Origin of the sequence: Sphingomonas sp., assembly GCF_036387595.1 — a bacterium.
Classification (GTDB): Bacteria; Pseudomonadota; Alphaproteobacteria; order Sphingomonadales; family Sphingomonadaceae; genus Sphingomonas.
In genome coordinates this window covers 1-53,385 of the sequence record NZ_DASVTL010000088.1, presented here as the reverse complement: position 1 = coordinate 53,385, position 53,385 = coordinate 1, and the positions used below count along the sequence as shown (strand labels likewise).

General features: G+C 67.8%; 68 protein-coding genes and 1 tRNA gene (1 of these 69 only partly in view). 59 read left to right on the top strand and 10 right to left on the bottom strand.

The features are described from left to right. Positions 1-1,544: the 5' portion of an aminodeoxychorismate synthase component I gene (gene pabB / locus VF643_RS10255; protein ID WP_331043325.1), read on the bottom strand. It extends 226 nt beyond the left edge of the window; the window shows 1,544 of its 1,770 coding nt (coding positions 1-1,544); it begins with the start codon at positions 1,542-1,544; the stop codon falls past the left edge of the window. Positions 1,545-1,626: 82 nt separating this feature from the next. Between pabB and VF643_RS10250 the strand changes: the two genes are divergently transcribed. Continuing rightward, positions 1,627-2,301 (top strand): MBL fold metallo-hydrolase, encoded by a 675-nt coding sequence (locus tag VF643_RS10250; RefSeq protein ID WP_331043288.1) that lies wholly within the window; start codon positions 1,627-1,629, stop codon positions 2,299-2,301. A gap of 18 nt (positions 2,302-2,319) precedes the next feature. Here VF643_RS10250 and VF643_RS10245 read toward each other — a convergent pair whose 3' ends face one another. Together VF643_RS10245 and VF643_RS10240 are read right to left on the bottom strand one after the other, a co-directional pair. Then, positions 2,320-2,991, bottom strand: coding sequence for an RlmE family RNA methyltransferase (locus VF643_RS10245; protein ID WP_331043287.1), 672 nt, complete (start codon positions 2,989-2,991; stop codon positions 2,320-2,322). A 10-nt stretch (positions 2,992-3,001) separates the two neighbouring features. Continuing rightward, positions 3,002-4,018 carry a Ppx/GppA phosphatase family protein gene (locus VF643_RS10240; RefSeq protein WP_331043324.1) on the bottom strand — a complete coding sequence of 339 codons (1,017 nt, stop codon included), beginning with the start codon at positions 4,016-4,018 and terminating at the stop codon, positions 3,002-3,004. Positions 4,019-4,194: 176 nt separating this feature from the next. Between VF643_RS10240 and VF643_RS10235 the strand changes: the two genes are divergently transcribed. After that, positions 4,195-4,268: transfer RNA gene (locus VF643_RS10235), tRNA-Gln, on the top strand. Positions 4,269-4,395: 127 nt separating this feature from the next. Then, complete coding sequence (locus tag VF643_RS10230; RefSeq protein WP_331043286.1) at positions 4,396-6,360, top strand: CocE/NonD family hydrolase; 1,965 nt, start codon at positions 4,396-4,398, stop codon at positions 6,358-6,360. Positions 6,361-6,370: 10 nt separating this feature from the next. Here VF643_RS10230 and VF643_RS10225 read toward each other — a convergent pair whose 3' ends face one another. After that, the gene (locus VF643_RS10225; RefSeq protein ID WP_331043285.1) at positions 6,371-7,384 is read right to left on the bottom strand and encodes a polyprenyl synthetase family protein; all 1,014 of its coding nucleotides are present in this window, start codon (positions 7,382-7,384) and stop codon (positions 6,371-6,373) included. 106 nt (positions 7,385-7,490) lie between these two features. Between VF643_RS10225 and VF643_RS10220 the strand changes: the two genes are divergently transcribed. Together VF643_RS10220 and VF643_RS10215 are read left to right on the top strand one after the other, a co-directional pair. Then, a complete protein-coding gene (locus VF643_RS10220) occupies positions 7,491-7,769 on the top strand; it encodes a chorismate mutase (protein WP_331043284.1) in 279 nt (92 codons plus the stop codon). Further along, positions 7,769-8,443, top strand: a complete 675-nt coding sequence (locus tag VF643_RS10215; protein ID WP_331043283.1) for a thymidylate kinase — start codon at positions 7,769-7,771, stop codon at positions 8,441-8,443. Before VF643_RS10220 ends, VF643_RS10215 begins: the two co-directional genes overlap by 1 nt. Here VF643_RS10215 and VF643_RS10210 read toward each other — a convergent pair. Next, on the bottom strand, positions 8,440-9,243 hold the full coding sequence (locus VF643_RS10210; RefSeq protein WP_331043282.1) for a ferredoxin--NADP reductase: 804 nt from the start codon (positions 9,241-9,243) through the stop codon (positions 8,440-8,442). The two genes, VF643_RS10215 and VF643_RS10210, sit on opposite strands and share 4 nt — an antisense overlap. 250 nt (positions 9,244-9,493) lie before the next feature. Here VF643_RS10210 and VF643_RS10205 point away from each other — a divergent pair, with 250 nt between their 5' ends. From VF643_RS10205 to VF643_RS10185, 5 genes are all read left to right on the top strand, one after another. Next, positions 9,494-10,492: a YihY/virulence factor BrkB family protein gene (locus tag VF643_RS10205; protein ID WP_331043281.1), complete on the top strand. Its 999-nt coding sequence runs from the start codon at positions 9,494-9,496 to the stop codon at positions 10,490-10,492. Between the two features lie 367 nt (positions 10,493-10,859). Next, a complete protein-coding gene (locus tag VF643_RS10200; RefSeq protein WP_331043280.1) occupies positions 10,860-12,044 on the top strand; it encodes an NAD(P)/FAD-dependent oxidoreductase in 1,185 nt (394 codons plus the stop codon). A gap of 42 nt (positions 12,045-12,086) precedes the next feature. Then, complete coding sequence (locus VF643_RS10195) at positions 12,087-13,736, top strand: DEAD/DEAH box helicase (protein ID WP_331043279.1); 1,650 nt, start codon at positions 12,087-12,089, stop codon at positions 13,734-13,736. 32 nt (positions 13,737-13,768) lie between these two features. Then, positions 13,769-14,329, top strand: coding sequence for a Uma2 family endonuclease (locus VF643_RS10190; protein ID WP_331043278.1), 561 nt, complete (start codon positions 13,769-13,771; stop codon positions 14,327-14,329). Further along, positions 14,326-14,769, top strand: a complete 444-nt coding sequence (locus VF643_RS10185) for a DUF3429 domain-containing protein (RefSeq protein ID WP_331043277.1) — start codon at positions 14,326-14,328, stop codon at positions 14,767-14,769. Before VF643_RS10190 ends, VF643_RS10185 begins: the two co-directional genes overlap by 4 nt. A gap of 17 nt (positions 14,770-14,786) precedes the next feature. On the opposite strand, the gene hemA is transcribed toward VF643_RS10185, so the two are convergent. Both hemA and VF643_RS10175 read right to left on the bottom strand, forming a co-directional pair. Then, positions 14,787-16,046, bottom strand: coding sequence for a 5-aminolevulinate synthase (hemA, locus tag VF643_RS10180; protein WP_331043276.1), 1,260 nt, complete (start codon positions 16,044-16,046; stop codon positions 14,787-14,789). Positions 16,047-16,101: 55 nt separating this feature from the next. Continuing rightward, complete coding sequence (locus VF643_RS10175) at positions 16,102-16,395, bottom strand: 4a-hydroxytetrahydrobiopterin dehydratase (RefSeq protein WP_331043275.1); 294 nt, start codon at positions 16,393-16,395, stop codon at positions 16,102-16,104. A gap of 57 nt (positions 16,396-16,452) precedes the next feature. Between VF643_RS10175 and VF643_RS10170 the strand changes: the two genes are divergently transcribed. The 4 genes from VF643_RS10170 to VF643_RS10155 all read left to right on the top strand — a co-directional run bounded on the left by VF643_RS10170 (position 16,453) and on the right by VF643_RS10155 (position 19,802). Further along, entirely contained in the window at positions 16,453-16,839 is a 387-nt protein-coding gene (locus VF643_RS10170) for a metallopeptidase family protein (RefSeq protein WP_331043274.1), read from the top strand. After that, positions 16,836-17,399 carry an ABC transporter ATP-binding protein gene (locus VF643_RS10165; RefSeq protein ID WP_414713839.1) on the top strand — a complete coding sequence of 188 codons (564 nt, stop codon included), beginning with the start codon at positions 16,836-16,838 and terminating at the stop codon, positions 17,397-17,399. Before VF643_RS10170 ends, VF643_RS10165 begins: the two co-directional genes overlap by 4 nt. Before the next feature lie 4 nt (positions 17,400-17,403). Next, the gene (locus VF643_RS10160) at positions 17,404-18,039 is read left to right on the top strand and encodes a heme exporter protein CcmB (protein WP_331043273.1); all 636 of its coding nucleotides are present in this window, start codon (positions 17,404-17,406) and stop codon (positions 18,037-18,039) included. 746 nt (positions 18,040-18,785) lie between these two features. After that, a complete protein-coding gene (locus tag VF643_RS10155) occupies positions 18,786-19,802 on the top strand; it encodes a hypothetical protein (protein WP_331043272.1) in 1,017 nt (338 codons plus the stop codon). A 134-nt stretch (positions 19,803-19,936) separates the two neighbouring features. Here VF643_RS10155 and VF643_RS10150 read toward each other — a convergent pair whose 3' ends face one another. The 3 genes from VF643_RS10150 to VF643_RS10140 all read right to left on the bottom strand — a co-directional run bounded on the left by VF643_RS10150 (position 19,937) and on the right by VF643_RS10140 (position 22,364). Next, on the bottom strand, positions 19,937-20,821 hold the full coding sequence (locus VF643_RS10150; protein WP_331043271.1) for a class I SAM-dependent methyltransferase: 885 nt from the start codon (positions 20,819-20,821) through the stop codon (positions 19,937-19,939). A 440-nt stretch (positions 20,822-21,261) separates the two neighbouring features. Further along, on the bottom strand, positions 21,262-21,597 hold the full coding sequence (locus VF643_RS10145; RefSeq protein WP_331043270.1) for a hypothetical protein: 336 nt from the start codon (positions 21,595-21,597) through the stop codon (positions 21,262-21,264). Then, positions 21,594-22,364, bottom strand: a complete 771-nt coding sequence (locus VF643_RS10140; protein ID WP_331043269.1) for an XRE family transcriptional regulator — start codon at positions 22,362-22,364, stop codon at positions 21,594-21,596. The genes VF643_RS10145 and VF643_RS10140 overlap by 4 nt, the downstream gene beginning before the upstream one ends. Here VF643_RS10140 and VF643_RS10135 point away from each other — a divergent pair. The 45 genes from VF643_RS10135 to VF643_RS09915 all read left to right on the top strand — a co-directional run. Further along, positions 22,357-22,623, top strand: a complete 267-nt coding sequence (locus VF643_RS10135; protein WP_331043268.1) for a helix-turn-helix domain-containing protein — start codon at positions 22,357-22,359, stop codon at positions 22,621-22,623. The genes VF643_RS10140 and VF643_RS10135 overlap by 8 nt on opposite strands. A 2-nt stretch (positions 22,624-22,625) precedes the next feature. After that, entirely contained in the window at positions 22,626-23,117 is a 492-nt protein-coding gene (locus tag VF643_RS10130; protein WP_331043267.1) for a hypothetical protein, read from the top strand. Further along, positions 23,114-24,322, top strand: a complete 1,209-nt coding sequence (locus tag VF643_RS10125) for a ParB/RepB/Spo0J family partition protein (protein WP_331043266.1) — start codon at positions 23,114-23,116, stop codon at positions 24,320-24,322. The genes VF643_RS10130 and VF643_RS10125 overlap by 4 nt, the downstream gene beginning before the upstream one ends. Before the next feature lie 100 nt (positions 24,323-24,422). Further along, the gene (locus VF643_RS10120) at positions 24,423-24,680 is read left to right on the top strand and encodes a hypothetical protein (protein WP_331043265.1); all 258 of its coding nucleotides are present in this window, start codon (positions 24,423-24,425) and stop codon (positions 24,678-24,680) included. Beyond that, entirely contained in the window at positions 24,677-25,186 is a 510-nt protein-coding gene (locus VF643_RS10115) for a hypothetical protein (protein WP_331043264.1), read from the top strand. The genes VF643_RS10120 and VF643_RS10115 overlap by 4 nt, the downstream gene beginning before the upstream one ends. Then, positions 25,183-25,380 (top strand): hypothetical protein, encoded by a 198-nt coding sequence (locus VF643_RS10110; RefSeq protein WP_331043263.1) that lies wholly within the window; start codon positions 25,183-25,185, stop codon positions 25,378-25,380. The genes VF643_RS10115 and VF643_RS10110 overlap by 4 nt, the downstream gene beginning before the upstream one ends. After that, complete coding sequence (locus tag VF643_RS10105; RefSeq protein WP_331043262.1) at positions 25,377-25,625, top strand: hypothetical protein; 249 nt, start codon at positions 25,377-25,379, stop codon at positions 25,623-25,625. Before VF643_RS10110 ends, VF643_RS10105 begins: the two co-directional genes overlap by 4 nt. Next, positions 25,613-25,825 carry a hypothetical protein gene (locus VF643_RS10100; RefSeq protein ID WP_331043261.1) on the top strand — a complete coding sequence of 71 codons (213 nt, stop codon included), beginning with the start codon at positions 25,613-25,615 and terminating at the stop codon, positions 25,823-25,825. The genes VF643_RS10105 and VF643_RS10100 overlap by 13 nt, the downstream gene beginning before the upstream one ends. 145 nt (positions 25,826-25,970) lie before the next feature. After that, a complete protein-coding gene (locus tag VF643_RS10095) occupies positions 25,971-26,210 on the top strand; it encodes a hypothetical protein (protein WP_331043260.1) in 240 nt (79 codons plus the stop codon). After that, the gene (locus tag VF643_RS10090) at positions 26,207-26,848 is read left to right on the top strand and encodes an HNH endonuclease (protein WP_331043259.1); all 642 of its coding nucleotides are present in this window, start codon (positions 26,207-26,209) and stop codon (positions 26,846-26,848) included. Before VF643_RS10095 ends, VF643_RS10090 begins: the two co-directional genes overlap by 4 nt. Then, on the top strand, positions 26,845-26,988 hold the full coding sequence (locus tag VF643_RS10085; RefSeq protein WP_331043258.1) for a hypothetical protein: 144 nt from the start codon (positions 26,845-26,847) through the stop codon (positions 26,986-26,988). The genes VF643_RS10090 and VF643_RS10085 overlap by 4 nt, the downstream gene beginning before the upstream one ends. Next, the gene (locus VF643_RS10080) at positions 26,988-27,248 is read left to right on the top strand and encodes a hypothetical protein (RefSeq protein WP_331043257.1); all 261 of its coding nucleotides are present in this window, start codon (positions 26,988-26,990) and stop codon (positions 27,246-27,248) included. Before VF643_RS10085 ends, VF643_RS10080 begins: the two co-directional genes overlap by 1 nt. Beyond that, a complete protein-coding gene (locus VF643_RS10075) occupies positions 27,218-27,706 on the top strand; it encodes a hypothetical protein (protein WP_331043256.1) in 489 nt (162 codons plus the stop codon). The genes VF643_RS10080 and VF643_RS10075 overlap by 31 nt, the downstream gene beginning before the upstream one ends. After that, the gene (locus tag VF643_RS10070; RefSeq protein WP_331043255.1) at positions 27,703-29,691 is read left to right on the top strand and encodes a transposase domain-containing protein; all 1,989 of its coding nucleotides are present in this window, start codon (positions 27,703-27,705) and stop codon (positions 29,689-29,691) included. The genes VF643_RS10075 and VF643_RS10070 overlap by 4 nt, the downstream gene beginning before the upstream one ends. A 44-nt stretch (positions 29,692-29,735) precedes the next feature. After that, positions 29,736-30,041 (top strand): hypothetical protein, encoded by a 306-nt coding sequence (locus tag VF643_RS10065; RefSeq protein WP_331043254.1) that lies wholly within the window; start codon positions 29,736-29,738, stop codon positions 30,039-30,041. Between the two features lie 67 nt (positions 30,042-30,108). Next, positions 30,109-31,077 (top strand): AAA family ATPase, encoded by a 969-nt coding sequence (locus VF643_RS10060; protein WP_331043253.1) that lies wholly within the window; start codon positions 30,109-30,111, stop codon positions 31,075-31,077. Continuing rightward, positions 31,074-31,244: a hypothetical protein gene (locus VF643_RS10055; protein WP_331043252.1), complete on the top strand. Its 171-nt coding sequence runs from the start codon at positions 31,074-31,076 to the stop codon at positions 31,242-31,244. Before VF643_RS10060 ends, VF643_RS10055 begins: the two co-directional genes overlap by 4 nt. Further along, positions 31,237-31,953: a regulatory protein GemA gene (locus VF643_RS10050; RefSeq protein ID WP_331043251.1), complete on the top strand. Its 717-nt coding sequence runs from the start codon at positions 31,237-31,239 to the stop codon at positions 31,951-31,953. Before VF643_RS10055 ends, VF643_RS10050 begins: the two co-directional genes overlap by 8 nt. Continuing rightward, positions 31,950-32,135: a hypothetical protein gene (locus VF643_RS10045; protein WP_331043250.1), complete on the top strand. Its 186-nt coding sequence runs from the start codon at positions 31,950-31,952 to the stop codon at positions 32,133-32,135. The genes VF643_RS10050 and VF643_RS10045 overlap by 4 nt, the downstream gene beginning before the upstream one ends. Positions 32,136-32,151: 16 nt before the next feature. Next, complete coding sequence (locus VF643_RS10040; RefSeq protein ID WP_331043249.1) at positions 32,152-32,505, top strand: hypothetical protein; 354 nt, start codon at positions 32,152-32,154, stop codon at positions 32,503-32,505. Positions 32,506-32,587: 82 nt separating this feature from the next. Further along, a complete protein-coding gene (locus VF643_RS10035) occupies positions 32,588-33,160 on the top strand; it encodes a glycoside hydrolase family 108 protein (RefSeq protein ID WP_331043248.1) in 573 nt (190 codons plus the stop codon). Further along, complete coding sequence (locus VF643_RS10030; RefSeq protein ID WP_331043247.1) at positions 33,157-33,459, top strand: hypothetical protein; 303 nt, start codon at positions 33,157-33,159, stop codon at positions 33,457-33,459. The genes VF643_RS10035 and VF643_RS10030 overlap by 4 nt, the downstream gene beginning before the upstream one ends. Positions 33,460-33,475: 16 nt before the next feature. Then, positions 33,476-33,850, top strand: a complete 375-nt coding sequence (locus VF643_RS10025; RefSeq protein ID WP_331043246.1) for a hypothetical protein — start codon at positions 33,476-33,478, stop codon at positions 33,848-33,850. Then, positions 33,847-34,191 (top strand): hypothetical protein, encoded by a 345-nt coding sequence (locus VF643_RS10020; RefSeq protein WP_331043245.1) that lies wholly within the window; start codon positions 33,847-33,849, stop codon positions 34,189-34,191. Before VF643_RS10025 ends, VF643_RS10020 begins: the two co-directional genes overlap by 4 nt. After that, complete coding sequence (locus tag VF643_RS10015; RefSeq protein WP_331043244.1) at positions 34,188-34,508, top strand: hypothetical protein; 321 nt, start codon at positions 34,188-34,190, stop codon at positions 34,506-34,508. Before VF643_RS10020 ends, VF643_RS10015 begins: the two co-directional genes overlap by 4 nt. A 16-nt stretch (positions 34,509-34,524) precedes the next feature. Next, a complete protein-coding gene (locus tag VF643_RS10010) occupies positions 34,525-34,821 on the top strand; it encodes a hypothetical protein (RefSeq protein WP_331043243.1) in 297 nt (98 codons plus the stop codon). A gap of 3 nt (positions 34,822-34,824) precedes the next feature. Then, positions 34,825-35,091, top strand: a complete 267-nt coding sequence (locus tag VF643_RS10005; RefSeq protein WP_331043242.1) for a hypothetical protein — start codon at positions 34,825-34,827, stop codon at positions 35,089-35,091. Then, positions 35,088-35,513, top strand: coding sequence for a hypothetical protein (locus tag VF643_RS10000; RefSeq protein ID WP_331043241.1), 426 nt, complete (start codon positions 35,088-35,090; stop codon positions 35,511-35,513). The genes VF643_RS10005 and VF643_RS10000 overlap by 4 nt, the downstream gene beginning before the upstream one ends. Next, positions 35,510-36,085 carry a phage protein Gp27 family protein gene (locus VF643_RS09995; protein ID WP_331043240.1) on the top strand — a complete coding sequence of 192 codons (576 nt, stop codon included), beginning with the start codon at positions 35,510-35,512 and terminating at the stop codon, positions 36,083-36,085. The genes VF643_RS10000 and VF643_RS09995 overlap by 4 nt, the downstream gene beginning before the upstream one ends. Next, positions 36,082-37,791, top strand: a complete 1,710-nt coding sequence (locus VF643_RS09990; protein WP_331043239.1) for a hypothetical protein — start codon at positions 36,082-36,084, stop codon at positions 37,789-37,791. The genes VF643_RS09995 and VF643_RS09990 overlap by 4 nt, the downstream gene beginning before the upstream one ends. 123 nt (positions 37,792-37,914) lie before the next feature. Beyond that, positions 37,915-39,507 carry a DUF935 domain-containing protein gene (locus tag VF643_RS09985; protein ID WP_331043238.1) on the top strand — a complete coding sequence of 531 codons (1,593 nt, stop codon included), beginning with the start codon at positions 37,915-37,917 and terminating at the stop codon, positions 39,505-39,507. Next, positions 39,497-40,756, top strand: coding sequence for a phage minor head protein (locus VF643_RS09980; protein WP_331043237.1), 1,260 nt, complete (start codon positions 39,497-39,499; stop codon positions 40,754-40,756). Before VF643_RS09985 ends, VF643_RS09980 begins: the two co-directional genes overlap by 11 nt. 85 nt (positions 40,757-40,841) lie before the next feature. Next, positions 40,842-41,333, top strand: a complete 492-nt coding sequence (locus tag VF643_RS09975) for a phage virion morphogenesis protein (RefSeq protein WP_331043236.1) — start codon at positions 40,842-40,844, stop codon at positions 41,331-41,333. Positions 41,334-41,388: 55 nt separating this feature from the next. Continuing rightward, positions 41,389-42,486, top strand: a complete 1,098-nt coding sequence (locus VF643_RS09970) for a phage protease (protein WP_331043235.1) — start codon at positions 41,389-41,391, stop codon at positions 42,484-42,486. After that, positions 42,486-42,887 (top strand): hypothetical protein, encoded by a 402-nt coding sequence (locus VF643_RS09965; protein ID WP_331043234.1) that lies wholly within the window; start codon positions 42,486-42,488, stop codon positions 42,885-42,887. The genes VF643_RS09970 and VF643_RS09965 overlap by 1 nt, the downstream gene beginning before the upstream one ends. A 15-nt stretch (positions 42,888-42,902) precedes the next feature. Continuing rightward, on the top strand, positions 42,903-43,796 hold the full coding sequence (locus VF643_RS09960) for a Mu-like prophage major head subunit gpT family protein (protein ID WP_331043233.1): 894 nt from the start codon (positions 42,903-42,905) through the stop codon (positions 43,794-43,796). Then, positions 43,784-44,644 carry a hypothetical protein gene (locus tag VF643_RS09955; protein ID WP_331043232.1) on the top strand — a complete coding sequence of 287 codons (861 nt, stop codon included), beginning with the start codon at positions 43,784-43,786 and terminating at the stop codon, positions 44,642-44,644. Before VF643_RS09960 ends, VF643_RS09955 begins: the two co-directional genes overlap by 13 nt. Next, a complete protein-coding gene (locus VF643_RS09950; protein WP_331043231.1) occupies positions 44,644-45,072 on the top strand; it encodes a DUF1320 domain-containing protein in 429 nt (142 codons plus the stop codon). Before VF643_RS09955 ends, VF643_RS09950 begins: the two co-directional genes overlap by 1 nt. Further along, positions 45,072-45,506 carry a phage tail terminator protein gene (locus VF643_RS09945; protein WP_331043230.1) on the top strand — a complete coding sequence of 145 codons (435 nt, stop codon included), beginning with the start codon at positions 45,072-45,074 and terminating at the stop codon, positions 45,504-45,506. Before VF643_RS09950 ends, VF643_RS09945 begins: the two co-directional genes overlap by 1 nt. Further along, positions 45,503-45,673 (top strand): hypothetical protein, encoded by a 171-nt coding sequence (locus VF643_RS09940; RefSeq protein ID WP_331043229.1) that lies wholly within the window; start codon positions 45,503-45,505, stop codon positions 45,671-45,673. The genes VF643_RS09945 and VF643_RS09940 overlap by 4 nt, the downstream gene beginning before the upstream one ends. 1 nt (position 45,674) lies before the next feature. Beyond that, on the top strand, positions 45,675-46,616 hold the full coding sequence (locus VF643_RS09935; protein WP_331043228.1) for a hypothetical protein: 942 nt from the start codon (positions 45,675-45,677) through the stop codon (positions 46,614-46,616). Positions 46,617-46,629: 13 nt separating this feature from the next. Further along, positions 46,630-46,956, top strand: coding sequence for a hypothetical protein (locus VF643_RS09930; protein WP_331043227.1), 327 nt, complete (start codon positions 46,630-46,632; stop codon positions 46,954-46,956). Between the two features lie 23 nt (positions 46,957-46,979). Beyond that, a complete protein-coding gene (locus VF643_RS09925; protein ID WP_331043226.1) occupies positions 46,980-47,306 on the top strand; it encodes a DUF1799 domain-containing protein in 327 nt (108 codons plus the stop codon). Positions 47,307-47,319: 13 nt separating this feature from the next. Continuing rightward, positions 47,320-51,297, top strand: coding sequence for a TIGR02594 family protein (locus tag VF643_RS09920; RefSeq protein ID WP_331043225.1), 3,978 nt, complete (start codon positions 47,320-47,322; stop codon positions 51,295-51,297). Next, a partial coding sequence (locus VF643_RS09915) for a hypothetical protein (RefSeq protein WP_331043224.1) occupies positions 51,297-53,385 on the top strand: 2,089 nt, incomplete at its 3' end. The genes VF643_RS09920 and VF643_RS09915, both read left to right, overlap by 1 nt.

Sequence of the window (53,385 nt, the reverse complement as noted above, 5' to 3'; positions counted from 1 at the left end):
CCTTCGGTCAGGGTGCCGTCGGGTGCCTCGAACACGACCTCGAACGCATCGCCGCGCGCCGTATCGTAGAAGCCGCGGTCGCTGGTCTTGTGGCGAAGGCGGAAGTCCGATGTTGCCACCGGAAGCGGCACGATCGCGACAGCCACGGGGCCAGCGGGGGGCGACGGGACCGGCGCGACCTCGACCGCCAGCGCACCCGACGCGCTGAGCAGCAGCCGCACCCGGCGTCGATCGCGCAGGCGAAAGGTGGCGGCCTGAAGCTCGTTGCGCGCGGCGTGACGATCGAAGGCATAGCCGAACATCTGCGCGCTGGCCCCCATGCGCGCCAGATGGAGTTCGAGGAGCGCGGTGCCGTCCTCGGGATCGAAGCGCATCGTCTCGATCAGGTCGAAAGCGCGCGCGCCGGCATGCAGGAACGCGCCCTTGTCATGGGCTTCCTCCCATTCGCCCTGCGCTTCCGAATCGGCGACGATGCCGGAGCCCAGGCCGATGGTTGCGTGATCCTCCGCGGGGTGGATCGTCAGCGTGCGGATCGCGACGTTGAACTGCGCGTCGCCGTTTGCGTCGACCTTGCCGATCGCGCCGCAATAGGCGCCGCGCGGGGAGCCTTCGATCGTGGCGATCGCCTGCATCGCGCGGACCTTGGGCGCGCCGGTGATCGAGCCGCAGGGAAAGAGCGCGGCGAGGACGTCGACGGCGTCCTTGCCATCGCCCAGCGCGGCCGTGACGGTCGATGTCATCTGGTGGACGGTCGGGTATTGTTCGATCGCGAACAGCGCGGGCACCGCGACGCTGCCGGGGCTTGCGACGCGCGACAGATCGTTGCGCATCAGATCGACGATCATCAGATTCTCGGCGCGCTGCTTGGCATCGGCAGCGAGGGCGGCGGCAGCGACGCGATCGGCACCAGGATTGGCATCGCGCGCGGCGGTGCCCTTCATCGGACGGCAGGTCAGGTGCCCGGAGTCGAGCGCGAAGAACAATTCGGGCGACAGCGACAAAAGGGTCTGCGTGCCGGTGTTCACCACCGCACCCCAGCCTGCGCGCGACGCGGTACGCAGCCGGGCGTAAAGCGCGAGCGGATCGCCGAGGAACGGCACGCGTGCCCGGAAGGTCAGATTGGCTTGATAGACGTCACCCGCGGCGATCAGCGCTGCTACCTCGGCGAGCTGTTCGTCATAGGTGTCGCGCGTGATCTCGGGCGAGAGAGCGCCGATCCATGCGCCGGCGGGGTCAGGAAGGTGCGCGGGCACATCTTCGATCGTCTCGAAGCCGTCGAACAGGCCGAACCATGCAAGCGGCGTTGGCGGCGGCGCCAGCGTACCGACGTGCGGCTCGAACGCCTCGCCCGCTTCATAGGCAAGGAACCCGGCGGCGTGGAGGCCGTCGCGCGTCGCGGCGCGCACGTCGTCCAGCACGCCACGCACTTCGTCCGGGCTGTACGCCACCAAGATCCGTCGCGGCGCATGGTACAGGCGGGCGGGAGCACCGGCGTCGCGGGCGTCATCGAGCAGTACGAAGGGCACGGGCAGGGCGGCAAGCATCACGCTATTCCCGATGCACGCGCGGGGCGCATCGGGGCAAGCACCGATTGCCGCCGCCGCGCCGCGCGCGTATCGCGCTGCGATGAGCAGCCCAACCGCCGACACGCCTCCCATGCGCGTCACGATCGTTCCCGTGACCCCGCTCCAGCAGAATTGCACCGTCATCTGGTGCACCGCCACGATGAAGGCGGCGGTGGTCGATCCTGGCGGCGACCTGGCTAAGATCCAGGCGGCGATCGCGCAGGCGGGGGTCACCGTCGAGAAGATCCTGCTCACCCACGGTCATATCGACCATGCGGGCGAGGCCAAGCCGCTCGCCGCTGCGCTGGGCGTAGGCATAGAGGGACCGCATGAGGCGGATCGCTTCTGGTTGGCGCGACTCGACGAGGACGGCCGCAACTACGGCATTCGCGGCGTGGTGTTCGAACCCGACCGCTGGCTGGTCGATGGCGATACGGTGACGGTCGGCGACCTTGTCCTCGACGTGTACGAGACGCCGGGGCACACGCCGGGGCATGTGATCTTCCACCATGCGCCCTCGAAGCTGGCGCTGGTCGGCGACGTGCTGTTCCAGGGATCGGTGGGGCGCACCGACTTTCCCCTGAGCAGCCATCAGGCGCTGATCGAATCGGTGGTGACCAAGCTGTGGCCGCTGGGCGACGCGACGACGTTCATCCCCGGCCACGGCGCGGCGAGCACCTTCGCGCACGAGCGGCGGCACAACATGTTCGTGAGCGATCAGGCGCTGGCGGCATAGGGCGGCAGGCCACCGCCCTCACGCTTCAACGCGCCCCTTGAACCCCTGCGCGATCACATACCATTCGGACGAATCCTTGCGGCTTGCGGGTGGTTTGGCGTGTTTTACGGCCGTGAAATTGCGCTTGAGGATCGCGACCAGATCGTTGTCGGCGCCCCCCGCCAGTACCTTGGCGACGAACGCCCCGCCGGGGCGCAGGATCTCGCAGGCGAATTCCACCGCCGCCTCTACCAGGCCCATCGTGCGCAGATGATCGGTCTGCGGATGGCCGACGGTGTTCGCGGCCATGTCCGACAGCACCAGATCGGCCGCGCCGCCGAGGCCCGCGGCGATCAGTTCGGGGGCGCGTGCGTCCATGAAGTCGAGGTGGATGATGTCCACCCCGTCGATGGGATCGACCGGCAACAGGTCGATGCCGACGATCGCCGCGGCGGGGGCCTGCCGCCGCACGACCTGGCTCCAGCCGCCCGGTGCGATGCCCAGATCGACGACGCGGCGCACGCCCTTCAGCAGCGCGAAGCGTTCGTCCAGCTCGATCAATTTGTACGCCGCACGGCTGCGATACCCCTCCGCGCGCGCCTTGCGCACATAAGGATCGTTCAACTGACGCTCGAGCCAGCGGTTCGAGGCCGTGGTACGCCCACGCCCGGTCTTGACGCGCACCCGGCCGCCGGAGCCGCCCCTGCTCATGACGCGGTTCTCATGGCTTCACGCTCCCCATCAGCCGGCGCAGGATGCCCTCGCGGATGCCGCGGTCGGCGATTCCCAGCCGGTCGGCGGGCCACAGGTCCAGGATCGTTTCCAGGATGGCGCAACCCGCGACCACCAGATCGGCGCGCTCGCTGCCGATACACGCCACCTTCGCGCGTTCGGCCAGCGACATGCCTGCCAGATCGGCGCTGATCCGCCGCATGGCATCGGCGGGCACGATCAGCCCGTCCACCGCCGAACGATCGTAATGGCTCAGCCCCAGATGCACGCTGCCCAGCGTCGTCACCGTCCCCGAGGTGCCGAGCAGCCGCGGCGTCGCGACCCGCGGCAGCCGCGCGGCGAACCCTGCGAAACTGTCCGCCACCAGCGCCCGCATCCGGGCATAGGCGACCGCGCGCGCGTCCGCATCCGCGCCGCCGCCGGCATGTTCGGTGAGCGACACCACGCCCCAAGGCGCCGAATGCCAGTCGATCACGCGCGGCACCGCGGTGCGGGTGTCGACCAGCACCAATTCGGTCGATCCGCCGCCGATGTCGAAGATCAGCGCGGGGTCGTCGCCCGGCTCGATCAGCACGTGACAGCCCAGCACCGCAAGCCGCGCCTCTTCCTCGGCGGTGATGATGTCCAGGTGGATGCCGGTCTCGGCGCGGGCGCGGGCGATGAACTCGGCGCCGTTGGCGGCGCGGCGGCACGCTTCAGTCGCCACCGATCGCGCCAGCGTCACGTCGCGGCGGCGCAACTTGTCCGAACACACGCGCAGCGCCGCCAGCGTGCGCTCGACCGCATTATCGCTGAGCCGGCCGGTGGAGGCGAGTCCCTCGCCCAGGCGCACCACCCGCGAAAAGGCGTCGACGATCGCGAAACCCGGTCCCTGCGGTCGCGCGATCAGCAGCCGGCAATTGTTGGTGCCAAGGTCGAGCGCGGCATAATAACGCGCCTCTGGCCAGCGCCCGCGCGGGGGCCGGGGGATCGCCGGACGGGCAGGCGGGGCCTGCCGGTACGGCATATCGGCGGATGCATCGCCCATGCCGTGAAACTCGCTTGTTCTGTTCTGCCGTCTTGCGAGCGGGGCTCGCGTCCGGTGCTTGGCGACAGACGTAGCGCGCGCGATCGCATCCCACAAGCGGCCGGCCCCTGCGCCGTTGACAGCCCGTGGTCCGCCACCTAGATGGCCCCCGCTGTTGCCCCGTCGTCTAATGGTAAGACTGCGGTTTCTGATACCGCCTATTGAGGTTCGAATCCTCACGGGGCATCCAGCGCTCTCCCCTGAAATGTCCTTTTCGAAGAGCGTGATGCGCCGGCCGGATCGGTGCCCGCCAATTCGCTTGCCGGGCACGCAGCGGCACGTCAGATGGGTGGCTCGCATCTTCGCTGGAGCCCATCATGCGCCGCTACCTTCTGCCGCTGTCGTCCGCCGCCTTGCTTTGCGCCGCAGGTCAGGCTCAGCCGCCGGCCAGTGCGCCCAAGGACGCGGCCGCCCGTGTCGAAGGGCGCGGCGACGTGCCGCTAAAATTCACTCCGCCTGTGGGACAGGCCGATTACGACAAGCGCGAATTCATGGTGCCGATGCGCGACGGGACGAAGCTGTACACCGTCGTCGTGGTGCCCAAGGGCGCGGTGAACGCGCCGATCGTGCTGACCCGCACGCCCTATAACGCCAAGGCCCGCGCCAACCGCAGCGACAGCCCGAGCATGCTCGCCACCCTGCCGCTGGCCGACGAGATCTTCGTGCGCGGCGGCTATATCCGCGTTTACCAAGACATCCGTGGCAAATACGGGTCGGAAGGCGATTACGTCGTCACCCGCCCGGTGATCGGCCCGCTCAACCCGACCAAGGTCGATCACGTCACCGACGCCTATGACACGATCGACTGGCTGGTGAACAAGGCGAACCTGCCCGAATCGAACGGCCGGGTCGGCATGATCGGTTCGTCCTACGAGGGCTTCACCGTCGCCATGGCGCTGCTGAACCCGCACCCGGCGCTCAAGGTGGCGGCACCCGAAAGCCCGATGATCGACGGCTGGATGGGCGACGACTGGTTCCATTACGGTGCCTTCCGCCTCGCCAACATCGCTTGGCTCGGCAGCCAGACCGGTTACAAGGGCGCAGGGACCGCGCCGCCGACCGGCGGCTGGGACGATTACGACAATTTTCGCGCGATCGGATCGGCGGGAGATTGGGCGAAGAAGTCTGGCTATGACCAGCTCCCCTATTGGACGCGGATGTCGGCGCACCCCGCCTATGACGGTTTCTGGCAGGGGCAGGCGCTCGACAAGCTGCTGGCGGCGAACCCTTCGAACGTGCCCACGCTGTGGGAGCAGGGATTGTGGGATCAGGAGGATATGTACGGCGCGATCACCGCCTGGGAGGCGCTGAAGGCGAAGGGGAAACTGGGCAACAACCACCTGGTCATGGGACCGTGGCGGCACAGCCAGGTCAATCGCGAGGGGCGCAGCCTCGGCCCGTTTCAGTGGAACGGCGACACCGCCGCGCAATTCCGCGAACAGATGGTGCGGCCGCTGTTCGACCAGTATCTGAAGGACGGGCCGCCCGCCAACCTGCCCGCCGCGGCGATCTACAACACCGGCGAGAACCATTGGGACCGGCTGACGACCTGGCCGCTGGCGTGCGAGACGGGGTGCGCGGCGCCGCTGACCCCGATCTATCTCCAGGCGGACGGCGGCCTCGGCTTCGCCAAGGGCGCGGCGGGCGGCGACAGCTATGTCGCCGATCCCGCCAAGCCGGTGCCGCACCTGCCGCGCCCTGTGAATTTCGAGGATGGCCGCTGGGGCGACTGGCTGGTCAGCGACCAGCGCGCATCGGAAGGGCGCCCGGACGTGATGACCTATATGACGCCGGTGCTGACCCAGGCGGTGCGCGTGTCGGGTGCGCCGGTCGCGGATATCTATGCCGCGACGACCGGGACGGACGGTGATTTCGTGGTCAAGGTGATCGACGTCCTGCCTGCGGAAAACGCGACCGATCCGAAGATGGGCGGCTATCAACTACCGATAAGCCTCGACATCTTCCGAGGTCGCTACCGCGACAGCTTCGCGCGGCCGAGCGCTATCCCGGCCGGCAAGGTCGAGCGCTATCGCTTCCGCCTGCCGAGCGTGAACCACGTGTTCCAGCCCGGCCATCGCATCATGGTGCAGGTGCAATCGAGCCTGTTCCCGCTCTACGACCGCAATCCGCAGACCTATGTGCCCAACATCTTCTTCGCGCGTGCCGGCGATTATCGCAAGGCGACGGTGACGCTGCGCCGCGGCGGCACCACGGCCAGCGCGGTGCTGTTGCCGGTGGTGCCGGTCGAACAGGTGCAGGCGGGCGGGGCTACCGGGCGGTAGCGCCGCGCCGTCAATAGGCTCGGGCGACTGCGAACTCGACTGCCTCGACCATCGCGTCCTTGGCCTTGCCGCTGGCGAAGCCGCCGATCGCGTCGATCGCGCGCTGGCCGTAATGGCGCGCGCGCGCCAGCGTGTCGTCGACCGCGCGGGTGCGGCGGACAAGCTGGACCGCGTGCGCGAAATCCTCGTCCGAGTCGCGGCGGCCTTCGATCGCGTCCTTCCAGAATGTGCGGTCGCCGGCGTCGCCTCGCGCATAGGCCAGGATGACCGGCAGCGTCATCTTGCCCTCGCGGAAATCGTCGCCCGCGTCCTTGCCCATCGTGCCCGCGTCCGAGACATAGTCGATCGCGTCGTCGACCAGCTGGAAGGCGATGCCGAGGTTGCGGCCATAAGCGTCGAGCGCCGCTTCCTCGCCCTCCGGCCGCTCGGCCACGACCGCGGCGATGCGGCAGGCGGCGGCGAACAGCGCAGCGGTCTTGGCGCCGATGATGTCGAGATAGCGATCCTCGTGCAGGTCGACGCGGCGCGCGGCGGTCAGCTGGTTGACCTCGCCCTCGGCGATCACGGCGGAGGCGTTGGAGAGGATTTTCAGCACCTTGTTGCTGCCGTCCTCCACCATCAGTTCGAACGATCGGCTGAAGAGGAAATCGCCGACGAGCACGCTGGCCGGATTGCCCCAGATCAGGTTCGCGGTGCGCTTGCCGCGGCGCAGGTCCGATCCGTCGACCACGTCGTCGTGGAGCAGGGTGGCGGTGTGGATGAACTCGACCGCGGCGGCCAGCCGATGATGGCGGGTGCCTGTATAGCCGATCAGCCGCGCGCTGGCGAGCGTCAGCATCGGCCGCATCCGCTTTCCGCCACCCGCGATCAGATGCCCGGCAAGTTCGGGGATCAGCGGGATTTCGGACTGCATGCGATCGAGGATGACCGCGTTGACCGCGTTCATGTCTCCCGTCACCAGCGCGACCATCGGGTCGAGCGAGGGCTGCGAGCCGGTTCCGAGGCGGTGGATGGTGGCGCTCATGTTCCGGCGCGATCTAGGGTCGCGCGCGGCGTCCCGCAATGCCCTCGTTGCTTGCTTGCACCGGCGAAACGCGGCAACGGGGCGGTGGTATCGCGGGGAGCGGCTTGTGACGGACGACGTGCTGACCGGCTATCGCCAGTCGATCGACAATATCGATGCCGCACTGGTCTGCATGCTGGCCGAGCGGTTCAAGATCACCCAGGCGGTCGGCCGGCACAAGGCCGAACACGGCCTGCCCGCGGCAGACGAAGGTCGCGAGGAACGTCAGATCGCTCGGCTGCGCAAACTCGCCGAGGATGCGCAGCTCGATCCGGGATTTTCGGAAAAGTTCCTGCGCTTCATCATCGACGAGGTGATCCGCCATCACGAGCGGCTTCGCAGCTGATGGCGTTCCTGCTCGCGATCGAAGGCGCGGACGGCGCGGGCAAGGCGACGGTGTCCGCCGAAGTCGCCCGCTTGCTGCAGGTGGGGCGGCGCCGTGCCGAGGTCGTGTCCTTCCCGCGCTATGCCGACACCGCTGGGGGCCATGTGCTGGGCGACTATCTGGCCGGGCGGCTGCCACGGGCCGTCACTCCGAAGGCCGCAGCGGTACTCTATGCGCTGGACCGGCTCGAATCACGCGCCCATCTGGACGCGGTGGCGGCGGCGAATGACGTGATCGTCTTCGATCGCTACATCGCATCGAACATGGCGTATCAGGCCGCGCAGGTGCCGGCCGACGAGGCGCGCGCGCTGATGGACTGGATCGCGGAGCTGGAGACCGGTCAGTTCGCGTTGCCCGCCCCCGATCTGTCGGTCTATCTCGATACCCCCGCTGAGGTGGCGCGCGCGCTGATCCTGAAGAAGCGGCGGCGATCGTACACCGACGACGCATTCGACGCCTATGAAGCCGACATCGGATTACAGGCGCGGGTGCGCGAGAATTATGCCGCGATGGCGGCGGGCGGGACGCTGGGTCGCTGGGCGACGGTCTCGACCACCGTTGCCGGCGTCTCGCGCCCGCCCGAAACGATCGCGGCCGACGTGGTGGCGCTGCTCGCCCAAGTCCGGCCTGGCTAGCCCACGAAGGCCCGCTCGATCACATAGTGTCCCGGCTGGGAGTTCGATCCCTCGGCAAAGCCCAGCGCGTCGAAGCGCGCCGCGAAGCTGCGGATCATGTCCATGCTGCCGCACATCATGACCCGGTCGGTTTCGGGATCGAAGCGCGCCTCGCCCGGCATCCCGGCGAACAAAGTGCCGTCTTCGATCAGCGCGTCGATGCGCCGGGCGTTGCGGAACGGTTCGCGGGTGACGGTGGGGATGTAATGGAACTTGGCCGCGGCCTCCTCGCCGACCAGCGGATCGTCGGCGAGCCGCGCGGCAAGTTCGTCGTGGAACGCCAGGTCGCTGACCCGCCGCACCGAATGGACCACGGCGATCGCATCGAACAGGTCGTAGATGTCGGGATCGCGCGCCACCGACAGGAAGGGGGCGAGGCCGGTGCCGGTCGACAGCATGAACAGCCGCTTGCCCGGCAACAGCGCGTCGGCCACCAATGTGCCGGTGGGCTTCTTGCCGAGATAGATCCGGTCGCCGGCTACGATCTTCTGAAGCCGCGACGTCAGCGGCCCGTCCTCGACCTTGATCGAGAGGAAATCGAGCTTTTCGTCATAGGCGGGGCTGGCGATCGAATAGGCACGCAGCAGCGGTTTTCCGTTGGGGCCAGGCAGGCCGATCATCACGAACTCGCCCGATCGGAAGCGGAACGACGGCGGCCGCGTGATCGAGAAGCTGAACAGATGCTCGTTCCAGTGGCGGACGTCCGTCACCGTCTCGACCGACAAGGCGGTCGTGGGTTCGAGGGTGGCGGCAATCGTCATGAAATATGTCCTGGTGGCAAATGGCGCGTGCTGGCGCGGCCCTGTAGCGCAATAGCGCTTGGCGCAAAGAATTTATCCTTCTCACCCGCGCCGCGCCGCTTGGCCGACGGCACGAAAGCCGTAGCGCCGCGTTGCAGCGCCTCGAATCAAAGGGGAAACGCCGATGGACCGGCAGGATAGACGAGCGCCGGACACCAGGCCGCCCATCAGAAAGGGTGCTTTCGCGACACCCAAAGGCGGCTGGTGGGCGATGGCCAGGCGCACCTGGGCGGAAACCGGCGACGACAACATCTCGCTGATCGCGGCGGGCACCGCCTTCTACGTCTTCGCCGCGATCGTGCCGCTGCTCGGTGCGATCGTGCTCAGCTACGGGCTGTTCGCCGATCCCTCGACTGTCGATAGCAACATCCGCGCGCTGTTCGGGGTACTGCCGCGCGATGCCGCCAGCCTGATTGGCGACCAGCTCGCCACGGTCACGAAGACGTCGGGGCAGAGCAAGGGGCTGGGGCTGGCCGTAGCGCTGGTGCTTGCGATCTATGGCGCCTCCAAGGGCGCGTCGTCGGTGGTGACTGCGCTGAACATCGCCTATGAGGAGAAGGAGACGCGCAACTTCGTCGTGCTGACCCTGCTGTCGATGGCGATGGTGATCGGCACCGTGCTGCTGGCCTTGGCCGCGGTGAGCGCGACGGCGGCACTCGCTTTCCTCGAAAGCCTGATGCCCGGCGCCCCTGCGATCGTGCTGACGCTGGTGAAGCTGGCGGGCTATGCGCTGACCGGCGTGCTGGCGGCGCTCGCCGCGGCGGTGCTGTATCGCTACGGGCCGGACCGCAAGAACGCGACATGGGTGTGGCTGACCCCCGGCTCGCTGCTGGCGACGCTGTTGTGGCTGCTCGGAACGGTATGTTTCGGCCTGTATGTCGCCAATTTCGGCAATTACGGCGCCACTTATGGCTCGCTGAGCGCGGTGATCGTGCTGCTGACGTGGATATGGCTGTCCGCTTATGTCTTCCTGCTGGGCGCGGAGCTGAATTCGGAACTGGAGCGCGCGCTGGAAGAGCCGGCAAAGGCCGTCGCTCCCGCTGACGCTCTGGCGAAGCAACGCATGCCCGTCGCGGCGACCGCGGCGGCGGCAGGTGCGGCCTTCGTGCTGGGGCGGCTGCGGTGGCGGACCCTGGCGATGCTCGCGGCGGCGGTTGGCGTGGCTGCCAAGACGAAGGGAGCGCGGGCGGTGTCTCGGGGCGAGAATTGATCCGGCTCGATGGAGGCTCTCGGCCGAAGCAGGCGGTGGCCGACGCGTTTTAGCGATCCTGAGCAGATGCGTCACGCGGGATTGTGACACCTGCAAGTTGGCCAGCCTGGAACGGTCGCTGGTGTCACGCTCGACCGGTTTTTGACACAGGCTGCGAGAAACTCGGCCGACCGAACGGACGATCTCCGTAAACTCAACGTGCGGCAGCGTAATTTTGGGAGATCGACACAGGAGACGGTTTTGGCAAGCTGGCTCCCGCTCTAGCCGCCCTTTCAGCCGAATCTCGACCGGACCGTGCGAAGGGCGATCGTCCCTTCGGCACGCTTCGCACCTTGCCGTTGCGGCACCAGCGGGGCAGGGCGCGATCATGGCCGATTACGATGCGATCATCCTGGGCGCGGGCGCCGCCGGCCTGATGTGCGCGGGCGTGGCGGGGCAGCGTGGGCGCAAGGTGCTGCTCGTCGATCATGCGGACCAGGTGGGCAAGAAGATCCTGATCTCGGGCGGCGGGCGGTGCAATTTCACCAACACCGGCACGACGCACGAACGCTTCCTCTCCGCCAACCCGCATTTCGCGCGCTCGGCGCTCGATCGCTACACCGCGGCCGATTTCGTCGCGCTGGTCGATGCTTACGGGATCGCATGGCATGAAAAGACGCTGGGGCAATTGTTCTGCGACGGCTCTGCCAGGCAGATCGTCGCCATGCTGCTGGAGGAATGCGCCAAGGGACCGGTGACGATCGCCACCGGGCGCGCGGTCACCGACGTCGCGCACGACGGCACCGCGTTCCGCGTCGCGATCGACGGCGTCGCCGCCACCGCCCCGCGGCTGGTGATCGCGACCGGCGGGCCGTCGATCCCGAAGATGGGCGCGACCGGCTTCGCCTATGATCTCGCGCGCCGTTTCGGGCTGAAGGTGGTCGAGCCGCACCCCGCGCTCGTGCCGCTGACGCTCGGCGGCGAGGACGTGCTGTTCCGCGAACTCTCGGGCGTCGCCGCCGATGTGGTCGCACGGTGCGGCCCGAAAGGCGGTGGCGCGGCCTTTCGCGAGGCGGCGTTGTTCACCCACCGCGGCCTGTCCGGCCCCGCTATCCTCCAGGTGTCGAGCTATTGGCGGCACGGCGAGGCGATCGGCATCGACTTCGTACCCGGCCGCGATTCCGGCTGGCTGGCGGCGGAAAAGCGTGGCAGCCCGCGCGCGACATTGCGCCGCACGCTGGCCAGGGCGCTGCCCGACCGGCTCGCCGAAACGCTCGCCGACCGGCTCGGCCATCCCGGCGAACTCGCCAATCTGGCCGAGCGCAAGCTGGCCGAGGCGGAGGCGCGGTTGCGCGACTGGCGCTTCGTCCCGAACGGCACCGAGGGCTTCGCCAAGGCCGAGGTCACCGCGGGCGGAATCGCCACCGCGGGCCTGTCGCAAAAGACGATGGCGGCGAAGGCGGTTTTCGGGCTATACGCGATCGGTGAGGCCGTCGACGTCACCGGGTGGCTGGGCGGCTACAATTTTCAATGGGCCTGGGCGAGCGGATGGGCCGCGGCGCAAGACCTGTGACGCGGTTGCGCCTTGCGCGCTCCGCCCCCACCTAGAGGTTTCATGTCCTTTCCCGATCTTCCGCCGCTTCTGAACGAAGCGCTGACCGCGCGTGGCTATACCGCGCTTACCCCCGTCCAGGCCTCCGTGCTGGAACCCGAGGCGCTGAACCGCGACCTCATCGTCTCGGCGCAGACCGGATCGGGCAAGACCGTCGCCTTCGGCCTGGCGATGGCCGATGCACTGCTGGAGGGCGGTGCGCCGGGGGCGCCGCGCGCGCTCATCATCGCGCCGACCCGCGAACTGGCGCTCCAGGTCAGCAAAGAGCTGGAATGGCTCTATGCCGCGGCACGGCTCCGGATCGCGACCTGCGTCGGCGGCATGGATGCCTCGCGGGAGCGCCGGGCGCTCGGCCACGGCGTCCATGTCGTCGTCGGCACGCCCGGCCGCTTGCGCGATCATCTGGAGCGCGGCGCGCTCGATCTGTCGGGGCTGAAGGCGGCGGTGCTCGACGAGGCCGACGAGATGCTCGACATGGGCTTTCGCGACGATCTGGAGACGATCCTCGACGCGACACCCGAGGGGCGGCGCACGCTGCTGTTCTCGGCGACGATGCCGCGGCCGATCGTCGCGCTCGCCAAGCGCTACCAGCGCGACGCGCTGCGCATCTCGACGGTGGGCGAGGACCGCGGCCACGGCGATATCGCCTATCAGGCGATCGCGGTGTCGCCGTCCGATATCGAACATGCGGTCATCAACCTGCTGCGTTTCCACGAGGCGGAGACCGCGATGCTGTTCTGCGCCACCCGCGACAACGTCCGCCACCTCCACGCCAGCCTGCTGGAGCGCGGCTTCGCGGCGGTCGCCTTGTCGGGCGAGCATTCGCAGAGCGAGCGCAACCAGGCGTTGCAGGCCCTTCGCGATCGGCGCGCGCGCGTGTGCGTGGCGACCGACGTCGCGGCGCGCGGCATCGACCTGCCGACGCTCAGCCTGGTCGTCCATGTCGAGCTGCCGCGCGATGCCGAGACCTTGCAGCATCGCTCGGGCCGGACCGGCCGTGCGGGCAAGAAGGGCACCGCGGTGCTGATCGTCCCCTATCCCAAGCGCCGCCGCGTCGACGGCATGCTCCGCGGCGCGCGCATCGCCGCCGAATGGCACGAAGTGCCCAGCGCCGACGACATCCGCGCGCGCGATCGCCAGCGGCTGCTGGAGACGCTGAAGGCGCCGGTCGAGGTGGACGACGAGGATCGCGCGCTGGGCGTCGCTTTGCTCGCCGAGCGATCCGCCGAGGATATCGCCGCGATGCTCGTCCGCGCCCACCGCGCGAGCATGCCCGAGCCGGAAGACATGCTCGACCGCGCCGCCATGCCCGCCCGCAGCGACGACCGCCGCGCCGGCTTCGAAGGCGCAGCCTGGTTCCGCATGGACGCGGGCCGCCGCCAGAATGCCGATGCGCGCTGGCTGCTCCCGCTGATCTGCCGCCGCGGCCACGTGACCCGCGGCGATATCGGCGCGATCCGCATCGAACAGAACGAGACCCGGTTCGAGGTATCGGCGGCCAGCGCCGCCCGCTTCGCCGACGCGATCGCCAAGACCGCGGCCGGCGACGACAGCGGCATCACGATCATCCCCGCCGATGGGCAAGCGCCCGCCGGGCGGCCGGCGTCCCGCCCGCGCGCGCCGAGGCCGCATGCGCGGCATGGCGCACGGTAGCGGAGACCTTCTTCTGGTGATATGCTGACGCCATGAACAAGCCCGCGAGCATCTCGTTCGCCGTCGCAGGTCCGGCTCGCATCACGACCGCGGAGTTCGAGCGAATGTGTCGTGCCGACGTTTTCGGCGACGCAAAGATCGAGCTGGTAGACGGAGAGTTGCAGCGCATGATGTCGCCGATGGCCCAGCACGCCGGACGACAGGCGAGCGTGATAGGCAAGCTGTACGCGGCACTGGGTGACGGCGCGGCCCGGCTGTTGGGCGAGACGGGCATCGATCTGGGGAATGACACAGTCATCGGCTGCGACGCTGTCCTGCTCTTCGCACCGATGAAGGAGCATCGTTGGCTGCGGCCGGAAGAGGTCGTGCTGGTGATCGAGGTTTCCGAGACGACACGCGACCGCGACATGGGCGTGAAGCGCGTGAAGTACGCTACGGCTCGGATACCGCATTACTGGGTGATCGATGGCGAGCGTTCGGTCGTCCACGTCTGGGGCGAACCGGTGAATGGCGACTATGCCCAGATCAGCACCGTTCGCTTCGGCGAGCCGCTCGCGGTGCCGGGGACCGGTCAGACCATCGTGATCGCGTGAGCGGACCGGGCCGCGTCGGCGGCGTCGCGCGGGCGCTCGGCTTTGCGGGACTGCTGCCGCAGCTTGCCGCGGTCGTGGCGGTCGCATTCGGCACGGACTATCGCCTCGGAGAAGCGCTGGCGTTCGTTTATGGTGCGCTGATCCTCAGTTTCATCGGCGGCATATGGTGGGGCTTGGCGATGCGCCGCTCAGTCGGCCAGGCGCGACTCGCGCCGGTGTCGGTCGCGCCTTCGCTGGTCGCGCTCGCGATCGGCATTGCGCAGGTCGTTCGCGGCACGCTGGATCAGGCATTGATCGTGCTGGGCATCGCGATCCTGCTTACGCCGCTGGTCGACCGCCACCTCGTTCATAGCGGCGATGCGCCGGACGGCTGGCTGCGGCTGCGGCTGCCACTCTCGCTCGGCCTGGGCGTGCTGACCATCCTGGCGGGCGCATTGTAGCGGTTCAGGGTAGCGGTTCAGGCCGCCTTGCGCAGTTCCAGCCGGCTCCAGATCTCCACCAGCGCGTCGGTCAGTTCGCGCATCATCTCTGCCGTATGCGCAGGCCCGGGGGTGAAGCGCAGGCGTTCGGTGCCGCGGGGGACGGTGGGGTAGTTGATCGGCTGGACGTACACGCCGTATTCGGCGAGCAGGACGTCGCTGATCTTCTTGGCTTTCACCGGATCGCCGACCATCACCGGCACGATATGGGTCTCACCCAGCATTACCGGCAGTCCGGCGCCGGACAGCATCGCCTTCAGCATCGCCGCCGCCGCCTGCTGCCCCTCGCGCTCGACGCTCGATGCCTTCAGGTGGCGGACGCTCGCCAGTACGCCAGCGACCAGCACGGGCGAGAGAGAGGTCGTGAAGATGAAGCCGGGTGCGTAGCTGCGGATGACGTCGATGATCGTGCGATCCGCCGCGATATAGCCGCCCATCACGCCGAACGCCTTGCCCAAAGTGCCTTCGATGATCGTGATCCGGTCGGCAACCGCATCGCGCTCCGAAATGCCGCCGCCGCGCTTGCCGTACATGCCGACCGCATGGACTTCGTCGCAATAGGTCAAGGCGTTGTACGTGTCCGCCAGGTCGCACATCGCGGCGATCGGCGCGACATCGCCCTCCATCGAATAGACGCTCTCGAACGCGATCAGCTTGGGCGCGGACGGGTCTTCGGCGGCGAGCAGTTCCTCCAGATGCGCCAGATCGTTGTGGCGGAAGATGCGCTTCTCGCAGCCCGAATTGCGGATGCCCGCAATCATCGACGCGTGGTTCAACTCGTCGGAGAAGATGATGCAACCCGGCAGCACCTTGGCCAATGTCGCCAGCGTGGCTTCGTTCGAGACATAGCCGCTGGTGAACAGCAGCGCCGCCTCCTTGCCGTGCAGGTCGGCCAGCTCGTATTCGAGATCGACGTGGTAATGCGTGTTGCCGCCGATGTTGCGCGTGCCGCCTGAGCCGGCGCCGACGTCGTGCAGCGCCTCCTCCATCGCCGCGATCACCTTGGGATGCTGGCCCATCGCGAGATAGTCGTTCGAGCACCATACCGTGATCGGCTTCGGCCCGTTATGCCCGGCGAAGCAGCGCGCGTTGGGGAACGCGCCCTTGTTGCGCAGGATGTCGATGAACACGCGGTATCGGCCCTCCGCATGGAGCCGGTCGATCGCCTGGGTAAAGACGCGCGAATAGTCCACGCGCGTGCGGTCGATTTCGCGGGGCGGGATGCCGTCGAGTATCATGGTTCCGTATTTATCGCCGGAATGGTGAATATTCCAGCATTTTGCGGGGGGCCGCTCAGTCCCCCGCGATCGCGTCTATCGCCGCCGCCATCTCGACGTCGCGCCCCGACAATCCGCCGGCATCGTGCGTGGTCAGCAGGATCTCGACCCGGTTCCAGACATTGGTCCATTCGGGGTGATGATCCGCCTTTGCCGCCAGGCACGCGACTCGCGCCATGAAGCCGAAAGCCTCGGGAAAATCGGCGAAGACCAGGGTCCGGGTGATCGCGTCGCGGGCCTCGTCATAGTCCCAGTCGGGCAGGCCATCGAGCGCCTCGGCGCGTTCGGCTTCGCTCAGCGGCTCGATCATGCTTGTCGTCCTCCTGCGCACACGGTTATGGCGAGCGGTGTGAGCGGGCAAGACATTATGGGCGCGGCCCCGGACGCCGACGCGATCGAGCGCGTCGCGCGGGCGACTCTGGCGCGGCTGCCGTCCGCCTTCGCCGCGCATCTGGACGACGTCGTGCTGATGATCGAGGAGGAGGCCGACGACGAGACGCTGGCGGCGCTGGGGCTGGAGCATCCGCTGGAGCTGACGGGTCTGTATCACGGCCAGCCGATGGGGGAGAAATCGGCGATGGATTCGGGCGCAATGCCCGACCGCATCCATCTGTATCGGCAGGCGATCCTGGCCGAATGGTGCGAAACGGGGGTGCGGCTCGACGATCTGGTGGCGCATGTCGTCATCCACGAAGTTGGCCACCACTTCGGCCTGTCCGACGCCGACATGCACGCGCTCGAAGACACGGTTTGACCGCGCCGCTGGTGCTCGACGACATCGCGTGCGTGCGCGGTGGGCGCATGCTGTTCGAGGGGCTGTCGCTCACCTTGGCGCAGGGCGAGGCGGCGCTGGTCACCGGGGCCAATGGCGTCGGCAAGTCGAGCCTGCTGCGGATCGCGGCCGAGCTGTTGCGCCCGGCCGCGGGCCATGTCGCGGCGGCGCGGGTGGCGCTGGCGGACGGGCGGGCGGCACTGGACCCCGAACTGCCGCTGCGCCGCGCGCTGGCCTTCTGGGGTGCTAGCGATGCGGCCGTGCTCGACGATTTCGGGCTGAGCGCGCTTGCCGACGTGCCGGTGCGACTGCTGTCGACCGGTCAGCGTCAGCGTGCGGCGCTGGCGCGGGTTGCGATGGATGACGTGGCAAATGGGGGTGCGGCGCTGTGGCTGCTCGACGAGCCTGCCAATGGCCTGGACGCGGCGGCGACCGCGGTGCTGGAACACCATGTCGCGCGACACCGCGACAGGGGTGGCGCGGTGATGGTGGCGACGCACATTCCGGTCGCGCTGCCGGGTGCGCAGGTCGTGGCGCTGTGAGGACGTGACCTTCGTCCGCCTGGTCGCCCGCGACCTGCGCCGTGCCTGGGCGGGTGGCGGCGTGATCGCGCCGATGGTGTTCTTCCTGCTGGTCGCGACGCTGTTCCCGTTTGCGATCGCGCCGGATCAGGCGCTGCTCGCGCGCGTCGGTGGCGGGGTGGTGTGGACCGCCGCGCTGCTCGCCGCGCTGCTGCCGATCGAGCGCTTGGTCGCGCCCGATCTGGAGGCCGGGGTGATCGACCAACTGGCGTTGCGCGGGGTGACCGAGCCGGTCGTCGCGGCGGCCAAGATGGTCGCGCACTGGCTCGCCTTCGCGCCCGCGCTGATGGCGGCGGCGGTGATCGCCGCGGGGCTGCTCGGTCTGCCGGGCGCGACGCTGGCGCGCGTCGAGCTGGGGCTGTTGATCGGCACGCCCGGCCTGGCGGCGCTGGCGGTCGCGACCGCGGCGCTGACCGCGGGGCTGCGCGGCGGCGGCGCGGTGGCGGGGCTGGTGATGCTGCCGATGGCGGTGCCGCTGCTGATCTTCGGGGCGGGCGCGGATGGGGCGGGGGCGTTCAAGCTGCTGGCCGCGGTGTCGCTGCTGCTGGTCGCGGGCGCGCCATTCGTGGCGGGGGCGGCGATGCGGATGGGGCGGGAGTAAAGCGAAACTTCCCTAAGGTCGCGCATATGAGCATCAGGCGCGTGGGAAGTTTTGACGTTCGCGCCGGTGGTGTGCTGGGTTTCGGGCGTGGGGGTTGCTCCTTCCGAGGGGGGTCGCTGCGGGGCGGTGGCGGCGGAAGGTCACTGGAAAGTCACATCCTACAGGGTGTAACGCAACGATGGATGCGGCATCTGCACGCATGAGAAAGAGCGGGCGCGGAGCGGCGCCGAGTCGCTGCGATCATGGCACGGTAGGCGGGCTGTAGGACAGGGCTGGACGGCCGGGGCGCCCTTCCATAGGCTGCCATCGATCAAGGTGCTTGCCGAGGTGGGAAAGCGACGATGCTGACGATCCTGGCGCTGATGCTCGCGTCGCCCCAGGTCTGTGCCGACGTCAAACGACAATGCCGCGCCTGTACGGTGAGCAAGGGCGAGAAGCGCTGTTCGAACATCGGCATCGCGTGCCAGCCTTCGATCCGCGTTTGCCGCCACAAGGACGGCGTGGGATCATCGGATCGGCCGAGGGTAGGCGCTTCACGTAGGGGCTGATGCCCTAATTCGGGTTGTTCAATACGCCTTCTCGATCTCGACCTCCAGTCCATGATGCAAAGATCAAAAGTTTTGCGTTTGGGCATAAGTACGGGCGGGTTTGAGCCGGGTAGCCTTTGGCGCGCCGTAAGGCCACGTTGCCTTGCTTGCATCTCGATCGGGGCACATTGTTCGATGGATTACTCGCGAGGTGAACATATGCGGTTGGCTTTTATAATTGCGCTTTCGACTGTTACATCTGCCGCTCCGCTAGGTGCTCAAGCGAACAAATGCACCGATGATAAAGGGCAAGAACGCTGCGGCCTCGACGCGCAAAAGAGTCAGCAAAACTCATATGGGGTGTCCCCGATCGAAGACCTTGCGGCAAAAAGATCGCAAGTAATCCGCGCGTTTTTCGTGGACGGCTATGGCCGTGATGCAGGCCTGGTGACCTTTGCCCGAGCACATGCATCAGAACCAAACGTGGAATGGCGCGGTCAACAGGGCAAGAACGGCGAGGCTCCTCGCATGCTGTTATCCGCTGTTGTGCCCCTTGCTACTTGGGAGTCTTTGCAGGCGGATGCGTATGCGTTCGATCGAACTCTAACTTCGGAAGCTAACGAAGCAATACCGTCTATTTGCCTGCACTCTTGGGTTGTGCGGGTCGAGACTGTGGACGCACGTGGGAAGATACGTCAAGCTACGCAGAGCGCCTGCGATGAAGGCCTCGCTGTTCGATATGGCTTTAAAATCGCGAGGGCGGCCGTGTCGTCACTGCCGTCATGCGCTCTGCTTGATCCTGACAAGACGCGAAACGACGTAACGCGCCTAGCTGAATGTGCTATCTTAGCCGGTGATCGAGCCGCAGCAGCACAAGCTTTCAATGCCTACCACACGACGTGGTTTGCCAATCCCCGTGGTCCCGACTTTGCACGGGCGCTTCAATATATGTTTTACGATCGAGCCGAGCTTTCTTGGCCAGGTCAACCAGCAGTTGTTGGCTCCGAAGACGCTGCGAAGGTATGGGCAACGTATGCCGGATCGAACCCGTTTTTTGCCACTCGTATCTATGGTGAGACGGCAGACCGGGTAAGAATAGAAGGCAGCATCTTGATGGATGCCCGACAGCCCGACGCGCTTCGCACGCGTGTGCCGGCGACGATGACCTGGACGCGTGAAAACGGCTTCGGCTTTCGCCTGAAGAGTCTCTCGAGCGCTTCACCGACACGGAAATAATACGCTCAAGCGCCGTGTCGCTGGATCATTGGTGCAAAACTCACAAATTCTGTGTCACGCTTTGAAGCGCCCGAATCTGGGCACGCTCATGATGCGATGTCCGAAGCACGATCACCGCATCATCGACGCCGCCCCTACCGGCTCCACCGTGCCCAGATCGCGGTCGGGAGGGCCAGGCCGCGGGCTTCTTCGCGTACCGCCAGTTCGCCGGCTTCGACCTTGCCGGCCAGGTCGGCGAAGGCCTGGGTCAGCATCTCGCCGATCGCGAGCGCGGACATGCGCACCGCATAGACGGTGAGGAAGAGGAAGCGCGAGTCGGCGTCGAGGAGGCGGCGGCAGTCGGCGATGAGGGGGGGGAGGTCTTCCTCCAGCCGCCAGACCTCCCCGTCGGGGCCGCGGCCGTATTTGGGGGGATCGAGGAGGATGCCGTCGTAGCGGCGCCCGCGGCGGACTTCGCGGGCGACGAACTTGCGCGCGTCCTCGACGATCCAGCGGATCGGTGCCTCGGCAAGGCCGGACAGGCAGGCGTTGGCGCGGGCGGCCTCGACCGATTTCTTCGAGGCATCGACGTGGACCATGCGCGCGCCGCCCGATCCCCCACGGGGCGCGGCCATCGCGCAGGTGCCGACGCCGGTATAGCCGAACAGGTTCATGCATTCGGGCACGTCCAGCCCCGCGACCTGTTCGCGCATCCACGTCCATACCGGCGCCATGTCGGGGAAGAAGCCGAGGTGGCGGAACGGGGTCGTCTGCGCGGTGAAGGATACGTCGTCCCATTTGAGCGTCCAGCCTTCGCGCGGCGTGGGTTCGGCGAACCTCCATTGGCCGCCGCCGTCTTCGTCGGCGCCGGGGACGAACTCTGCGGTCGCGTGCCAATCGGGGCTGGCGGGCGCCCACATCGCCTGGGGTTCGGGGCGGATGAAGCGATAGCGGCCGTAGCGTTCCAGCTTGCGGCCGTGACCGCTGTCGATCAGCGCGTAATCGGGCCAGGGTTCGCCGACGAGGGTGTTCAGGAGCATGGCCTTATTGCTGGTCGCCCTCACTGTGGGGTGACAAGACATGCTGGAGTCGACGGGGAGGGCCGGTTGTTCCCGGAACCCGGCGGTTGAACGCGCGGATTTCTGGGGTTTTCGGGGGGATGTTGCGGTTCGGCGGGGTGGGCGGGCATGTCTAGAGTCATCTCGCAAATATACATTCCTTGGACAAGAGAGGCTGGAGTCGGTGGCGCGTGGCGGCGGGGCTTCTGAGAAACCTCTTAGTGGCGGAAAAGCGTCGATTCAGGGGTTCCTGAGACGGTGGTGGCGCGGGAAAACGATCGCCTCGGGCCTTGCGGAAGTGGGCGGTTAGGTCGCCCACTTCCGGACAATCCGCCCACTTAGCCCAACTCACGGGAAAGTCGTCACTTTCCCCGCTGCGGCGGCGGCAAGCCCGCCTGCTGACAAAGATGTAAGTGGGCGGATTATTTCCCTTCCATCTTGTTCAAAGCTGCCAATTGGTCAGCAAACTCTTCAAGCTCTTCGTCGCTCGCCTCGGGTAGGCCACCGGGCACATCCGCATACGCGGGAAAGGCGTCCAAGGTGGAGCATTCGGCCTGCTTCGTTATCCGAGCGTACCTATAGTCGTCGGGATCACCGGCCTTCGTGGCGGCGTCATTCGCCTTGGTAGCGGCTGCGCAGCGTTCCCGCGGCGTTCCGTCGTTGGCTTCCAGAAAAGCCAGCTCCTTATTGGCGCGGTCGAGTTCCGACGAGCATGCGGACAAACCGATGAGCAGCGGGATTATGGAAAGGCGTCTCATATCTTCCTGCCGATAAAGATGACGCGGCCGACGATGTTGATCTCTTCCTGCAACGCTTCGTCTTGAGGCACCCGCTCGTTGTCTGAGAGAAGATATACGCAGCGCGCACGAACGCGAAGTCGCTTTATCATAGCTAGGTCGCCGACGTGGAACGCCCAAATCCCATCCTGCTCACGCACGTCGCGCTGGGACCGATCAATCAGGACCATGTCGCCGTCCTGAAGCGTCGGGGTCATCGAATCTCCGACGCCGCGGGCGATGGTCAACTGATCAAGTGGAGAATTGGTGATCGTCGCCAGAAACTTTCTCGGTAGAAGGTGGGTCCGTGTTGGTGAGAGATTCTCGGCGAAGCTCGCACCCATACCATAGGCTAGGTCGACTTCCTCTACCTCGATCAATCCTGAATTCTCGCAAGGTGGCTGATCAAGCTGATTGCGGAGTGGAACAGTGCTCCAGTCTGCGCGGAGGAAAGGTTCAGGAGCAGCACGGCTGGACACGCCAGTAAGCAGCCATTCTACGTCCGTATCCAGCGCGGCTGCCAAGGCGGGTACATTCTCTATGGGGTACGGGCGTCCTCCCGGCCAATAGTTAGTCATAGACTTCCTGTTGATCCCGGCGAGATCAGCCAGCGCCATCTTCTTGATGTTCAACTCCTCAGCGCGCGAGCGCACCCGCGCCGACATAGCCGCTACAAACGGGGATTGACTGTCTCCGTTTGTAGGCTCATGGTCCACGATCATGGCATCAGGAGGAGCGGGCGTGCTCATCACCGATCAACATCCCGAAGACATTAAGGCCGTTTTGCGCAAGCGGTATGGGACCGTGCGCGCGTTTGCGCACGCTCGCGACCTCAAGCCGCAATCTATTGCTGACTGGTTTCGCGGCAGAACGAGCGCACGGGTGACCGATGCGATTGAGGCAGAACTTCGTGAAGCGAAGCACGGGAATGAAGCCGAACAGTCCATAAAGTTGGACGATAGCGCGCCCAACGCGGCTGTGCATCGTCTAAATGCGGGGGCGCGCTAGACATGGGCGTTGCTCCATCGGTCACTCACCTGCCCGCGCCTGGCGGGCATCATCGCAATCCCAATTTCTGGGGCGATCTGGACGTGCGCGAACTGGTGATCGCGACGCATCGTCAGATGACGGGCAAAGACGCGATCATCCATATCCGCGAGCGGGTCGGCCCGGCACGAACCCCCAGCCATTCGGCGCTATCGCGCGCATGGAAGCGGCTGGACCCGCTGGCTGCGCTCGGCGTGATGGGCGGCAGCGTTCTGCCGGTGCCGTGCGAACTCCCTTCGGGCATCGTACATCGCGATCCGTTTTTCTGGCGCGATGCGCCGGTGCGCGACGCCGTCGTCTCTCTGCACCGCCAGGTCACCCTGGCCGAAGCGAGGCAGCGGATCAGTGCAGCGTTCGGGGCCGAACGCACACCAAGCAAGTCCGCACTGTGCCGCGCCTGGAAGCGGTTGGACACGGTGCTGGGGGCGCGCCCGGCGCGAGGAGCGCGGGCATGAAGCTGATCGGCGAACCCGGCCCCGAGTGGCAGCATGCTTTCGGCGGCGCCCAGAGCGCGCCGAGCGGGAGCCTTCATCAAGAGGAACTTCCCGACTTCGTCCTGATCCGCACGAATGAAGTGGACGAAGGCGATCGGCTGCGACCGGTCGATCCGGTATGGGCTCAGGCGCTTGGCCAAATTATGGCGCGCGACGGTCAGGACACGCCTGTCCAAGTGTGTCGCCTGCCGGGGCGCAACCGCTGGACCCTCGTCGTCGGCGCTCACCGTCTCGCCGGTGCGATGCTCGCGGGCATTGAGTACCTACGTGCAGAGGTAGTCAGCGCCGATCGCGATACGCGACGGTTGCGTGAGGTACGCGAGAACCTGTGGCGGTCCGACCTGACGCCGATCGACCGGGCGGCGTTCATCGCTGAGGCGGTTTCGATCTACAAGCAACGTGCAGGGATTGATCCGGCTCGTGATGGACGCGTCGTTTCCGCTGCCGCGCGGTGGCAAAAGCAGGTGAAAAACGAGGCTGCCGATGCAACCGTCACGATGACGGGTGTATATGGGTTCACCGATCAGGTGGCTTCGGAACTCGGCCTTTCCAATAGCACCATCGAACGTGGCTTGAGGCTCTATCGAGGCCTCTCGCCTTCGCTGGTCGAGAAGCTGCGGGCCGCAAGGCACCCGGTTCTAACCAACGCCACCCACCTGCGCGCGCTGGCCAAGCTGGATGCGCATGCGCAGGCGAAGGTGGTCGAGCTGCTGACGGTGCCGGGCGCCAGCCTGAACTATGGGCAGCCGAAGACGGTGAGCGAGGCCATCGCGCATCCGCTGGGGCCGAAGCCTGCGAAGGCGAAGGCTGGTGCCGACGACAAGCGGCTGGCGGCGTTCATCGGCTCCTTCCAGCGGATGGGCGCTGCGGAGCAGAAGGGCGCGCTGGAGCATTTGGTGAAGCACCTGCCCAAGGGCACGCGGATCGTGGATGGCTCCGAGCCGAGGCCGCAGGCCGCGTTCTCGCCTCAGCATGTAAAGTATCGCGACGAGGCGCTGGCGGCGATCGACACGATGCGTGAGCTGGTCGACGGGCTGCTCGAAGACGAGGTCATCAAGGACGAGCGCGCGAGCGCGCTCGATCGTGCGGTCGTCGCCCTCGCGGTGACGCGCCTGACGATTGCGGGCAACGGGTTCGATCTCGGCTCGCAGGAGGGCGACCAGTGATCCGCCCGCAGCACCTGCGCTTGGTCGTCCGCGTCCTGCTGATCGTCGTGATCTGGGAGGCGCTGCTCGTCATGGCGCTCGGTCTCGTGGACGTGCTGCGATGAGAGACTGGCTCTTCCATGCGCGCCGTCATGTGGCTGCGCTCACCGCCGAGCTGCCGGACGACACCACGTTGACCGAGCGCCGCAAGGTGCTGCGCGCAGGCGGCAATCGCTTTCACGGCGGCACCTTCTGGGGGCGGCGCCAATACGGACGGGCGTGCCGCGAATATCTCGAACGGCACGGCCAGGCACCCCGGCGGATCGCCGCCGCGCCGACCTTCGCCCCCGACATCATCTTTCCCTGGAGGAACGCATGACCCCACGGCAACTTGAGGTGCTCGACTTCGTGCGCGAGGTGATCGCGGTTGCGCAGATCGTGCCGTCGATGCGCGACATCGCGAGCCGGTTCGGCATGGGGCTGTCCCAGGCCCATGCGACGCTGACCGCGCTGGTCGATGCGGGCCTGCTGGAGCGCGGGCCGGAGAAGACGCGGTTCCTGCGGGTGCCAGGCCTGCCGGACCTGCGCGCAGTGCCGACTGATGGCCTGGCCGCCGAACTGGCGCGGCGGGGCACGACGCTGGCGTCGCTCGATCCGCGCGCACCGGCGGCGTTGGGGCGGCAGCGGACGTGCGCGGCAGATACCTGCGGGGTCGCGGTGCAGAGCGGCCACCTGATGTGCCGGTCGCATTGGCATGCGCTTTCGCTGGAACTGCGCGAGCGCATCCTGAAATCCAACGCGCGTCGCGACCGGCCCGTTTTCGAGCGGGCGGTGACCGAGGCGCGCGACCTGATCGACAGCGGCGCGTGGCGGCGGCGAGCATGAGCGCGCTGCTCATCGACATGGATCGCGAGATCATCGCGATGTGGGACGACGGCGCGTCGGCGGCAGAGATCGCGGCCGCGACCGGCGTGGGCGAGCCACACGTCGAAACGGTCGTCGCCGAGGTGGGCCGACGCTTCGACCATGTTCCGTTTTCGCTCTGGATCAGCAGCGAGCATTGGGAGACCGAAGCATGACGCGAGCGCGCGATGATGCGCACGGGCTGACGGCGCGGGAGACCGCCGTCGTCGATCGCCTGGAAGCCGGCGACGACCGCAACGCCATCGCCGCGACGTTCGGGGTGACGCGCGCGACGATCGACGTGATGGCGCAGCGCTATGTCATCAGCGGCGTCCAGCTGAACGGCTTCGACGCGATGGTGCGCGACGGATCGCGGCGACTGGCCAAGGCGGTGGCAGCTACCGGCGGGTGTTTCCGGTGATGGCGCGCGAGAGCGAGGCCCAGCGGGTGCGGCGGTGCCGTCAGCTGTTCGAACGGGCGCTGGCCGCCGGCACGACCATCGCCGCGGCGCGCGATGCGGATGCGCGGGAGCATTGGCGAGCGGTCGAGCGGCGGCGCGACACGCGCTGCGGAACCGAGATCGAGGACGAGGGGCGGCAGCTCACGTGGTGGCAGCGGTGAGCGAGGTCGTGAGCCTGCCCCGGCGAACCACCGGTCGTCGCGCGCCGTCCAGTCTGCGGCCTGCCCCCCTAGACCAGGCCGAGGTCCAGTACCTCGTGCAGCTGCTCGACCGGATGCCCTCTTCCAACCGGCAAGGAGAACGCCCGTGAAGAACAAGCTCATGGACCTGAACAATCACCTCTTCGCGCAGCTGGAACGGCTGGGCGAAGAAGGCCTGAACTCCGAGCAGATCGAGCAGGAGGCCAAGCGGGCCGATGCGATCGTCGCGGTAGCGGACCAGATCGTCCGCAACGCGGAGATGACGCTGCGCGCCTGCAAGCTCGTCGCCGATCATGGCGATCGCTTCGCGCCGCAGATGAAGATGATCGCGGGCGGCGACGCGTGAAGGGAAAGCCAATTCGCTACAGCGCGGTCGAACTCGCGTGGCTGGAGGCGAACCGCCTGCTGCCGATCGGCGAATACGCCGTCGGCTTCGCCGAGGCCTTCGGTCGTGCGGTCGATCCGCGCAACCTGCACGGCCTGCGCAAGCGCAAGGGTTGGCGAACCGGTCGCACCGGCCAGTTCGCCAAGGGATTAGTGTCGCACAATGCCGGCAAGCCGATGCCGTCCAGGGGCCGGTCCAGCGAGACCCAGTTCAAGCCCGGCCAGCTGAGCGGAACCGCGCTGCTGAACCGCAAGCCGGTCGGTTTCGAAAGGTTGAGCAAGGATGGGTATCTTGAGCGCAAAATTCATGATGGCCTGCCGTACCGGTCTCGTTGGCGGGCTGTACACCTCATCCGCTGGGAAGAGCTGAACGGCCGTGTGCCTGCCGGACATTGTCTCAAGAACCTCACTGGCGACCGGCTCGATACCGATCCGTCGAACTGGCGTTTGATTTCGCGCGCGCTGCTGCCGCGGCTCAACGGTGGTACGCACAAGAAGCTGCTCGCCTACGATCAGGCGTCTCCGGATGTAAAACCCACCCTGCTGGCGCTCGCCGAACTGGCGCACGCGACCAAGCGCAGCCGGGGGCCGCGAGTATGAGCTGGCGTCTCCGCTTCACCACCCAGACGTGGATAGCCTGCGAAGATGACGGCCAGGTCGAGGGCTTCTCGATCCGGGTGACGTGGTTCGCCTGGGAGATCGAGGTCTGTTTCGGCCGCCACAACGGGCGGCTCCGCTGATGCCCGTCGATCCTCGCATCCAGCGCATCCTCGATGGGCCGATGACGACGGCCACCGACCTGCGCTTCGCGGCGAGGAAGGGCTACGTCCAGCCGCCTGGCACCGGCCCGTTCGGCGAGACGTGCGGATCGTGCCGTCACCGGCGCCCGACGTCGTGCGACAACCGCACATGGGTCTGCGGCCTTGAGAGCCGGCACATCGACGTGCCCATCGCGTCGGCGACGAAGTCGTGCGCGCGCTGGGAGACGTCGTCCCGGTGACCAAGCGGCGCGCCTCGATCGACGCCAGCCAGCTGGGCTTCACGTTCGACCCGCCGATGGCGGCGACGAGCGATGCGGACCTGGCCGGGCTGGATCGCATCATCGCGGCCAAGGTCGGTCTGGCGCTGAAGGGAGATTCGCGGGGGCGTCACGAGATCGCGGGTGCGATGTCGGCGCTGCTCGACGAACCGGTTTCGAAGGCAATGCTCGACGCATACGCGGCGGAATCGCGCGAGGCGCACAACATCTCGGGCGCTCGGCTGTTCGCGCTGATCGCGGTGACCGAGCGGTTCGACCTGCTCGACCGCCTCGCGCGCCGGATCGGCGCTGCGCTGCTCGTCGGCGAAGAACTGCACACCGCCCGGCTCGGTCATCTGCGCGCGCAGCAGCGCGAACTGTCGGCCGAAATCAAGAAAATGGAACAGGCGGCGACGCCGATAAAAAGGGGCGCGAAGTGAAGCCGGGCGGGGGAAAAGAGTGGTTCACGGCGGCCGAGCTGGCGGACCTGGCGCTGGCCGGCCTCGGCGGCGTCAAGCGGCGGATCAACGAGCGTGCAGCCTCCGAGGGTTGGGCGCTGCGGACGGGCAAGTGGGACGAACCGCTGGCGCGGCCGCGGACGGCGCGGGGCGGTGGCCTCGAATATCATATCAGCGTGTTGCCGGCGGCCGCGCGGGTCGCGCTGGCGGCGATGGGGATCGCGGTCGTCGCCGACATCGTCGATCCGCCCGCGTCGGCGGCGCTGACGGGGGCGGCGCTGACCGGCGCGGCGCAGCTCTGGCGCTGGTTCGACGGCGCGTCGGACAAGGTGAAGACCGAGGCGGCGCGCCGGATGACGGCGATCGGCGAGATCGAGACGTATGAGGCCGCGGGGCTGACCCGGTCGGCGGCGGTAGCGACGGTGGCGGCGATGTCCGCGATCGGCGCCTCGACGCTCTGGAGCTGGTTGGGGCTGATCGAAGGCGTCGCGGCGTCCGACCGGCTCGCGTATCTCGCGCCGCGGCGCGCGGGTGGCGGCGCATCGGCCGAGGTCGAGGCCAGCTGCTGGCAGGTGTTGCTGTCCGATTACCTTCGTCCCGAAAAGCCGACCTTCACCGAATGCTACCGCCGGATGGTGCGCGACTATGCCGCGCCACGCGGAATCGCAGTGCCGATCGAACGCACCCTGCGGCGCAAGCTGGAGCGGGTGGACGGTCGGCTGATCATCGCGCGCCGCGAAGGCGCCGAGGCGCTGCGGCGCTCCATCCCCGCACAGGAGAGATCGGTCATGGAATTGCATGCTCTGGAAGCCGTCAACATCGACGGCCACAAGTTCGACGTGTTCGTTCGCTGGGAAGACGGCCGCATCGGGCGCCCGATGATGGTGGCGCTCCAGGACATCTACAGCCGCAAGATCGTCGCGCACCGGATCGACGAGAGCGAGAATGCACTGGTGACCCGGCTGACGTTCGCCGACCTGTTCCGCGACTATGGCATCCCGAAACACTGCCTGCTCGACAACGGCCGGGCGTTCGCCAGCAAGCTGATCACCGGCGGCGCGAAAAGCCGGTTTCGGTTCAAGATCAAGGCGGAAGAGCCGACCGGCATCCTGACCGCGCTGGGCATCCACATCCACTGGGCGACGCCGTACCGCGGCCAGTCCAAGCCGATCGAGCGGGCGTTTCGCGACCTGTGCGACACGATCGCCAAGCACCCGGCGCTGGCTGGCGCGTACACGGGCAACCGTCCCGACGCGAAGCCCGAGAATTACGGATCGAAGGCCATCCCGATCGCCGATTTCCGCGCCGTCTGTGCCGCAGGAATCGCGGCGCATAACGCACGGCCGGGCCGCAGGACCGAGACGGCGCAAGGGCGCAGCTTCGACGACGTGTTCGCCGCCTCCTATGCGGTGGCGCCGATCGGCAAGGCGACCCCTGAGCAGCTGCGCCTGGCGCTGCTCACCGCCGAGGAGCGGACGTGCGATCGGGACACCGGCGTCGTGACGCTGGAGGGCAATCGCTATCACGCGGCCGAGCTGCGCGATCACACGGGCAAGCGGGTGACGCTGCGGTTCGACCCCGACGATCTGCACGGCGCGGTCCACGTCTATGACCGCGCGGGCATGTTCATCTGTACCGCGCCGGCGATCGGACGCGACGGGTTCTTCGACAAGGCGAGCGCCGGCAAGCGCAAGGCGCAGGAAGCCGATCTGCGCCGCACGGTGCGTGAGGTCGAGCGGCTGACCGATCTGATCGATGTCCAGTCGCTCGCCGCGCTGATGCCCGCGCATCCGGATGAGACTCCCGCGCCGATCGCGGCGGTCGTCCGGCCCGTGCGGCATCGTGGCCAGACGCGCGCGGCGCTCAAGCCCGTTTCAGAGGCCTCTCAGGCGCTCCTCGACGCCGCTCAGGGCAGGCCCCTCGCCCCCGTCATCGACCGGCTCGCCGGGCTGCGGCTGGTCGGCTGAACGCGCGCCCGGCGCGGTCCGGGCAATGAAGGAAGGAGAATTTGATGTTCGCCAGCATGCACGATCGGATCGGGCTGATCGCCACCGAAGACAGCGACCGCGAGCAAGAGATTGGTGCTCGATGCCCCTCCCATCTCAAGATCATCCTCGTGACCGGACACGTCTTCGATAACCTTCGCCTGATCGACGGTCTCAATTCGCATGATGACGAGACGTTCGACGTCATCGAAGCTCATCACGATCACCCCGGCGGCGGCGTGTCCTGGACCATCGTGTCGGCACATGTGGTCGCGATCGAGCAGGCCTTTCCGACCGAGGACGAGATCGTCGCGGCAAAATTAAAGAATTGAACCTGTTGGCCGCGCGGGGGGTGCCACCCCCGCGCGACCGCTCACTACAAGCAAGGACGCGCGTATCATGAACAACCCCGAGGCACTACCGCTCGACATTGCCGAGCAGCAGGCGTGGCTGTCCGGTCACAAAGCCGAAACCGGCCTCAGCTGGTCGCAGCTGGCGCCGAAGATCGGCGTACCCAACGGCACGCTCAGCCAGTTCCCAACCGGCGCCTACAAGGGCGATCTCAAGAAGATCGCCGAGGCGGTCTATCGCTATCGCCAGCTGCTGATCGCGCAGGCGGAAATCGCGATCGAGATGCCGGAACCGCCGGCGTTCTTCGTCACGCCGACGACGCGGCGGATCATGACGATGCTGACGATCGCGCAGCGCGGCCGGATGACGGTGATCGCGGGTGGCCCTGGCACCAGCAAGACGGAAACCTGCCACCATTATCAGGCGAGCGTCAGCAACGTCTGGATCGCGACGATGGCGCCGTCCACGTCTGGCATCCCGGCGATGCAATATACGGTGCTGGAGGCGCTGGGCGTCGACGTCGATGGCCGCAAGGGGACGACGGTCGCGCTCACCGCCAGGATCAAGGGGCTGCTCGCCAACACGGGTGGGCTGCTGATCATCGACGAGGCCCAGCATCTCGCGGGCAAATCGCTGGAAGAAATTCGCAGCTGGCACGACGATCCCAAGGTCAGGATCGGGGTCGCGCTGGTGGGCAACGAGGACGTGCTGACCCGGCTGACGCTTGGCAGCCGCAAGGATGAATTCGCGCGTCTGGCCAGCCGGATCGCGCAGCGGATGATCTTTCGCGGGCCACAGGACGGCGATGCACTCGCCCTGGCGGATGCGTGGAACGTCATCGACGACGATCAGCGCGCCTTCATCGTCGCCACGGCGCGTCAGCCTGGTGGGCTGCGCACCTGCACGATGATGCTGGAAACCGCGTTCATGCTCGCATCCGCCGAGAACAACACGCTCCAGGTCGCGCACCTCCACGACGCCTGGGCGCATCTGTCGATCCGGCAGATGGCGGCGTGAGCGCCTGGAGCGCCCTCCGGGCCGGGCACCCGTGGCTGTTCGTCGAGTGCATCGCGATCGTCGCGTGGCTGCGCGACGGTGACACGATCGCGTCGATCGCCACCCGCCTTCAACGGCGCGTCACCGAGGTGCGCAGCGCGATCTATGGAGACCCGGCACATGGCTGACACCCGCACGGAACGGAGTCCGGCGCGGTTCGCGGTGGGCAAGCCGGCGACGTTCGACGCCGGTAGCCAGCATCGCCGGTCGATGCTGGCCAAGGTGCATATCGCCAAGAAGACGCTCGGCCTGACCGATGACGATTATGTCGCGGTGCTGCTGCGCATCGCCGGACGCGAGAGCGCGGGCGACTGCACGGCTGCCGAGCTGGACGCGGTCCTCACCGACTTCAAGCGGATGGGGTTTTCGCCCGAGGCGCGGCAGAAAGGTCCGCGGCCGGCCGATCATCCAGCGGCCAAGAAAGCGCGGGCGCTATGGATCTCGCTCGGGCTGCTCGGCGTCGTGCGCGATCCGTCCGAGAAGGCGCTGGAATCGTTCGCGCGTCGCCAGCTCGGCTGCACGCGGATGGCATGGGCGAACCAGGGTCAGGTGTACAAGCTGATCGAGGCGCTGAAGGCGATGGCCGAGCGCACCGGGTGGAGCCAATCGACCGAGGGGCTGAACGCTGCCGCGGTGCCGACCGTGCTGCGCCGCCGCCTGTGCGAAGCGCTGCTGGCCAAGCTGCATGCAGCCGGATTCGCGCCGGCCGACTGGAACATTCAGCGCGCCGCCTATGAGTTCGCGGGGGTCGAGATCGCTTTCGCCTTCGTAAGCGCTTCGACGCTCGACACGATCGCGCGCGCGTTCGCCGCCATCCTGACGGGCAAAAGGTCGTGATCGCCGCCCCCGCCACGCGTGGCTATGCGGTGCTCTACCGCGCGGCGCAGCTCTGCCCGTCCTGCGGCCGGGCGCACTGGCTGGTCGGTCGCCAGTCGGCCGAGTGCGCCTTATGCGGGACCGCGCTGGCGCTCGCACCGCGCGAGCCTGACGCGGCCGACGAAGTCGCCGGCCAGGCTTGATGCCACGCAGCGCGCAATGACAAGTCGGCCGGGGCCTGAGCTGGAGACGCTGATCGGCGAGGATGCGCTCGTGCGCCTCGCCGAGGCGTTCGGCGGCACCCGGCTGTTCGTGCCCGTCAAGATGTCGTCGGCGCACGACATCGCCAAGGCGATCGGGGTGGAGGCGGCGATGCGGCTTTCCGAGCGCCTGGCGCCCGACGTCATCCGCGTGCCGCTTGCGCGCGAGCAGCGGGCGCGACACTATCGGGCGACGGGCAAGAGCAATGCGCAGATCGCGCGCGCGCTGGGGCTGACCGAGTCGGGCGTCGAGAAGCTGTTCAAGCGAACGCGCCAGAACCAGGCGGACAGCCAGCCCACGCTCTTCGGCTGACGGTATCCGGCCTCGCCCGGCTTTCTTGCCCGCCTGGGCGGGCATGTTTCCGGGATCGTAGTGCCCGCAATGTCGCCAGATCATGGCGATCCCACCCACCATCACCGCGCTGATCGACGGCGTCATCGGCCGCGAAGGCGGCTATTCCGATCATCCGGCGGATAAGGGCGGGCCGACGCGCTGGGGCGTCACCGAAAAGGTCGCGCGCGCCAACGGCTATCGCGGCGACATGCGCGTGTTCCCGCGCGATCTGGCGTTTGCGATCTACAAGCTGCTGTATTGGGATCGGCCGCGGCTGGGGATGGTGGCGCAACGCTACCCGGCGGTCGCGGCCGAGATGTTCGACACCGGCGTCAACATGGGCGTCGGCGTCGCCGCCGAGTTTCTCCAGCGCGCGCTGAACGCGCTCAATTCGGAAGGCGCGCACTACCGCGACGTCGTGCTCGACGGCGACATCGGGCTGGCGACGCTCGACGCGCTGGACGGGTTCCGCAAGCGGCGCGGCGACGAGGGCGGCGAACGGTTGCTGGAGGCGATCCGCTCGCTGCGCGGCGCGCGGTACATCGAAATCTGCGAACTGCGCCCCGCCAACGAGGCGTTTACCTATGGCTGGTTCAGCCGGATGGTCGAGATGGCCAAGGCGATCTTCCGGTGAGGACGCTGCCGATCCTCGCCGGGGCGCTGAGCCTGGCCGCCTGCGCCACGATGCGCGCGCCCTCGACCGCGCAGCTCGATCGCGTCCAGGCGCGCTACGACCAGGTCAAGGCCTTCGCCGATCTGCTGCTGCCGTACCTGCCCGAGCATCGTGCGGCGCGTGTCCGTCTGGCGGGTCGCGTCGCCGATCGCGCGCTGCTCGCCGCGCGCGTTGCCACGACGATCGCGGAGCAACGCGCGGCGCTCGCGCGGGCCGAGGCGGCGATCGGCGGTGTCGATGATGCCATCGACCGCCCGTGAGCAGGCGGTGAGCCGCATGACCGGCACCATCACCATCCCCGGCCCCGAAACGCTCATTCTCTTCGGCGTCCAGGTCAAAGTGCTGTCGGCGATTTTCGGTATCGGCGGCGTGCTGCTCGGCCATTTGATGGCGCCGATCCCGGCGCAGCCGCTGGGCTGGCGCCGCCAGTCGGCGGTGGTGATCGCGGGTGTCCTGCTGGCGGTCGCGCTGACCATCGCGACCGGGCAGCGACCGCTGGTCGTGCTGGGCTGGGCGATCGGCATAGGCTTCGCAGGCATCACCGTATTCCAGACCTGGGGGGCGCAGGCCGCGTCCGCGGCGCGCAAGGTCGGCAGCGCCGCGCTCGACGATCTCTCCGACCGCCTCGACGCGCGCAAGGACGCACCATGACGCTCTCCTATTCAGACATCCTCATCACCGTGATCATCGTCGCGGTCGTGCTCTACGCCGCCCACCGGCTTGGTCAGGTCAATCCGGTCGGCACCGGCAAGCTCGCGCGCCGGCTGTCGGCCGTAGAGTTGAAGGTAGCCGAGCAGGGCGAGAAGATGGACGGCTTCGACCGGTCGCTCGTCTCGCTGGTCGGCAGTTCGGCGGACACGGCGCGCGGCGTGGAAGCGCTACGGCTGGAACTGGCGGGCGACCGCGGCTTGACCGAGCGTACATGGTCCGCGGTCGATCGACTCCAGCTGTTCTTTATCGAGGACTCGTTCAAGCGGAGGGCCGATCAGTGACCGCAATCGGGGCCGGGGCCAACTTCTACGACTATACGATGGGTCACGCGCGCCTTGCGATCCTGCGCGCGCTGACCGAGGCGGTGCAGCACAGTACGAACGACAGCATCCTGGCGATGCTCATGGAACAACTCGGCCTGCCGGTGACACGCGACCAGCTGCGCGGGCAGCTCGGCTGGCTGGAGGAGCAGGGACTCGTGCGGCTGATGCGACCGGCCGACAGCCTGGTCGTGGTGACGCTGCGCGAACGCGGCGCGGACGTCGCGCTGGGGCGGGCGGTCGTGGACGGCGTCCAGCGCCCATCGCCGGGCCGTTGAGGAGGTGGGAGAGATCATGAGCATCGACGATCGCGTCGCCGCGGATGCGCGGCTGATGATCCTGCGCTGGCTCGCAAACCAGGTGGACGGCCGCGCCAGCGACGTCGTGCTGGCGCGCGTGATCGACGCTTATGGCGTGCGCCGGTCGCGCGACTGGCTGCGGACCCAGATGCGGGCGCTGGCCGAGCTGGAGGCGGTCAAGGTCGAGATGGTTGACACGGTCATGATCGCCACGCTGCGCAAGGCGGGCCGCGATCATGTCGAGCGGCGCGGCGTCATCGAGGGCGTGTCGCGCCCCGCCGACGAGGATTGATGCATGGCCCGCTCGCACGCGCGTCGGGGCTGGCGGTCCACCCAGCCCGATCCGGCGCTGATCGGCCCGATGCTGCGGCAAGCTGGCTTCATCGGCAGCGACAGCGACCCGACGTCCGTCCGCGCCTCGTTCGACGCGGACGGGCGACCGCGCCGTATCCATGCACGTTATGCGGAAGGCTGGACCTGCGCGATGCATCTCTCGATCGACGGTTCGTATTCGCTCAGCCAGTCGATCCGGATGCGCGTATCCGGAAGGGTGCCCGCATGAGCGGCTATGCATCGACCTGGCCTGATCCAGGCGGGCCGCGCCGGCGGCTGGCGATGTGCATGGACGAGACCGACGCGCAAGTGGTCGGCGTCAGTCGCAGCGATCTTGCTCTCATCCTCAATTGGTTTGACGGGTTCGATGATCGGGTCAGGTCTCTGGCCGAGATCGGCTTCGTCCAGCGCGTCGCATCACTGGCCGACGCTCATGCCGAACTAGGAACGCCCGACCACCAGCGTTGCCTCGGCGCAACCGTCCAGGATGTGCGCGTGCTGGCTGACTTCCTAGCATCCTCGTGCGAGGAAATTGATGTTCATCCGATCATGGCGCGCTTCGAACGGGCCGGGGCAGCCTTGTGCATCCAACTCGACTCGCGGACGGAAAGTGGTGGTCGGCCGGCCGTGGAACACGAGGTGCCGTCTTGACGGATGACCGCCGCGAGGGCCGCGGACGGCTGTCGTCGATCGACCTGCTGCCCGACGATGCCGAACCCGACATCATCTGGGCGCTGGAGCAGCTGCGCGAGCGCGCGATGCCGCAGAACGCCATCGTGGACGCGTTCAATTCGCGGCTCGCCGATCGCGGGATCGCCGGCGTCAGCAAGTCGGCTTTCAGCCGCTGGTCGGTGCGCAAGGCGATCCAGTTCCGGCGGCTCGACGAAGTGCGCGCGATCACCAGCGACGTCGTCAGCGGTCTCGGCACCGACGGTGCCGACCAGGTGACGGTCGCGGTCGCCGAGATGCTGAAGGTCGCGATCTATGAAGCGCTCGAAAGCGGACCGCCCGACCCCAAGTCGATCATGGAGCTGAGCCGTGCGCTCGGCTCGGCGGTATCGGCGCAGAAGACGTCGGCCGACCATCGCCGCAAGCTGGAGGACCAGGTCAAGGTCAAGGTCGAGCAAGCGGCCGATCGTGCTGGCGATGCGGCGCGTGAAGCCGGTCTCAGCGTCGAGCGCGCTGCGGACCTGCGGCGCCAGGTGTTGGGCGTGAGGACGTGACGCTCGGCAACAAGGTCGTCGGTGCGGTGTCCGGAATGGCGATTGCCGCGGCTGCATGCGCTGCGCCGGCACCCGTCCTGTCACGCAATGCGGACAGCCTACCGGTGGAGATGCCGCGCGGCGCCGAGTTGCCGGACGACCACGATCCGCTCGCCGAGGGCATCCTCATGGCCCACCAGCTTGAGTGGATCGAGGACAAGTCCGACCTCAAGCTGGGCGAAAAGGGGCGCCGCTGCGGCCTGACCTATGCCGAAGCGCTGGACGACACCATCGCCGCTGCATCGTCGCGTTCGGCCGGCGGCGACAACGTGTTCTACATCGGCGACACCAAGGACAAAGGCCGGGAGTTCATCGGCTACGTCGCCCACTTCGCGCGCATCGTCGCGAAGGAATTGGTCCATGTCGAAGAATTTCTGTTCGAAGATGAGCTGGAGGACGGCACTTCTCGGATGATCTCGGCGTACCGGGTACGGTTCGCGTCCGGGTTCAGGATCGAGGCGCTGTCGTCGCGGCCCGAGAATATTCGCGGTCTTCAGGGCATCGTCGTGATCGACGAAGCGGCGTTTCACAAAGACGTTCGGGCCGTGCTCGATGCGGTGAACGCTCTGTTGATCTGGGGTGGCAAGATAAGGATCATCTCTACCCACAACGGCGTCCTCAATCCATTCAACGAGCTGATCCGCGAAGCCAAGGCCGGCAAGGTTCCCTTCAGCCTCCACTTCGTGCCGTTCGCCAAGTCGGTGGCCAACGGCCTGTACAAGCGCGTGTGCCTGTTGCGCGGGAAGGAATGGTCGCCCGAAGCCGAGGCGGCGTGGGAAGCGCAGATCAGGTCGGCCTATGGCGTCCGCACCGCGCAGATGCACCAGGAACTGGACGCGATCCCGGCGGATGCGGAAGGCTCGGCGCTGACCCGCGTCGCGATCGAGGCGGTGGCGGATAGGGCAATCCCGGTCGTCCGCTGGTTTCTACCCGATAGCACGAAGTCGGCCGAGCCTGCGGTGCGCGACGCGGTCGTCCGCGAATTCTGTCGCGAGAAGTTGGCGCCGGTACTCGCCACGCTCGACGCCGATCGCCGCCACGATCTCGGCTCCGACTTCGCGCGCACCGGCGACGCGGCCAGCACCGTCGTCACCGAACTCGGGCGCGACCTGGCACGGCGCGGGCGCTTCGTGCTGGAGATGCACAACGTCCCCTTCGAAATGCAGCGCGACGTGCTGTTTTTCGTCCAGGACCGGCTGCCGCGCTACGGGCACGGCGCCTTCGACGCCGGCGGCAACGGCGCGTACATCGCCGAGGTCTCCAACCAGCGCTACGGCGCGCGGATCAGCGAGATCAAGCTCAGCCAGGAATGGTATCGGGTCAACGGCGGGCCGTATGTCGAGGCGATCGGCGATCGGACGGTGACGCTGGCGGGCGACGAGGACGTCATGCGCGATCACCAGGCGCTCAGCTATGTCGGCGGGGTCATCCGGGTGCCCGACGACATGCGCTACAAGGGTGAGGACGGACTGACCCGCCACGGCGATACGGCCATCGCCGGTCTGCTCGCCTGGTTCGCCTCACGCCAGGGCGCGGCCGAATACGGCTATGAGCCGGTGCGGGTCGGCCGATCCATGATGACCGAGGATGCGGACGACTGGGGCGGTCCCGACGACGAGGGCGCGCGGGGCTGGTGGCGGGCACCACTCGGCGCGCAAATCCGGTGACGCCGCAGAACGGCCCAGAACGCCGCGTGGCCCCGCCAGCCGCCTCATCATTGCCCGAACCATGCGACCCCGCTTCTTACGGCCTCTTAGCGGCCTCTAACCGCCCATTCGAAGGATGATCCGATGACCGGCACACGTCCGGAACTTGTCGACCACCGCGGCCAGCCGCTCCGGCGCGACGTGCTGACCCAGGACATCGCCGGGCCGACGCTGGCGGGCGTGCGTTCGCCGATCAGCGGCTATCCCGCGGACGGGATGAACCCGGTGCGCCTGGCCAACATCCTGCGCGCCGCGGACCAGGGCGATCCGCTGGCCTATTTCGAGCTGGCCGAGCAGATCGAGGAACGCGACCCGCATTATCTGGGAGTTCTCGGCACGCGCAAGCGATCGGTCAGCCAGATCGACGTGACCGTCGTCGCGGCGTCGGACGATGCGCAGGACGTCGACCTGGCGGACATGGTGCGCGAATGGCTCGACCGCGACGAGCTGGCGGACGAGACGTTCGACATCCTGGACGCGACCGGCAAGGGCGTCAGCTACACCGAGATCATCTGGGACTTCAGCGAAGGCCAGTATCGCCCGGCGCGGCTGGAGTGGCGCGATCCCCGGTTCTTCCGCTTCGATCCAGTCGACGGGCGCACGCCGCTGCTGCGCGGTGGCGAGGACGGTATCGCCGGTGGTGGCCTCGTGGACACGCCGCTGGCGCCGTTTAAATTCATCAGCCACACGGTCAAGGCGAAATCTGGCTTGCCCGTCCGATCGGGGATCGCACGGGTCGCGGCGTGGGCGTGGATGTTCAAGGCGTTCACCCAGCGCGACTGGGCGGTGTTCGCGCAGACCTATGGCCAGCCGATCCGCATCGGCCGGTTCGAAAGTACCGCGAGCGCGACCGACAAGGCGACGCTCTGGCGCGCGGTCGCCAACATCGCCGGCGATTGCGCCGCGCTGGTGCCTAAAGGAATGGAGATCGAGTTCATCCAGGCGCCTAACCTCGGCGCCGCGTCCGATCTGTATGAGAAGCGCGCCGACTGGCTCGACCGGCAGATTTCGAAACTGGTCGTCGGCCAGACCGGCACGACCGACAGCAAACAGGGTGGTCTCGGCGACGGCGGCAACAAGGTCCATAACGACGTCCGCGAAGACATCGAGGTCGCGGATTGCAAGGGACTGGCCGCGACGCTCAACCGCGATCTCGTGCGGCCCTGGGTCGATCTGGAGCGTGGGCCGCAGCGCAAATACCCGCGGATCAAGATCGAGCGGCCGAAGACCGAAGATCTCCAGCGCCTTTCCGAAGCGCTCGCCAAATTGGTCCCGCTCGGCCTGCGCGTCCAGCAATCGGAAATTCGCGACAAGTTCGGCCTGGCCGATCCGGACGACGGCGCCGAGCTGCTGCACGCGCCTGCCCCCACCACCCTGACCGCGCCGATCGGGGCGGTTTCGCTCCAGTCGCAGCAGCGCACGCCATCCCCGGCCGAGCAGATCACCGAGCGGATGGTGGCGGAAAGCCTGCCGTCGATCGACGGGTGGCTGGGCGATCTCAAGGCGATGATGGCGGCGGCGGGGAGCCTGAGCGAGCTGGGCGAGATGGTGCGCGCGGCCTATCCTCAGCTCGATTCCGCGAGCATCGTCGCGACGTTGGGCGACGGGTTCGCTGCGGCCGGTGCCGCGGGGATCAGCGATGCCGCGGGTTCGGGGGAGCAGATGGGTGGCAGCTGACCAGCCGAGTGGTCTATCCGGCGTACTCCGGCGGCCATTCCGTGAGCAGGTCGCGTTCTTTCGCCAGAAATTGGGCAAGCTCGTCCCGACCAGGCGCTGGGACGATCTGACCGGCGCCGCGCACGACACGGCCTTCATGGTGGCGGGCGCGCAGAAGGCGGACCTGCTCGCCGACCTCGCGGCTTCGGTCGATCGCGCGATTTCGGAGGGCAAGAGCCTAGACGCATTCCGCAAGGATTTCGACGCCGCGGTCGAGCGGCACGACTGGCACGGCTGGACCGGCGAAGGGACGAAGGCCGGGCGCGCGTGGCGAACGCGGACGATCTACAAGACGAACACCTATGTGGCTTATGCCGCCGGCCGGTTCGCGCAACTGACGGCGGACGATTGGAAGTTCTGGGTGTATCTCCACGGCGGGTCCGAGGATCCCCGCCCCGAGCATGCGGAAGTATTCAATGGCATCATCCTGCCGCCGGATCATCCGTTCTGGGAGAAATTCTATCCGCCGTCCGATTGGGGGTGCAGCTGCTACGTCGTCGGCGCGAACACCCTTGCGCAGGCGAAGCGGCTCGGCGGCGATCCGACGAAGAAGCTGCCCGAGGGTTGGGGCAAGCCCAACCCTGCGACCGGTGAACCGGCCGGCATCGGCAAGGGCTGGGGTTATGCACCGGGCGCCGGCGTGGTGGATACCGTCAATGCCGTTACCAGGAAGAGCAGCGGCTGGCATTACGATCTGGCCAAAGCCTTCATGGACTCTGTGCCCGACGATGTTCGGGATCAGCTCGCCCGGAGTTACCGGACGCTGCCCTCGGTCGCCGACGACGCGCGGCGCTACGCCAAACGCGTGCTGGATGGCGTCGAGACGGATAACGACCCACGGCGGACGCTCGGCCCGTTGACCGGGCAAGAGGCGATCGAACTTGGCGATCTGCTGGAGTTCAAGCTCGATCGCTTCGACTGGTCGATCGCGCCATCCGGGGTGCGCCACGTCAAAAAGAGCCACGGCGACGATGGGCAGCAGCAGTTGCAGGGCCAGCGCGGCGTGACGGCCGATGACTACGCCAGGTTACCCGAGATCATCGCAGCCCCATCGTCGATTCGCAGACTGCCCGACAGCGATCTGGGCGAACAGCTGATCGAACTCACCAAGCGGATCGACGGCGATCTGTACGCGGCGGTATTCGCCGTATTCGGCAAGCGCCGCACGCTCACGCTAAAGACGTTCTTCATACGGCCTGGAAAGAAGTGAGGCGCGTCCCCGAGCTACGTCCGCAACGGCTCCGAGCCTTTCGCCCAGCGCACCGGTGCCCACACCTCACGATCGGAGCATAAGCATGATCAAGCTGGAGTTCAACGCGGCGTCCGTGTTCGAGCAACTCGACCGTGCGCGCGCCACGCTCGGCGATATGACGCCGATCCACAAGGGCGTCGCCGAATACATGGTGACGGCTACCCGCAATCGCTTCCGGTCGTCGACAGCGCCTGACGGAACGAAGTGGCGCGCGAAGAGGCCCGCGACTCTGGCAGCCTATCTCGCCCGCGGCGATGGCGACAAAACCAAGCCGTTGATCGGCCCAAGCGGCAGGCTCGGCAAGGAAATAGTCAAGCTGGTGACGCGCGACGCGGCCGAGATCGGGTCTGCGGAAGAATATTCCGGCGTCATGCAGAACGGCGCCAAGAAGGGCGCGTTCGGCAAGACGCGGACGGGAAGCCCCGTCCCCTGGGGTGACATTCCGGCCCGTGTGTGGCTCGGCATCTCGGCCGACGACGAGCGCAACATCCTCGACATCGTGGACGAACATCTGAGCGAGGCGCTGGGCGACTAGCCGCGACCTTTTTCGCTCGCTAAGCCACGCCTGAGAAGCCTCTGATAATCGCCTGATGCCCGCCGCGGCGGGCATGTTTCGCGGCCCCCGGCCCATGCACATGGGGCTGGTGAAAGGCTCCACCCCCGTCCTCTGCTCGTCGATCGCGTTGCCGGACGGCGACGTGCCCGAATGGTTGCATCTGCTGCCCGCGGGTGCGGTGCGGACGATCGACGGCCGTGGTCCCTACACGGTGCGCGATGCGACGGCGCTGATGGCGGCGTCGATCGCGGGCGGCAAGCTGCCGCTCGACGAGAACCACGCCACTGATCTGGCGGCGCCCAACGGCGGCGCGGCGCCGGCGCGGGGCTGGATCGCCGAACTGCAAAGCCGATCTGATGGCATCTGGGGTCGTGTCGAATGGACCGGCGCCGGGCGCCGGATCATCGAAGACCGCGAATATCGCGGCGTCTCGCCGGTCATTCGGCACGACAAGGGCGGGGCGATTACTGCGATCCTCCGCGCCAGCCTCACCAACACACCGAACCTCGCCGGGCTGACCGCCCTGCATAGCGTGGAGAATACGATGGATTTCAAGGGGTGGCTGATCGAGGCGTTGGGCCTCGACGCCGATGCTGCCGACGACGCGATCGTCGCGGCGATGAAGAAGGCGATGGCGCCCAAGGCCGATGCCGTCGCGCTCCAGTCGGCGCTGGCGCCGATCGCTGCGCTGGCGGGCGTCGCCGCCACGGCGGACGCCGGCGCGGTCCTCGCTGGGGTCCAGCGGCTGAAGGATGGCGCTGGCGACGAGAATGCGACGATCGTCGCGCTCCAGTCCGAGCTGGCGGGCGTCACGACCAGGCTGAACACCGTCATCGACGATGGTGCGCGCAAGGATGCGACCACCTTCGTCGATGCGGCGATCGCCGCGGGCCGGGTCGGCGTGAAGCCGATGCGCGACCGCTACATCGCGCTGCACATGCGTGATCCCGAGGAGGCCAGGGCGATGATCGGCGCGATGCCCGCAATCAAGTCGGGCGCGACGATCACCGGCGAGCCTGCGCCTGGCGCCGACGGTCTCGGTGCGGCCGACGTCCAGGTCATCCAGCTGATGGGCCTCGACCGGGCCGAATACGCCAAGGCGCTCGGCGCCGATAAGCAGGAGATGCTCTGATGGTCGCGCTTACCGCAGGTCGCAATACGCCGGCGCGATACGACGGCGTCGAGCATCATCCGGTGAAGGGTGGCGTGACCATCTTCGCGGGGGCGATCGTCGCCCTGGATGCCGCGGGGTGGGCGATGCCGGGCCAGCCCGGCGTCGGCTTGATCGCCGTCGGTCGCGCCGAACATGCGGCCAGCGCGGTGACCAACGGCGAGCGCAACGTGCGCGTCCGGCGCGGCACGTTCCAGTTCGCCAACTCGGCCAGCACCGACGCCATCACCCGCGCCGAGATCGGCGACCCGGCCTATGTCGTCGACGACCAGACGGTCGCCAAGACGAACGGCAGCGGCGCGCGATCGGTCGCTGGCATCATCCGCGACGTGGACGCCCAGGGCGTCTGGATCGAATTCTAAGGGGCATCCAGAGACATGATCATCACCTCCGCCGCCCTCGGCGCTTTGCGCGTCGGCTTCAGCACCCTCTTCTCGAAAGGACTCGGCAGGGCTTCGTCCCAATACGAGAAGTTCGCGACGATCGTTCCATCGACCACCAGGGAGCAGCGCTACGGCTGGCTCGGGAAAATCCCGAGCGTTCGCGAGTGGCTGGGCGCGCGCGTCGTTCAGAACATTTCCGAGAGCGACTATTCCATTCGCGAGAAGAAGTGGGAGCTGACCGTCGGGGTCGATCGCGACGACATCGAAACCGACAATTTGGGCACCTACGCACCGCTGTTCGAGATGATGGGGGAATCGACCGGCGCCAAGTGGGACGAGCTGGTATTCGGCATGTACAAGCTCGGGTTCCAGCTCCTCTGCTACGACGGCCAATACTTCTTCGACACCGATCACCCGGTGCTCGATGTGGATGGCGTCGTCACTTCCGTGGCCAACACGGATGGAGGGACCGGGCCTGCATGGTTCCTGCTCGACAATAGTCGCGTGCTGAAGCCTATCATCTTGCAGAAGCGCAAGGATTTCAACTTCGTCGCCAAGGACAAGGATACCGACGACAACGTCTTCGGGCTGAACGAGTACGTCTATGGCGCTGACGCTCGCGCTAACGTCGGCTACGGATTTTGGCAGTTTGCCTGGGGTTCTAAGCAGCCGCTCACACCCGATAATTACGAGAAGGCGCGGGTCGCCCTCATGGAGATGAAGGGCGACTACGGCCGCCCCCTTGGCCTCAAGCCTGACACCCTGGTCGTGCCTCCACGCTTGGAGCGATCGGCGAACAAGATCATCAAGAACGAGAAGGGTCCGAGCGGCGAGGACAACGAGTTCCAGGGCACGGCGAAGGTGGAGGTCGTGGCATGGCTGGCATGACCCCGACGAACCGCCGCGGTCGCCGCGCCGCCGCCGCGACCGTTCCGGCGGTCGCTGCGATCGAACCTGCGGTTGAAGCCGCGGCCGAGCGCGCAGCGATCGAGCGTGTTCCTGGCGAACCGGCTGCGGGCGCACCGGTGCCCGTGCCGGCAGCAGACCTGCCGGCGGTGGACACCGCGGTGCTGCCCGAGCCGACGCTGATCGCCGAACCCGGCGAGCCGCTGCCGATCGTCACCGCCTCGCCGATCCTGGCGGCCGAGCCGAGCGCGCTCGACGTCGTACAGGCGGATGCCGCGGCCGAGCGGGTGGCGGCGGGCATGGAGCTTGCGCCCGCCGGCGATGGTCCTCATCCGGCCGCGGCGGGGCAACCGACGCTGACGATCGAGGGCGCGACCGCGGACGGCGTCGCGCGTGCGCTCGACAGCGCGTCGAGCGAAATGCTCGACAGACGGCGTGCCATTGTCGGCGAACGCCGCGATGACGTCGACCGCTTCGACGATCTTCCGTCGCTCGACGAACTACTGGCCGATCTTGGCGTCATCATGCGCCGCGATCCCGAGGCCTATTGGATCGTGCGCGATCAGCTGCTGGCCGACGAACAGCCCGGTGATCGCGTGGCCCCGGCCGCGGAGGCGACGCCGGCGACGGTGACCGTGATCGAAGTCGTCGGGCCGCCGCAGGGCCGGCGCCGTGCCGGCCTGACGTTCGGGCCGCAGCCGCGGCGTTTCCTGGCCGGCGAACTGACCGAGGACGACATCGCCGTGCTGCGCGCCGATCCGCTGCTCGCGGTCGGCGTCAGCGAGGTTGCCGAGGCCGACGCACTCGCGCCGATCGCCGCGGGCGGCTGATGACCTATACCTCGCTCGATCGGCTCGCGCGGCGGTTCGGCTCGACGATGCTGGTGCAGCTCACCGATCGCGGCGCAGTGGCGACTGGCGTGGTGGACGTCGCCACGATCGACCAGGCGCTGGCCGATACCGATGCGGTGGTCGATGCGTCGCTCGGCGTCCGATACCGGCTACCGCTGGCGGCGGTGCCGCCGCTGGTGGCGGACATCGCGCTGTCGATCGCGATCTACAAGCTGCACGTCGTGCGGCCCGACGAGAAGATCGAGCGGGATTACGACCAGGCGCTCAAGGATTTGCGCGAGCTGGCGGCGGGGACGAAGAAGCTGGACGTCGCCGGGATCGAACCAACGACGTCGGACCTGGGCGGCGTGGTGACCAGCGACCGCGAGCGGATGTTCACCAACGAATCGCTTCGCGGGTTCATCTGATGCGGGCGGCGGTCACCGAGCGGCTGGAGGCAATCCCGGCACTGGCCGGACGCGTCCACGGCGCGGCCAAGCTGGCGGACCTGACGGAGCGCGGCAGTGCAGCCCAGGTCGCGCCCGCCGCCTTCGTGCTGCCGCTGGGTCTTCGCGCCGGGACGCCGGACGCGGTGACCGGGCTGTTCCGCCAGTCGCTCGACCGGCTGGTCGGCGTCGTCCTGCTCGTCCGCAACCTGGGCGATGCGACCGGCGAGAAGGCGCTCGTCGATCTCGATCTGCTGATCGAGGCGGTGATCCAGGCACTCGCCGGCTGGGGGCCGGACGACGCGTTCGGGGTCTTCGCGCTCGCGCGCGGCGAACTGTTCAGCATCGCCGCGGGCACCATCACCTACCAGCTCGATTTTTCGATCGAGGACCAATTGAGGATCGTGAGACCATGAGGAAACAGACTGCCGAGACGCGGCCCGCCGAGGTGCCCGAAGGTCCAGGCGACGCGGCCGAAGCCACGTCCGACGACGCCCCGGCGTTCGACCCGGCCCACCAATGGCCGTCCGAGGGCGGCTGCTACGTCCGCCAGACGGACGGCTCCCTGACGCGCGAGGACTGACATGGCCGATCCGATCAAATGGAAGTCGAAGTACGTCCTGGTGAAGCCCGAAGGTGCCACCTACGGGACCGACGCGGTGCCGACCGGGGCGGCGAACGCGGTGTTGCTAACCGACGTCCAGCTCCAGCCGATGGAGGGCGAAGAGGTCAGCCGCAATCTGGAGCTGGCCTATCTCGGCGCGCAGGAGACCTTCGTCACCGCGGTTCGCGCGGTCCTCACCGGGTCGTTCGAACTGGTGGGATCGGGCACCGCCGGCACCGCGCCGTCCTGGGGCGCGATGCTGCGCGCGTGCGGCGTCGCGCAGATCGTCACCGCGGGCACCTCGGTCGAATATGTGCCGGTCAGCGACGATCACGAGAGCGTCAGCGTCTATTTCGGGATCGGCCCGTCGCGTCACATCCTGCTCGGCGCGCGCGGCACCGCGGTCATCACCGTGAATGCTAACGGCGTGCCGGTATGCCGGGTCACCCTGACCGGGCTGTTCGTCCTGCCCGCCGACGCGGCGCGGCCGACCGTCGACCTGACCGGGTTCCAGCTGCCGCAGATCGCGACGAAGGCGAACACGCCCGGACTGACGATCGGCGGGGTGCCGTTCGTCATGCGCTCTTACGAACTCAACCTGGGCTGCGATGTCCAGGCGCGGATGCTGATCGGCGCCGAGCGGATCGTGATCGTCGATCGCAACGAGACGCTGCGGACGACGGTCGAGGCCGTGCCTTACGCCACGTACAACCCCTACAACCGTGCCCTGCTGAACACGCGCACCGCCGTCGCGCTCGATCACGGCACGATTGTGGGCAAGCGGGTGAACGTCGAGACCGCGCAGGCGGTCCAGCAGCGGCCCGGCGGAATCGAGAACAACCAGAACGTGGTCGAATGGTCGCTCGGGTTCGTGCCGCTGCCGGCCGCCGGCAACGATCAGTGGAAGATCACCCTTACCTGAGAGGACTGACGCGATGTTCGTGATGGATGATAATCCCGAATTCGAAAAAGAGACGACCGGCAACCTGCCGGGCGACCAGGGCGAGCCGTTCTCGTTCCGCGCGCGCTTCGTGGCGCTGGGCGCGGCCGAGCAGAAAGCGTTCGACCTGACGAACGAGGAGGGCACCGCCGATTTCCTGCGCCGCACGCTGATCGGCTGGGACGATATCGTCGATGCGGAGACGGGGCTGGTGCCGTTCGGCGAAGCGGCGCGCGAGTGGCTGATCGACAAGGCGTACACGCGCGGCGCGCTCGTGAAAGCGTATTTCAGCGGGATTTATCAGAGCGCCTTGGGAAACTGAAGGAAGCCGCGCGGTGCTGGGCATTGGGCGGCCCTTCGGATTTCAGCGAAGCGGCCGAGGATGCGGCCGACCTCGGACTGGACGACATCGCCGGTCAACTCGCCGGCCTGACCCCGCAAGGATTCGCGGTGTGGCCGGACAACATGGCGACCGTCGATGCGTGGCTGGTGGTCTGCACCCAGTGGCGGGTGACCGCGATGGCGAACGGCCAGGTGCTGTGGCTGGGGCTGGATTACGCGTCGGCCAAGGTGGGGCTGGACTGCGCGGACACGGTCCTGACCGCCCAGCAATGGGCGAACCTGCGCATGATGGAGCGCGTCGCCTCGGCGGCGCTGAACGGCAACCGGTGAAGGGAATGATGGCGTGACGCTCAAGACATCGCTGATCATCACCGGCGATGCCTCGGTCGCCAGGAAGGAAGTCGAGGCGCTGAATGCGTCGGTCGACAAGCTCGCGGGCACGGCCAAGGCCACCGCCGCGCCGGTCGCGCAGCTCGACAAGGCGCAGCAGGATGCGGCGAACTCGGCCGCAGCCGCAGCGACCGCCGCGGCGCAGCTCGGCGACGCGCAGGCCAAGACCGCCGGATCGGCGCGCGATCTCACCGGATCGACCGACGCTGCCAAGGCGGCGCAGACGGGCGGCGCCACCGCGTCGCGCGCGGCGGCCGATGCGCAGCGGGGTTATGGTGAAGAGCTGGCAAAGGCTGCGGGCGAAAGCCGCAACCTGGTGGCGGCGAACGATCAGGTCGCGGCCAGCACGGCCGCGGTCGAAAAGCAGCTCGCCGCAATCGAGACCGCGCAGGCGGCGGCCGCGGGCGGCGCCGGGGCGCATGCGGCGGCGGCCGAAGGGCTGCAAGGCGAGATCAAGGCGATGGTCGCGCAGATCGCGGGCGGCGCGACGGTGTTCGAAGCGATGGCCGAGCGCGGCGGATCGTTCGCGACGGCGCTGGGCGAGGTGGCGCAGGCGTCGGTCACTGCCAAATCGGGGATCACGGCGGCAGGCGACAGCGGCCAGAAGGCTGCGGTCGATCTCGGCGGGCTGGGCGACACGGTGGTCGACGTCGCGGGCAAGGCGACGGGCATGGGCGGCGCGCTGGGGTCGGCCGCCGCGATCCTGGGCGGGCCGTGGGGCGCGGCGATCGGCATCGGCATCAACCTGCTCGGCGGGTTCGCGGCCGGGCTGATCGAGGGAGCGCTGGAATCGGACAAGCTGGCATCGAGTAGCCTCTCGCTGGTCGATGCGCTGGACAAGCAGAAGTTTGCCACCGACGCCGGGCGCGAGGCGATCGAGGCGTATAACGAGCAGCAGGACAAGGCGCGTAAGAGCAACGAGCTGGCGCATCGTGATGCCCTGCGCAAAGCCGAGGACGACATCGGCGAAGCGATACGCACCCGCGAGAAGACGAAGGCGTTGCTGGAGCAGGCCGCGGTCGAAGCGGGAGCGGCGCAGCAGGCGGCAACCGGCGCGGGCGTCTCGGTCGATGCAGCCGAAATCTACGCTCCCTACTTGGCCGATCTGAAGGCCCAGATCGCCGCCCAGAACAAGGAAATTGCGACCCTTCAGCAAACGCGTCGTAACAAGCTGATCGAGGTCGGCAGATCGAACGGAGAGGCCGCGGCGGATCCAGCCAAGGCAATCGACCTCAAATACGATCTCCAGCGCCAGCAGGCCGAAAAAGCCGCCGCGTCCAACACCAAGCTGGCGCGCACGATCGACGATACGGTCGCCGCGATCGAGCGCCGGCGCATCGCCGACAAGAAGGCCTATGACGAGAGCCAGCGGCGCGCGGCCGCGGTGCCGAAGGGCGCCGCGCTCGGCAATCAGATCGAGGCGGGATCGGCGGCGTCGATCCTCGCCACCGCCGAGCGCTATCGGGGACTGAGCGAGAAGAGCGGCGGCGATCGTGCGCAGCTGCGCGACCTGTTCAAACAGGCGGGAGCCAACGTCGATCCGACGATGGTGGCGTGGTGCGCCGCGTTCGTGAACAGCGTGCTGGCCGCCAACGGGGTCAAGGGCACGGGCAGCCTGTCGGCGCGCTCGTTCCTGGGGTTCGGCCAGGCCACCGACAGCCCCAACAAGGGCGATGTCGTGGTGTCGAAGCGCGGCAGCGGCGGCCAAGGCCATGTCGGCTTCTACCAGGGCACCGATGCCAAGGGCCGCGTCCTCGTCCTGGGCGGCAACAGCGGCGACAAGGTGGCGACGCAGGCGGTCGCGCGCAGCGACGTGCTGGGGTTCCGGCGCGCGCCGAGCGCGGCCGACAGCTACAAGGACGCGCAGAAGGCGGCGGGCGATGCGCAGAAGGCTGCCGCCGATGCGGCCGAGCAGCAGCGGCGCGATCTCGATCAGGTGATCGCTAAGTATCTGCCCGCGACCGCCGCTGCGAAGGAGTATGCGGACGAGCTGGCGCGGATCGACACGCTCGCCAAATCCTATGACGGCAAGACCGCGACGTCCGGGCTTACGTCCGAGCAGGCGACGGCTGCACGCACCGCGTTGAAAGCGGCGAACGAGAAGCGCGTTGCCGAGATCAACCTGACCCCAGAAGCCAAGGCGGCCGACGACGCCAGGAAGTCGATCGACGGGGTGATCGCGTCGCTCGGCCGAGAACTGGCGGCACGCCAGGCGCTCGATCCGGTTCAGCGCGCGATGGCGCAGCATCAGGACGAACTCGCCAGGCTGAACGACGCGGAGCGGGCGACGGCGGAAGCCAAGTTGCGGACGCTCTACCAGCAGGACGGTGCGTATAGAGCGGTGGAGGAGGCGACGCGCGCCGCCGCCGACGCGCAGCGGCAGTTCCGCGACATGGCGCTCGACGCGTTCGACGCGATCGTGCTGGGCGGCGAGAATGCGGGCAAGGTCATCGACCGGCTGGCGCAGACGATCGCATCGGCAGCGATCGAGGCGGCGGTGCTGGGCACCGGGCCGCTCGCGGCGCTGCTCAAGGGCGGCGGCACCGCGGCGCCGGCGGCGGCGGCGGCGAGCAACGGGGCGGCGCAGGCGACCGCGGACCTGGTCGGCAAGACGGTCGGCAAGTCGGTGGGCGATCGGCTGGACGGCGTGTTCGGCAAGGGCAACGGCGGCAAGGCGCTCCAGAATGCCGGCTATGGCTATACGGCAGCGAGCATCGTCGGCGGCAGCGGTCTCGCGGGTGGGTTGGGCGGTACGATCGGCGGGGAGATCGCGGGCAAGTTCCTCTCGAAAGCGCTGGGCAGTTTTGCAGGGCCGTTCGGCGCGATTGCGGGCGGCGTGCTGGGCGGGGTCGTCGGCAAGCTGTTCACCTCCAGCAAGTCGGGGTCGGCGACGATCGGCGCGGTGGGCGGCCAGGCCGGGATCACGGGAACCGGCGGTAACAATGCCGCGCTGACCAAGGCCGCGAGCGGGCTTGCCGGATCGGTGAACGATTCGATCGAGTCGATCATCGACCGGCTCGGCGGCTCGCTAGGCAGCTATGCAGTGTCGATCGGCCAGCGCGACAAGAAGTTCGTGGTCGATGAATCGGGCCGCGGATCGACCAAATACGGCAAGGCGAACGACGGCATCACCGCCTATGCTACCGCGGAAGAAGCTGCGGCGGCCGCGCTGATCAACGCGATCAAGGATGGCGCGGTGGCTGGCGTGTCCCCAGCCATCGCCAAGGCGATCCAATCGTCGGCCGACGTCAACAAGGCGCTGGCCGAGGCGGTCAAGGTCCAGGAGCTGGAGTTGCTGATCGGCGGCGTGAACGCGCAGATCGACAAGGCCTTCCGCGATTTCGAGGCGCAGGCCAAGGACCGGGTTCGCATCGCCACGACCTATGGGTTCGATGTCGTCGCGATCGAGAAGCGCAACGGCGAGGACCGGGTGAAGCTGGCGCAGCAACTGGCGACCAGCCAGGTGGGATCGCTCCAGAAGCTGATCGAGGAGATGACGCAAGGGTCGCTGTTCGAGGGTTCGGCGCTCGACAAGATCACCGCGCTCAACACCGCGATCGACAAGGCCAAGGCGGACCTGGCCGCGGGTGTCGATGGCGCGGGCGATACGCTGACCGACCTGTATCAGAAGCGCCTGACCGCCTCCAAAGAGGCCTATGGCACGACGTCGGGCTTTGCCGCCGACCGCACCGCCACGCTGGACGAGGCGCGGGCCGCGGTCGCGGCGACAAATGCGCGGATCGTCGCGGCGCAGGCGGCCAAGCCGGTCAGCGACCCGGCGCTGACGACGACCAACGCCACGCTCGATGAGATGAGCGACCAGAACGCCCGTATCATCGCGGCGTTGGAAGCCAACAACGCGCTGATGGCGCGGCTGGGCGGCAGCGGCGGGTCGGCCACGTTCAATCTCGCGCGGGTAGCGGCGGTCTGATGGCCGCGTCGGTGATCCTGATCGAGGCGACGCCGCGCGACCCCGCGACCGGCGCCGCCGTCACCGTGCGGCTCGCGGGCGGCGGTGCGTCGGTGCCCTACCTTTATGGCGGCGAGCATTGGCGCGCCGGGATAGCCAGCCTGCCGAATTCGGTCGCGTCGCTCGACTTCGACGGCGAGCAGCTCGGCGGGGGCGGCGTGGCGCAGGCGCTGGAGGTGCGCTGGTCGCCCGCGTCGAATGCCGCGCTCGCCGAACTGGCGTCGCTGTTCTGGACCGATGCGCCGGTCACCGTGCGTATCGGTGCGGAGGGCGAGGCGATGCCGCCGGTGGCGACGACCGGCCTGGTACTGGAGACCGCGAGCGACGGCGGGGCGCTGCGCATCGTGCTGGCGGACAAGACGACGGACCTGAAGCGGCCGCTGCTGGTCGACCGCTATGCCGGCACCGGCGGCATCGAGGGGCCGGTAGAATTCGAAGGCGCGATCAAGACGCGCGCCTGGGGCCGGTGCTTCAACGTCCCCGGCCGGGAGATCGACAGGGCGAACAACATCTGGTGCTTCGGCGATCCCCGGCGGGCGTGGGACGCCTTCGTTGCGGTGCGCGACATGGGTGTTGGGGCGGCGCCGGCGGCGCTCACGACGCTCGGTTGGCAGAGTTCGCCCGAGGCGACCTTTGCCGCGCTCCAGGGTGCTGCCGCGATCGACGGCGGCGGGGTGCTTTGCGCCTCGATCGCGTGCGTGAAGTGGTGGACCCAGCCGGCGGGCGACCTGCGCGCCGACATCCGGGGCGAGACCGCTGGCGGCTATGTCGAAACCGCGCCGGAGATCGCAGCGCGGATCGTGGCCGCGCGATCGACGCTGGGGTTTGCGCCCGGCACGATCGCCGCGTCGGCGGCAGCAAGGCCCGCCCCGTTCGGCTGGCGCGTCGACAGCGACGGCGCCACCGCGGCGGCCGAGATCAGCGAATTGCTCGGCGGCGTGTCGCTGTCATGGCCGATCGTCGACGATGCGGTCGCGTTTCGGGCATGGGACTGGACCGCCGCGACGCGCGTCGTCCGCAGCCAGGGGGTGACGCGCAGCCGGGTGTACAAGCCGGTCGCCACGCGCAAGCTCGGCTATCGGCGCAATTGGGCGCCGATGGCGCGGGGCGATCTGGCGGCGATCGTGCTGGCGCGCGACGTCGTCTATGACGGCGACACGTCGCTTGAGGATGCAATCACAGGGGCCGGCCAAACAGCCGACTGGGACAAGGTGGCCGATCCCACGGGCACGAAGCCCTCCGACAACGCCGACGTCACCGGCGAAAACACGGCCGCCGATACCGCTGCGATCGGCGGACGTCCGACCGCGACTGTGCTGAGCCAGATCGACCAGGCGATCGTCGACATAGATCTGGTGATCGCGCAGATCGCGGATCTCGATGCGGGCGAGGCCGGCGCCGCGATCCTGCAAGCGGCCGAAGCGGCGCGCGACGTGGCGATCACCGCAAAGGCGAACAGCGAAACCGCGCGCGACCAGTCGCAGGCGGCGCGCGACGCGTCCAACGCCGCGGTAGCGCTGGCCGAGCAGCTGGCGCAGGCGGCGGCACAGTCGAAGGTCGATGCGGCAGGCTTTGCTACGACGGCAAGCGGCCAGGCGACGATCGCGACACAGCAGGCGAACGCGGCCGGTCAGCATGCGGTGATCTCGACGGCGCAGGCGGACATCGCCACGACGAGGGCCGGCCAGGCGGAGGTCTTCTCGCAAAGTGCGGCGGTCAGCGAGAATAACGCGCTCGGGTCCAAGAACGAAGCGGCGGCCAGCGCACGCGTGTCGGCCAGCGCGAAGAACGCGGCGCAGGCGCTGCTGGATAGCCAGTTCCCGCCCGTTCTCGATCCGGTGGGACGCGCCAGCTATGAATCTCCATTCGGCTATTCGGTGGTCGGCCCCGATAGTGGCTGGCCAACACCGTATATAATCGCCGCGACGGCGCCGGATTTGACCGGTTTGCAATTTCGCCACCGCGCGCCGATCCCGCGCGTCGTCGGCCGCCGGTATCGGATGGAAACCTGGGTCTATAGCTATAACACCAACGCCCACTTCCAGTTCG

What these genes read in the sequence shown, in the direction of transcription:
- VF643_RS10250 (WP_331043288.1), top strand. Translation starts at nt 1,627, where the DNA reads ATGAGCAGCCCAACCGCCGACACGCCTCCCATGCGCGTCACGATCGTT.
- VF643_RS10245 (WP_331043287.1), bottom strand. Translation starts at nt 2,991, where the DNA reads ATGAGCAGGGGCGGCTCCGGCGGCCGGGTGCGCGTCAAGACCGGGCGT.
- VF643_RS10240 (WP_331043324.1), bottom strand. Translation starts at nt 4,018, where the DNA reads ATGCCGTACCGGCAGGCCCCGCCTGCCCGTCCGGCGATCCCCCGGCCC.
- VF643_RS10230 (WP_331043286.1), top strand. Translation starts at nt 4,396, where the DNA reads ATGCGCCGCTACCTTCTGCCGCTGTCGTCCGCCGCCTTGCTTTGCGCC.
- VF643_RS10225 (WP_331043285.1), bottom strand. Translation starts at nt 7,384, where the DNA reads ATGAGCGCCACCATCCACCGCCTCGGAACCGGCTCGCAGCCCTCGCTC.
- VF643_RS10215 (WP_331043283.1), top strand. Translation starts at nt 7,769, where the DNA reads ATGGCGTTCCTGCTCGCGATCGAAGGCGCGGACGGCGCGGGCAAGGCG.
- VF643_RS10210 (WP_331043282.1), bottom strand. Translation starts at nt 9,243, where the DNA reads ATGACGATTGCCGCCACCCTCGAACCCACGACCGCCTTGTCGGTCGAG.
- VF643_RS10205 (WP_331043281.1), top strand. Translation starts at nt 9,494, where the DNA reads ATGGCCAGGCGCACCTGGGCGGAAACCGGCGACGACAACATCTCGCTG.
- VF643_RS10200 (WP_331043280.1), top strand. Translation starts at nt 10,860, where the DNA reads ATGGCCGATTACGATGCGATCATCCTGGGCGCGGGCGCCGCCGGCCTG.
- VF643_RS10195 (WP_331043279.1), top strand. Translation starts at nt 12,087, where the DNA reads ATGTCCTTTCCCGATCTTCCGCCGCTTCTGAACGAAGCGCTGACCGCG.
- VF643_RS10190 (WP_331043278.1), top strand. Translation starts at nt 13,769, where the DNA reads ATGAACAAGCCCGCGAGCATCTCGTTCGCCGTCGCAGGTCCGGCTCGC.
- hemA (WP_331043276.1), bottom strand. Translation starts at nt 16,046, where the DNA reads ATGATACTCGACGGCATCCCGCCCCGCGAAATCGACCGCACGCGCGTG.
- VF643_RS10175 (WP_331043275.1), bottom strand. Translation starts at nt 16,395, where the DNA reads ATGATCGAGCCGCTGAGCGAAGCCGAACGCGCCGAGGCGCTCGATGGC.
- VF643_RS10170 (WP_331043274.1), top strand. Translation starts at nt 16,453, where the DNA reads ATGGGCGCGGCCCCGGACGCCGACGCGATCGAGCGCGTCGCGCGGGCG.
- VF643_RS10155 (WP_331043272.1), top strand. Translation starts at nt 18,786, where the DNA reads ATGCGGTTGGCTTTTATAATTGCGCTTTCGACTGTTACATCTGCCGCT.
- VF643_RS10150 (WP_331043271.1), bottom strand. Translation starts at nt 20,821, where the DNA reads ATGCTCCTGAACACCCTCGTCGGCGAACCCTGGCCCGATTACGCGCTG.
- VF643_RS10145 (WP_331043270.1), bottom strand. Translation starts at nt 21,597, where the DNA reads ATGAGACGCCTTTCCATAATCCCGCTGCTCATCGGTTTGTCCGCATGC.
- VF643_RS10140 (WP_331043269.1), bottom strand. Translation starts at nt 22,364, where the DNA reads ATGAGCACGCCCGCTCCTCCTGATGCCATGATCGTGGACCATGAGCCT.
- VF643_RS10130 (WP_331043267.1), top strand. Translation starts at nt 22,626, where the DNA reads ATGGGCGTTGCTCCATCGGTCACTCACCTGCCCGCGCCTGGCGGGCAT.
- VF643_RS10125 (WP_331043266.1), top strand. Translation starts at nt 23,114, where the DNA reads ATGAAGCTGATCGGCGAACCCGGCCCCGAGTGGCAGCATGCTTTCGGC.
- VF643_RS10120 (WP_331043265.1), top strand. Translation starts at nt 24,423, where the DNA reads ATGAGAGACTGGCTCTTCCATGCGCGCCGTCATGTGGCTGCGCTCACC.
- VF643_RS10115 (WP_331043264.1), top strand. Translation starts at nt 24,677, where the DNA reads ATGACCCCACGGCAACTTGAGGTGCTCGACTTCGTGCGCGAGGTGATC.
- VF643_RS10110 (WP_331043263.1), top strand. Translation starts at nt 25,183, where the DNA reads ATGAGCGCGCTGCTCATCGACATGGATCGCGAGATCATCGCGATGTGG.
- VF643_RS10105 (WP_331043262.1), top strand. Translation starts at nt 25,377, where the DNA reads ATGACGCGAGCGCGCGATGATGCGCACGGGCTGACGGCGCGGGAGACC.
- VF643_RS10085 (WP_331043258.1), top strand. Translation starts at nt 26,845, where the DNA reads ATGAGCTGGCGTCTCCGCTTCACCACCCAGACGTGGATAGCCTGCGAA.
- VF643_RS10080 (WP_331043257.1), top strand. Translation starts at nt 26,988, where the DNA reads ATGCCCGTCGATCCTCGCATCCAGCGCATCCTCGATGGGCCGATGACG.
- VF643_RS10065 (WP_331043254.1), top strand. Translation starts at nt 29,736, where the DNA reads ATGTTCGCCAGCATGCACGATCGGATCGGGCTGATCGCCACCGAAGAC.
- VF643_RS10060 (WP_331043253.1), top strand. Translation starts at nt 30,109, where the DNA reads ATGAACAACCCCGAGGCACTACCGCTCGACATTGCCGAGCAGCAGGCG.
- VF643_RS10050 (WP_331043251.1), top strand. Translation starts at nt 31,237, where the DNA reads ATGGCTGACACCCGCACGGAACGGAGTCCGGCGCGGTTCGCGGTGGGC.
- VF643_RS10040 (WP_331043249.1), top strand. Translation starts at nt 32,152, where the DNA reads ATGACAAGTCGGCCGGGGCCTGAGCTGGAGACGCTGATCGGCGAGGAT.
- VF643_RS10035 (WP_331043248.1), top strand. Translation starts at nt 32,588, where the DNA reads ATGGCGATCCCACCCACCATCACCGCGCTGATCGACGGCGTCATCGGC.
- VF643_RS10025 (WP_331043246.1), top strand. Translation starts at nt 33,476, where the DNA reads ATGACCGGCACCATCACCATCCCCGGCCCCGAAACGCTCATTCTCTTC.
- VF643_RS10020 (WP_331043245.1), top strand. Translation starts at nt 33,847, where the DNA reads ATGACGCTCTCCTATTCAGACATCCTCATCACCGTGATCATCGTCGCG.
- VF643_RS10010 (WP_331043243.1), top strand. Translation starts at nt 34,525, where the DNA reads ATGAGCATCGACGATCGCGTCGCCGCGGATGCGCGGCTGATGATCCTG.
- VF643_RS10005 (WP_331043242.1), top strand. Translation starts at nt 34,825, where the DNA reads ATGGCCCGCTCGCACGCGCGTCGGGGCTGGCGGTCCACCCAGCCCGAT.
- VF643_RS10000 (WP_331043241.1), top strand. Translation starts at nt 35,088, where the DNA reads ATGAGCGGCTATGCATCGACCTGGCCTGATCCAGGCGGGCCGCGCCGG.
- VF643_RS09985 (WP_331043238.1), top strand. Translation starts at nt 37,915, where the DNA reads ATGACCGGCACACGTCCGGAACTTGTCGACCACCGCGGCCAGCCGCTC.
- VF643_RS09975 (WP_331043236.1), top strand. Translation starts at nt 40,842, where the DNA reads ATGATCAAGCTGGAGTTCAACGCGGCGTCCGTGTTCGAGCAACTCGAC.
- VF643_RS09970 (WP_331043235.1), top strand. Translation starts at nt 41,389, where the DNA reads ATGCCCGCCGCGGCGGGCATGTTTCGCGGCCCCCGGCCCATGCACATG.
- VF643_RS09965 (WP_331043234.1), top strand. Translation starts at nt 42,486, where the DNA reads ATGGTCGCGCTTACCGCAGGTCGCAATACGCCGGCGCGATACGACGGC.
- VF643_RS09960 (WP_331043233.1), top strand. Translation starts at nt 42,903, where the DNA reads ATGATCATCACCTCCGCCGCCCTCGGCGCTTTGCGCGTCGGCTTCAGC.
- VF643_RS09955 (WP_331043232.1), top strand. Translation starts at nt 43,784, where the DNA reads ATGGCTGGCATGACCCCGACGAACCGCCGCGGTCGCCGCGCCGCCGCC.
- VF643_RS09950 (WP_331043231.1), top strand. Translation starts at nt 44,644, where the DNA reads ATGACCTATACCTCGCTCGATCGGCTCGCGCGGCGGTTCGGCTCGACG.
- VF643_RS09945 (WP_331043230.1), top strand. Translation starts at nt 45,072, where the DNA reads ATGCGGGCGGCGGTCACCGAGCGGCTGGAGGCAATCCCGGCACTGGCC.
- VF643_RS09940 (WP_331043229.1), top strand. Translation starts at nt 45,503, where the DNA reads ATGAGGAAACAGACTGCCGAGACGCGGCCCGCCGAGGTGCCCGAAGGT.
- VF643_RS09935 (WP_331043228.1), top strand. Translation starts at nt 45,675, where the DNA reads ATGGCCGATCCGATCAAATGGAAGTCGAAGTACGTCCTGGTGAAGCCC.
- VF643_RS09930 (WP_331043227.1), top strand. Translation starts at nt 46,630, where the DNA reads ATGTTCGTGATGGATGATAATCCCGAATTCGAAAAAGAGACGACCGGC.